This is a genomic window from Psychroserpens sp., from assembly GCF_036960315.1.
GTDB lineage: Bacteria > Bacteroidota > Bacteroidia > Flavobacteriales > Flavobacteriaceae > Psychroserpens.
Window position 1 is genome coordinate 1 of record NZ_JBALVR010000007.1, and the last position, 57,671, is coordinate 57,671.

Consider the following 57,671-nt stretch of genomic DNA (forward strand, 5'->3'; position numbering starts at 1 on the left):
TGGATCTATGATGATGGAAACGGAAACACGTCCACTCAAACACAAACAGTAATTGTTAATGATGTCACTGCACCAGTAGCAGATATAGCAACTCTAGCAGATGCAACAGGCGAATGTTCAGCAAGTGTCACAGCACCAAGTGCAACAGATAATTGCGAAGGAACAATCACAGGAACAACTTCTGACCCAACTTCATATAGTGCTCAAGGAACTTATACAGTGAACTGGATCTATGATGATGGAAACGGAAACACGTCCACTCAAACACAAACAGTAATTGTTAATGATGTCACTGCACCAGTGGCAGATGTAGCAACTCTAGCAGATATCACAGGAGAATGTGAAGTCACAACGCTAACAGATCCAGCAGCGACAGATAATTGTGTCGGCACAGTAACAGTAACTCACGATGCAACCTTACCAATCTCAGGAGAAGGGACAACAACGGTTGTAACTTGGACTTATGATGATGGTAACGGAAACACAAGTACACAAACACAAAACGTAATTATTGATGATGTATCCAATCCATTGGCATCTTGTCAAAATATCACCGTTCAATTAGACCCTGGAGGAACAATTAATATAAGTCCGTTAGATATTGATAATGGTTCAAGTGATAATTGTGGTATACAATCTATAACTGTTAATCCTATGACATTCACTTGCGCCGATGTAGGGGCAAATACTGTTACATTGACAGTTACCGATATCAATGGAAATGTTGGTACATGTACTTCGACAGTCACAGTAGAAGATATCACACCTCCAACTACTATTCCAGGAGAATGTGGGAACCTAGAAGTAACTATTGATTCGGCAACAGGCCAAATCGTAGTTTCTCAGGCTCAAGTTGATGCTCTGTATACAGGTTCAGACCCTTGTGGAATTCAAAGTGTAACTTTAGCACAAACAACGTTTGGATGTACTGAAGTTGGTGTAAATTCGGTACAATTAACCATTTTGGATGTTAATGGTAATTCAAGTAATTGTTTAGCAACTATAACTATAAACGCTCCTGTGATTACTACTGGTACCCTAACAGGTCTTGTAGTAGATCCTATTCCAGACAATCCTGTTCCAGCTGATGATCTTATTGAGGTTACGTCATGTCCTGGAGGAGTTGCTGTACCAAAAGACATACAGTTAACGCTCAATCTTGATGCTAGTAGTACGATTACAGCAAGTAATGTTAGCACTTGGCAAATTTCTACTGATAATGGTGAAACTTGGACGAATGTTTCAGGTTCAGCAGGCCAATTGCAAATTACTTTGTTAGACAGATTAGAAACTACTTTAGTAAGAGTAGTTGTTCAAACAGGCAACTGCGTTGAGTTTTCTCCATTAGCCGTAATTAGATTCTTACCCGCAGATGTTCCACCAACAATTGTAAGTGTAAGTAATACAGAAATATGTTTAGGAGAAACCGTAGATATTACAGCAGAAAGTTTCTTTGAAGGACCAGGTGGAGGACAGTTTGGAACTGGTGGTTTGTTCAACCAAGCTAACCCTGAGAACTGGTTAGTTGATGGTATAGAATCTTTACCTGCTCCCGGCAACAATACAGATCCTGGGCCTTGGTTTGAAAGTAATGGACCAAAAATATTTAGTGGCATTCGTTATGATACTGGTGACAATACTAAATTTGTCATTGCTAATGGCATAGTCGATACTACTTTAGAAACGCCAATTTTTAATACAGTAGGCATGACTGCATCAGAAGCAATACTTGAATTTCATCAAGGCTATTATTTGTGTAATGGCGCCTATGCTGAAATCAGATTGTCACTTGATGGTGGTGTAACTTATGACATCGTTTTAAGCACAATACAAGGTGATAATTATACGTCTGGTAATAATACTGGCTTTCAAGTAAACGGTAAGAATGGTACAAATTGCGGAAATGGTAATAATGGCCAACACCCAACTTCTGATCCATTGCAATTAGCACAATTAGATTTAGGTGCTTATGCTGGAATGGCCAACTTAAGAGTGATGTTTTCATATTTTGGTGCAAGTTCAACTGAATGTACAAATATAAATTTTCCAGCTCATCCTGGAAATACGTGTAGCCCTATACCAACGACTTTCGATGTATATAGCTCTTGGGTAATTGATGATGTTGGTTTTCCATATACCTATATTGAAGAAGAGTTAGAGTGGACGGATGAAGATGGTGTGATTATTAGTACTAATGCAACGGTTTCCGTAACACCAGTTACTCCCGGTATTCGTGAGGTTGGTGTGACTTCACTTGTTAACGGTTGTAGAGCAGCTACTGATGATGGTACCGAATTTGTTTCAATCAATGCAAGTCTTGCATATGCAGGTCAGGATTTTAGTCCTACAGCTTTAGAATGTGGTCAATCTACGATTAATTTAAGGGGTTATGACAATGTGTTAACTGCAGTTCAAAACTTTAATTTAGGCGCATGGGAATCAGGTTTATATACAGTTCCTAACATAATAGCAGGAGATACTAATTTCGTTGGAACTGGTATTGTAGGCTCTTGGAGTATTTTAAATACTAGTAATGGTGCCTGTGGAACTTCTGTGACATTTTCAAGTTTAGCCAATCCTAGAGCTACTTTTACTGCTGATCCAGGAACATATACCTTACGATGGACATTAGCAAATGGATGTTTTGATGATGTGATTATTTCTATTAATAGTTGTAATAATATTGATTTTGATGGTACAGATGATTTTGTATCTCTTAAAGATAACTATGCATTAACTTCTGGATTTAGTATCGAAAATTGGGTGAAGCCTGTATCTGTTGCAGGAAATAATACTATTTTCTCTAAGAAGAATGCATCTGATAATTCAAGAGGATATGTTTTAAATATTGATAACGGTATTGTAAAGTTTAATTGGTTTAATTTAGCTGGAAGTGGAACTATAGCATCTCAGTATGCTATTGATACATCCAGATGGTATCATATTGCAGTAACGTATGACGGAGCAACTTATGCTTTATATATAGACGGTATTGACGTCGGTGTAATTTCAGGAAGTGTAAATCCTCCATTATCTACAACATCAGATGCTGAAGCTTTAGTTGGTGCTTTAGATAATGATATTGCTTCCAATAATAATGTGACCAATCTATATCATGGTTGGATAGATGAATTAAGAATCTGGAATACAGCCTTAACTACTGCACAAATTCGTCAGATGATGAATCAAGAGATTGTAAATAACACAGCAGTGAGAGGTGTTGTTGTACCATTGGATATTCCTGGATTATCTTGGACAGACTTAGATGGCTATTATCGAATGGATGTAGCTTGTGGTTTTCTACAAGCCTATAAGGGTGTTAGAGGTCGATTAAGAAACATGAATTCTTCACAGCAAGAAACTGCACCAATACCATATACTTCAAGAGTAGATGGTCAAGATTGGCCTACAGATAATACATGGACCAACTTTAATGTTTGGAATGCTCCAAATAGCTTAGGCATTGATGGCATCACACCAATAGATTGGAATATTGTTCAAACATCACATAATATTACCTCTGGTGATAAAGATATTATCGTTTTAGGACTCATATCTGATACACCTAATAAAGTATTAGCTATTACTGATCCTGGATCAGCTCAAAATGAAACTAATGTTGGACAATCATTAAGAGTGACTCATTATTTAAATCTGGATGGCGATATTGATCTATTTGGAGAATCGCAATTACTTCAAGATGAAGGTAGTATATTAGAAGTTACAAGTTCAGGTAAATTGGAACGTGATCAGCAAGGATCAGCGAATCTCTATAATTATAATTATTTAAGCTCTCCTGTGAGTGCTTTCAATATCACTTCAAATAATAACCCTTATGGTATTGCTACTGTTTTAAGAGATGGTACGAATTCTGCGACACCTTTAAACCTACAATGGACTACAGCACAAGATGCTGATGGCAGTACAACACCAATCACACAAAGTAGTCGATGGTTGTATGCATATGAAAATTATGCTGTAGGGAATACACCAGAAGAAGGCTATGCACAATGGCGAGATTTGGCTGAAACTGATGTTTTAGCAACCGGACTTAGTTTCACTATGAAAGGTAGTGGTGCTGGAAACCCTGTTACAGATGTTCAGAATTATGTGTTTATAGGAAAACCAAATAATGGAACCATCACAACGCCTTTAACTATTGGTAATCAGGCACTCGTAGGTAATCCTTATCCATCGGCTATAGATGCTAATCAGTTTATTAGGGATAATCTTCCTGGTGGATCTGGTAATCCAGGTTCTACTCAAAGTACTGATGGAACACTGTATTTCTGGGAACATTATACGTCAAACTTCACTCATATTCTTGAAGATTATGAAGGAGGTTATGCGACCTATAATCTTTCTGGTGGTAATCAAGCTGTGTCTGGACCTTTGGTAAGTGGTATTGGGACACCAACTAAATTGCCAGGTCAATACATTCCTGTATCACAAGGATTCTTTGTGACTGCTAGCAATGTTGGTGGCAATATTCAATTTAAAAATAGTCAACGTGTATTTGAGAGAGAAGCCTTGGCAAGTTCACAGTTTTTTAGAACAAGCAATCCTAATATGTATTCGTCTCAGGAAGACCCTAATCCGGAAATACAGCGTGTACGTTTAAATTTTAAAACCGAAGAAGGTGCTATCCGCCCATTACTACTGGCTTTTGTTCCTAATAGTCAAGCGACAGATGGATTTGATTATGGCTATGATGCCGAAAATTCAGATGACGAGTTTCCTAACGATATGTTTTGGAGAATTGGTGATGGTAATTATACAACACAAGGTGTAGGTGATTTTGATGATACTAAGCAATATCCTTTAGTAGCTTATGTAAATTCTGCCGGAATGTATGAGGTGTCTCTAAATGGCTTAGAAAACTTTGATGAAGCTATTACTGTTTATGTATACGATGCTTTATTGGATACGTATTTTGATATAACTACAGAAACATTTCAAATTGCACTAGATGCAGATACCTATGCTAACCGTTTTTATATTACGTTTTCTTCGGATTCTACCCTATCGATTTCAGAAGAAGAGCTAAGTCAGAAAATAATAAGCTTTTTCAATACTACTCAAGAAATTTATGTGAGAACAACTAACATTTCAGAAGTAAAATCAATTAAGCTAATTAATCTTTTAGGTCAAGAGATAATGAGCTGGGATAATACATCTGAATTTGAATTAGATGGAGCTATTAGAATTCCGGTTAAAAACCTTTCTGAAGGTGCCTATGTTATCAAAGTAGATACACATACTTCAACTTTTAATGCTAAAGTTATAGTGAAACAATAAAGTAAATTCTTACCAAAATAGATCCGTAACATGCATTTCATCGAAATTTTATGCATTTTACGGATTTTTCTGTTTTTAATTCTTAGATTGCCTAGCAACTAAAACTAATTTTCATTAAACCCCAAATCTAATGAAAAACTTTACCTACTTATGTTTTGTTATACTTTTTTGTATACCAATACAACACATTAATGCTTTTTCTAGTAATTCAACTCCAACAGTGAATTCTGAAATCCAACGCGTACGAATTAATATAACCACACCTATGGGTTATACCAGGCACCTGTTACTCGGTTTTACAAGTGATAATGCCGCAAGTGATGGTTTTGACTATGGCTATGATGCTTTAAATCCAGATAGCTATCCTGATGATTGTAACTGGATGATCCAAGACAATCGCTATGTTATTCAAGGTGTTGGTCAATTTCATGAAAGTAAAACCTATCCTTTAGGTTTGTTTTTGTCTAACAGTGGAGATGTCGAGTTTTCATTGGAAGCCTTAGAAAATTTTAATCAGAACATTGACGTATATATTTACGATTCGCTTAATGAAACTGTAACTTCTATTTCTGAAAACAGTGTCATAGAGACTATTTCCGAAGGAAATCATACCAATCGGTTCTATATTGCATTTACAAATAACATGAGCTTTATGAGCTTTCCTAACAGTCAATTATCTGTTGAAGAATCGAATTTACAAACTCCCGAAATTAAATACATCGCTTCCACAAGGTCCTTACATATCAATAGCTCTGAACAATTTCAAATTCAGCAAATTACATTGTATAGTATTTTAGGCCAGAAAGTGAAGCAATGGAATAACCTAAATGCTGATACTTCAGGGACTTTAAAAGTATCTTTAGCACATATGTCTAAAGGGACTTATTTGGTCAGTGTTAAAACGAAATCAGCCAAATTTAACAAGCGTTTAGTTATTACCAAATAATTGACATGAGCTTCGTCTAGTTTTGCTTAGTTGACATTCTTTTTTTGTAATTTTAGTACTTTCAAATTAAAGAACCATGTCGAAGCAAAAATTAGGACTGAATACCATCTGCACACATGTTGGAGAAATCAAAGATGAGCAGTTTAAAGGGGCAATTTCGCCAATTTATCTATCAACATCTTATGAGTTTGATAATGTAGATGTTAAGCGCTATCCACGTTATTTCAATACCCCAAATCAAGAATTTCTAGCGAAAAAGATTGCTGCATTAGAACATACTGAAGCCGCACTTATTTTTGCTAGCGGAATGGCAGCTATAAGTCATATGTTTTTGGCGTTTTTGCAAAATGGTGATCATATTGTCGTACAGAATACCTTATATGGAGGAACAAGTAATTTTATACGTGAAGAATTTCATAAATATGGTATCGAGTTTACTTTTACTAATGGTTATGCGGTTTCCGATTTCGAAGCAGCCATTCAACCAAATACTAAAGTGATTCATTTTGAATCGCCTTCCAACCCTTTATTGACCGTTACAGACATAAAAGCGGTTGCCGATTTGGCAAAATCTAAGGGCATTATTTCTACGATTGATAATACATTTGCTAGTCCTGTGAACCAGAATCCTATTGACTTCGGAATTGATATCGTCATGCATTCTGCAACAAAATATCTTGGTGGTCATAGTGATATTCTGGCTGGAACAGTAGCAAGTTCTCAAGAGCATATAGATCGCATTTGGAATGTGTCAAAGAATTTAGGTGGAAGCCTAAGTGATATGACTGTTTGGATGCTAGAACGTAGTATGAAAACATTAGCACTTCGTGTGAAGGCACAAAACAAAAATGCGCGAAAACTAGCTAAGTTTCTAGATAAACACGAGGACATTGCCAAGGTCTATTACCCAGGATTAAAAAGTCATCCAGAACATGAATTGGCAAAAACACAGATGCGTGATTTTGGAGCCATGTTATCTTTTGAATTGGTTGAAGGTATTGATGCTATGGCATTTCAAAAGCAATTACATTTGATAAAATCGTCTATGAGTTTAGCTGGTGTGGAGAGTACAATGTTGCTACCTTCGGAAACATCTCACGCTTTGCTAACTCAAGAACAACGTGATGCTGTTGGTATAAGTAATCAATTGATTCGTTTTTCGGTTGGTATAGAAACATATAAAGATTTAAAATCCGATATTGCGCAAGCAATTAACATCACTAAAACTATATCTTTTGCATAAAAATAACAAACATTCTGAAGGTTACGATTTTGATATCTTAGTAAAGAGTTTTCCGAAATTGGAGGAATTCGTGTTTACTAATACCTTCGGAAAGGTAACCATTGATTTTGCTAAGCCTAAAGCAGTCAAAGCCTTAAATACGGCATTACTGAAACAACATTATGGAATTGACTATTGGGAATTTCCCGATGCGAATTTATGTCCGCCAATTCCAGGTCGCGTTGAGTATATTCATTTATTAAATGCTTTGCTAAAACGTTCAGGAGTCAAAGAAGACATTACAGTATTAGATATAGGCGCAGGAGCTACATGTATATATCCACTATTAGGACAAGCAGAATACGGATGGAATTTTATCGCTTCAGAAATTGACACACAAGCAATGAAGTCTGCCGAAAAAATAATAGCTAAAAACAAGTTAAGTAATTCCATAACATTACGCTATCAAGATAATGAACAGAATATCCTCACCGGAATTTTAAAATCTAAAGAAAAGGTGAGTGCTGCGATGTGCAATCCGCCATTCTATAAAGACGAAGAAGAAGCCGATGAAAATACATTGCTCAAACAAAAAGGATTAGGAAAACAAACCGATAAAGTTGTTCGCAATTTTAGTGGTACTGCAAAAGAATTGTGGTATCCAGGAGGAGAGAAGGCTTTTGTACATAATTACCTGTATCAAAGTTCTCTTCTAAAAACTAATTGTTTTTGGTATACCTGTTTGGTTTCTAAAACGCAACACGTTTTGAGTATGGAAGCATCATTGAAAAAACTTGGAGCAACTGACTTTAGAATTCTGCAGATCTCTCTAGGTAACAAGATAAGTAGAGTTGTAGCTTGGACATTTTTAACTGAAGCTCAACAAAAGGATTGGAAATCGTAGTTACTTATTAATTAGTTTTCTTTTTTCTAGAATCTGTTTGAATACTAATGCCAATCTGAATTCGATTGAGGTTATTCTTTCTAATATGTTGTTTTAAGTAGCCTATCTGAAGTTGAGTGTGCTTTAATAGATTGAAACCAATACCTATATAAAATCGGTTTTCATGAAATGCTTGATCTTGAAAATTAACAAAAGGTTCTTCAGTAAGACCTAAGAATACTGTTTTGTTAATATTATATTTTAAACTTAATCTGTAGCGCAATCGATTTTGAATTTCGTTTCTATCATTAAATTCTAAAAAACGTTGTTCTAATCTTAAACGATGGTGCACTTTAAAAGTACCAAGTTTATGTTTATAAGTATACTGTTCTAAAATTCTATGCTCTATTGTATTAGGATGATTGTCAGGGCCAAAAACACTATCAATATCTAAATAAGCATAAGCAATACCAACAGTTTGGTTTTCATTTATATGATGATTACCTCTTATACTTAAAAAAGTTAAATTATAATTCGAAGTTGGTTCATAAAACCTTAATTCAGCATAAGGTGTAAGGCTGAATTTTTCAGTAAATCTATGATTAAGTCCAAGGGTATACCAATACCCTAAGTAATCTTCAGAATTTTTTTGAGCAAATAATTGGGTGTTAATACAAAGTGCAATAATGACAAATAAGGGTGCTTTCATAGTGATTTCAACAAAAAAGAAAAGAGCCCGTTTTCGGGCTCTTTTCAGTCATGGAATTATTAAATGTGGTCGTTTAAATGATGATGTTCGTCAATTAATGGACCTCCTTCAATGATTTGCTCAGAAGCTTCACTAGCGAATTTTTCGAAATTTAAATGGAATGAATGTGCTAATTGAATTGATTTGCTGACATAAGCACCTTTTTGTAGCCAAGTATTCATAGGGTCTAACAATTCATTAGGAACATTTGGACAAGTTTTTGGCATAAATAATCCAAATATTGGATGTTGCTCAAACTCAACATTGTCTAATTCTCCATCAAGAATAGCAGTAATCATTGCTCTGGTATATTTCAGTTTTATACGAGAACCAACACCATAAGGTCCGCCACTCCAACCTGTGTTTATGAGCCAAACGTTAACACCTGCATCTTGCATTTTTTTACTTAACATTTCAGCATAAACGGTTGGATGTAATGGCATAAATGGTTCTCCAAAACATGCAGAGAAAGATGGTACAGGTTCTGTAATACCTGCTTCTGTACCAGCAACTTTAGCTGTATATCCAGATATAAAGTGGTATGCAGCCTGACCAGGAGTTAACTTAGATACCGGAGGTAAAACTCCAAAAGCATCACAGGTTAAGAAGAAGATGTTTGTTGGATTACCAGCGTAAGATGGTTTTTGAATATTATCGATATGATAGATAGGATAGCTCACACGAGTATTCTGAGTGATACTACTATCCATATAATCAATTTCTCCATTGTCTTTGAAAATCACATTTTCAAGAATTGCACCTGGTTTAATCGCTCTATAAATGTCTGGTTCTTTCTCTTCTGTTAAATCGATAACTTTTGCATAACAACCACCTTCAAAATTAAAGATGTTATTATTTGCGGTCCAACCATGCTCATCATCACCAATTAATTTACGATTTGGATCTGCAGATAAAGTTGTTTTACCAGTACCAGAAAGCCCGAAGAAAATTGCAGTATCACCATCTTCACCTACATTTGCTGAGCAGTGCATTGGCAACACATCTTTTTCTACTGGCAGAATAAAATTTAAAGAAGAGAAGATGCCTTTTTTTATTTCACCTGTGTATGCAGAACCACCAACTAAGGCAATCTTTTTGGTGAAGTTTAGTATTGAAAAATTCCCTTGACGAAGTCCGTAATTTTTTGGATCTGGTGCTTCGTAACCTGGTGCGCAAAGCACTAACCAGTCTTCTTCAAAATTTTCTAATTCAGATTCTTCTGATCTTAGAAACATATTATACACAAACATGTTAGACCAAGGATATTCTGTAACCGTTCTAACATTTGTTTTGTACTCTGGATCTGCACAAACATAAGCGTCTCTTACGTAGATTTCTTTTCCGCTTAAATAGTTTTCAATTTCAGATTGTAAGTCATCGAAATTTTCTGGTGAAATAGCTTTATTTGTTTTGCCCCACCATACACGTTTCTCCGTGTAATCGTCTTTTACTATAAAACGGTCTTGAGGTGAACGTCCAGTATATTTTCCTGTATTAATGGCTAAAGTGCCATTAGCGGTTTCTTTTCCCATTCCTTTTTCAATGGTAATGGCTTGTAATTTTTCTGGAGATAAGTTCCAATGTGCATTGGTGTCTTTTAATCCGTACTTTGTGAGGTCTCTAGTTTTCATAATTGGTTTGTTTAATAAATTTTCCATGATTTAATAATGTTTTATATTCGATTTTCGATTTAAAATGGCCATATCAATGGCACTAGTAATACAGTTGTTGCTAGAAATAATAGTAATAATGGAAATCCAACTTTAAAATAATCGGAAAACTTATAACCTCCAGCGGCTAAGACCATGGCATTGGTTGTTGTGCCAATGGGTGTTAAGAACGCTGTTGATGCACTTATAGCAACGGTAATCATTAATGGCTCGGGCGCAACTTGTAATGCATTTGCTGCCAGTATGACGATTGGTGCCATGAGGACTGCTGTTGCCGAATTATTAATAAATTGACTAAAGATTGTCGTCATTAGAAAGACGCCAACGATTAAGTATATTGGACTTGCATCACCTAAAAAACTAATGATCCCATTTGCTATAAGTTGAGCTGTTCCTGTTTTCTGGAGTGCAATGCCCATTGGTATCATTGCAGCAATCATAATCACACTCATCCAGCTGATACTTTTATAGGCTTTAGTAATAGGGACACAGCCTGTTAACAAAACGATACCTGCAGAAATTAATGCAGCAATAGCTCCAGGAACACTATCAATGACTAATAAAACTATCATCAATGCCAATGCAAATAAAGCGATGTAAGACTTGGGAGTAATGTCATCTATTGTTTTAGCCATACCCTCAGGACTACCACAAATCACAATGTTTTCGTGCTGATTTTTGAGTTGTTCTATGTCTTGCCATTGTCCTCTTATAATAAAACCATCACCAGCTTCAACACGCATGGTTTCTTCAATAAATGGTTTTCTGTGGCGAGAGGTTGCTAACAACTGAATACCATAGCGTTTAAAATATTGGTTGAGTTTAATGTTTTTACCTACTAATGATGATTTTTGAGTGACTAATACTTCGGTCATTCCAACCTCCTGATTGATTAAATTGTTTCTCAATTCATCCTTGACAGGTTCTGCTGGTAATAATCCTAATCGGAATTTAATCATGAGTTTATTAATCGCTTCTGTATCCCCTTTAATAGTGAGAATGTCATGATAGCGCATATCAGTCTCTGGACTAGGAAACTCTATATAGGGATGATTACCCTTTAATCGGTTAGGATGTCTTCGTTTTAAACGAATGATGTTAACTTGGTACTCCTTTTCGAAGTTCCATTCACTAATTTTTGTATTAATTAAAGGAGACACTGAACGTATTCTTAATCGGTAGTAATCATTTTCAATTTGATAAGCTTCAATCCATTTATGAAGTGTTGTATTTATATCTACTGGTTTATTATTGGTTTTGCGTTTTGGCAATAATTTAAACCCAATAAATCTGAAGTAAATAATAGCGATTAGTAATAAAGGTAAACCAATCAATGAAAACTCAAAAAATGAAAATCCTTCAAAACCAGAATCGATTAATGTATTGTTGACAATGATATTTGGAGGCGTACCAGTTAAGGTCAATAAACCACCACTATTTGCTCCAAATGCCATAGGCATTAATATTTTGGAAGGCATTGTACCAATGCTCCAAGCCGATGATATTGTAGCTGGTAATAAAGTTGCTACAGTTCCTGTGTTACTTACAAAACCAGATAAAATCCCAGCACCAAATGTCACAATAACTAATAATTTTGGCACACTTTTTCCTGCCCAATCCATGAGTTTTTTTCCAGCCAAAGCGGTCCAACCTGTTTGAGATAGCCCTTCGCCAATAACAAATAAAGAGGCAATCATAATCACCGTTGGATTACTAAAGCCACTTAAGGTTTCATTGAGATCTAATATTCCAAATAAGAATAAACTTATCATCGACACCAAGGCTACAATATCTGGTGTGAATTTTCCCCAAACAAAAAAAGCAATGGTCAACGTTAGTATGATAAGCATGAGAGTCATATATTGATTTTTGAGGATTAATTTATAATATAAAGTTATATTTAACAGCAAGCAATAAACATGACATATATCATAGAACTGGTATGGTCATTACTTTTGCGAAATTGTCTAAATTTGTTGTAAATTTTTACATAAAACATTTACGAAAACGAGTGAGAAATATTGAGTTATAAATATTAGCTTTGTTTTTCGAATTAATATTGACTTATCTTAGATGAGTCTTTCGAGGTATAAGCTCTTTTTTTGATTAAAAGACGTCAAATATTACTTTCGACAGTAAAAAACATAAGGATGAAATTAGATATATTGGCTTTTGGTGCGCATCCAGATGATGTAGAATTAGGTTGTGGAGGAACTGTAGCCAAAGAAGTAGCAAACGGCAAAACAGTGGGCATAGTAGATTTAACAAGAGGTGAACTTGGAACACGAGGTACTGCTGAAACCAGAGATCAGGAAGCTAGTGATGCTGCGACAATTTTGGGAGTTACAGTAAGAGAAAACCTTGCATTTGCTGATGGTTTTTTTGTTAATGATAAAACGCACCAATTGGAGATTATCAAAATGATACGCAAGTATCGTCCAGAGATTGTGTTGTGTAATGCCATTGACGATCGACATATAGATCATGGTAAAGGAAGTAAACTTGTGAGTGATGCTTGTTTTTTAAGCGGACTCCTGAAAATAGAGACAGAACTTGATGGAGAGACTCAAGAAAAATGGCGGCCAAAACAGGTATATCATTACATCCAGTGGAAAAATATAGAGCCAGATCTTGCTGTTGACGTTTCTGAATATATTGAGACTAAAATGGCATCCGTTTTGGCGTATAAAACACAATTTTACGATCCGAATAGTAACGAACCTCAAACGCCAATCACTAGTAAAAACTTTACAGACAGTATAAAATATAGAGCAAGAGATCTTGGTCGTTTAACTGGAACCGAGTATGCCGAAGGTTTTACTGCAGAGCGATACGTAGCTGTAGATAGCTTGTTTGATTTGAAGTAATAATCAGATTTTTAGACCACTTCGCTTTTAGATACAAGCCAATAGACTTTATCGTTTTATATAAGAAGCTTTATCTTTTTGTTTCGATTTATTTTTAAGTAATAATTTTAAAAAAAACTCTTTGTAGTAACTGTGAAATAATTTACATTTGCACACGCATTACAAAATGCTACAAATGGTGGTTGTAGCTCAGTTGGTTAGAGCGTCGGTTTGTGGTACCGAAAGTCGCCGGTTCGAGCCCGGTCTTCCACCCAGAATGACAAAGCTTCTCAGAAATGAGGAGCTTTTTTTGTAGGCCATATTTTCTCTCTAACGTTCGCTAGCATCTTTTAAATCTTGATGCTCCTGAGGATTTTTTACAAATGGATATACAAACTGTTTGGCAAAACCTTTTGGATATTTTACATCTCCTAATCCTGTTGCTGCTGGCCACTCGTTACCCATTTGATAGTAGGTGCCGAATATCATATCGATAAATGGAAAGTGAATTGCAAAGTTTTTATCATAAGCTTTTGGGTCATCAGAATGATGCCAATGATGGTATTGTGGTGTTACGAATACATATTTTAAGAACCCAAAATTAATTCTCGTATTTGCATGTGCTAAAACAGCTTGAAAAGAGACAATAATAATGTAAGTAAAAAATACAGAACGATCAAACCCACAAACATATATTGGAATAAACGACATCGCTCTAACGACGACCAAATCGAAAAAGTGTGTACGTGATCCTGCAAGCCAATCTAAGTTTTTTGTTGAATGATGTACCGCATGGAAACGCCATAAATATGGAATCTTATGAAAGAAATAATGGGCTGTATATTGAAATAAATCGGATACTAAAAGTGCTACAAATAATTGAGGCAGAAAAGGAATGGATTGAATGGTATTCTGAAAGCTTTCTAATCCAATGTTATTAAACATGGTTGTTGCAGGAAATTGTACAAACACACCAATAATTTGAATAAATAAATGACTTACAATGAAATAGACTAGGTCTGTTCGCCATTCGTTATGAAATTTAGATTGATTGAGACGTTTTGGCAAAAAGAGTTCAATTGGAATAAATACGATCGCCGAGACCAAAACATCTATGAGCAACCAGTCTAAACCAACGGTAAATGATTTATCTTGAATTCCTGTACCTTCTGGTAAAGCTGTGCCTAAAAATATAGTTGCAGCAATTAAAATGGTTGAAATAAATCCATAACGCTTTTTCTTACTTAAAATTAAACTCGTAAAAGCGAATATAAATGACAAGATTAAAGCTCCTAGAATAGACCATTTCACAATTTGAGGATTATATATCTCTCTAAAGTCTTTGGTGGTAAACATATCTGGAAAATATGCACAGATAACAAAGCCAAAGGATACGATGGCCAGAAATATGGAGAGGTAACCACTAATTTTTCCTTCACCTATTTTAAGCCTTTTGTCTTCACTCATAATTAATTTATTTATAAAAAAAGGTTCAAGATAATTAAAATTTGTCTTGAACCTTTTTTTGCGTTAGCGATAATAGTGACATCCTTTTTGTTTTTTTTGCAAAAAGATATAGCGAATAGCGCGACCCTTTAGGGTAACGCCCAAATATTATTTTTCCATTTCTGCTTTATCAGCGATAATTCGTGCATCACGATTGGCAACTTCCCAAGCGGTGTAAAACACCAAACGTGTTCTGTTTTCTAGTAAATCATATTCAATTTTATCTGGCGTATCACTTGGTTGGTGGTAATCGTCATGTGTTCCATTGAAATAGAAAATAACTGGAATATTGTTTTTTGCAAAGTTGTAATGGTCACTTCTGTAATAGAAACGATTAGGATCGTTCTCATCATTATAGGTGTAATCTAAGACAACGTTTGTATATTTTTCATTCATTTCTTCAGAAATATTATGCAACTCTGTACTCAATTTATCACTACCAATTAGATACACGTAATTTCTGTCCCCTTTACGTTTTGGATCTATGCGACCAATCATGTCTATATTTAAATCGGCCACCGTATTTTTAAGTGGAAAAATGGGGTCGTTATCTGTGTAATGTCTTGAACCTAATAATCCTTTTTCTTCACCAGTAACATGTAAAAACAGGATAGAACGTTTTGGTCCATGGCCATTATTAGCTGCAGTTTTGAAGGCTTCAGCAATTTCTAATAAGGCTACTGTTCCTGAACCATCGTCATCCGCACCATTATATACTTTACCATCTTTTATACCTTCGTGGTCTAAGTGTGCAGAAATAATCACAATTTCGTCAGGTTTTTCAGTTCCTCTAAGGAAGGCTACAACGTTTTCAGAACTTACTTTTTCTGTTTCAGATGTAATGGATCCAGTAATTTTTGTACTCAACATTTTTGATGCATCAGATGTCATCACGTCAGGATGAATTGCTTTAGCCACAGTTTCACCAACCATCATAAATAGCATGGGTGTATCGTTACTCTTCAATGAAATTCGTCCAGCTCTTCCTGATTCAGCATTTTTTTTATAGTAGGCGCCAAATCGATTTAGCATACTTTCATTTAAATATAGTAAGGTTTTTGCACCACGATCGCTAGCGGCATTACGCTTTGATGATAGCTCTTGTCTTCCAGTGCTCCATTTTGTGTCTTCGGTAGAACCGGATGTAACGTAATTTCCATTCGCATCTTTAGGCTCACCAGCTTTAATTAAAACCACTTTACCTTTTATGTCTAAGTCTTTATAATCGGAATAGTTCTCTGCATCAATACCGTATCCAGCATAGACGACTTCATTAATATCTATTTGTTGGGAATCGGAACTCCCCTGTGATATCATATAGTCCACATAGTTTTCCATAGTAGAACCCTTAATTACGAGTTCTACTGTTGGTGACTTTTGGCGTTCTAAAGGGACTTCTTGAAAATAATCATCTCCCGATAGAGGAGAGGGAATACCCATTTTTATGTATTGTTCTTTCAAATAATTCACGGCTTTCTTTTGTCCAGGTTCTCCAGTCTCACGACCTTCAAATTCATCTGAAGCATAGGTGTAAAGCAAGTCTTTTAATTCATCTGAAGTAATTGTATTTCCATATTCTGTTGGATCAGCAGGAACTTTGTTGTCAGCTTTTTTTGTTGAGTTTTGATTTGAGCTACCACAGCCAACCAAAAGTAAGGCTATAGCAAAAATGCCAAGTGAGTGTTTCATCCGTTTGTCTTTATTATTTTGAATTAGTCTTATGCAATAGCCAAAAAACAATTATCCATGTTAGCTGTTGTTTTAGAATGGATATTTCATTATTTGCATGTTAATTAGTTTTGCGTTGCGATATTACAAAAATTTTAGATGATTTTTGTCTATTCCGTTGCGTCTTTATGCTAATTTTAACAACTATTATGAATCGACGTCGACCACAATTTTGCGATCAGAATTTGCTAAATACCACGCGGTTGCAAATATGAGTTTGGTTCGTTTTTCTAATAGTGGGAAGTTTATTTTTTCCGCAGTATCTGTAGGCTCATGGTAATCTTCGTGTTCGCCATTAAAATAGAAAATAACGGGTACACCTTTTTGTGCGAAATTATAGTGATCAGATCTGTAATAATAACGATTTGGGTCGCTATCGCTATTGAGTTTATAATCCAATTCTAGATTTGTGAATTCTGAATTAGCCATTTCTGAAATGTAATGAAGCTCTGTGCTTAGTCGGTCGGCACCTATGAGATAGACATAGTTTTCGTTGTCTATATGCGCATCGTCAACACGACCAATCATATCTATATTGAGATTTGCAACGGTATTATGCATAGAAAACACAGGATATTTTGTGTAATACCTTGAGCCTGTTAGATTCACTTCTTCTCCTGTGAGATGTAAGAACACGACACTACGTTTAGGTCCATGTCCTTCCATAGCCGCTTTTTTAAAAGCTTGGGCCATTTCGAGAACTGCCGCTGTACCAGAACCGTTGTCATCTGCGCCATTGTAAATTTCAGTATCTGTAAAACCTTCATGATCAGAATGTGCAGAAATGATGATGACTTCATCAGGGTATTGACTTCCTTTTACAAACGCAATAACATTTTGTGAGTCTTTAATACCATCAGAAAAAAAAGATTCAGGGATATGCTGATAATATTTTGAGCCTAAAGGAGATGCAATATGTTCTTTGATGTAATAGTCTTTTAAAAACTGAGACGCTTTATGATGTCCAGGTTCACCAGCTCTACGACCTTGAAAATCACTTGATGAAAATTTATACACATGGTCTTTTAATTCGTCTTGAGTGATTGTGCTGAGATAAGTTTCAACTGTTTTCGCATCTTCAAAGGCAATGCCCTCTTTTAGCTTTTCGATTTTTTCAGTATGCCTTAATGTGGTACATGAACCAACTAAAGTAAGGGATAAAGCAACAAGTTGAACTTTCATTCTTGGGTTAAATAAGTGGCTGATTTTGATTCAAATAAAACAAAAAAAAAGGTAATACCGAAGTATTACCTCATTTAATTTATTGTGTATCGATCTCATCGATATCTAGGTTTTCAAGTTCTTCAATAGATTCTTCTTCTAGCTGTTCTTCTTTTTGTTCCAATTGTTTGATGTCTCCAAGTTCTGCTTTAGTGAATACGGCTTTGTAAGTCGTCAATGCCAAAGCAATAATGGTCATTAAAAAGATAAGTTGAATGGATTTCTTTGCGTGTTGTTTGTCTTTAGACGTATATAAAGCGAATACACCACAAATAAGTGCAGCTACAGAAGGTATATAGGCAACTTTTGACAATGGTGTCACTGCTAATACCAAAGCAAGAATAGAAGTTATAAATCCGAGTATTATAAATAATTTTTTCATGATAGATATTAATGTTTTAAACCCGTTGCCGATTTAATTTTTAATTCTCCGTTACCGACTGAAATTTTAAATTTAGCATAAACTGGCACTTTGTTTTCATCTGCTGTGAGCCATAATAAGTTGTCGCTATTGCCTTTTAATACATTACTATTACTTAACGAAATTCCCAGTTTGTAACATTCTTTTTTACCTAAGGCTGTATTTATGGTTTCCTTACTTAGATATTTTACTTTTACAACGGTTTCCTTATTATCGAAAAGTACTGTGAAATTCTGAGTGTCACCAATACTAGCCTTATGAATATCTAAGTTTCTGATATGGTATAGTGTGGTTACTAAGTCACGAGTTGAAGCTCCAATTTTAACAGATGTGTTTTCTTCCCAAGTTGTACCATCACTTCGTTTTTTGCGCTTTAAACTGGCAACTGTTCTGGTTTTATGGTTGAACTTATACTTCATAAATTTTTCATAGCCACCTTCACTAATGTCTCTATTGTATAAAAAAGGTGTTAATGTTTTTGGACTTACATAGCTCTCATATAAATCTCTAATCTTAAAAAAACTGTCCCATTTACTGTAAGTTGCTGCAGTACATTTTAGTTTTAGCAAGGTGGATTTTGAGGTCTTAACTTCACTGGTTTCCATGGTGACTTGAGCAAGCTCAGTAAGTAAGCCAGACATATTATAAGATGCGCTATAGCTTAACTTTTCTCCAGCAGCAATGGTATTGTTTTGAGCAAAAGCAGACAATGTGCCCAAAAAAATCAGCGTGAGTATTGGTAATAATCTCATAGGATAAGTTTAGAGTTAATAACGGTTATCTTAACATATATTGTGCCGAAAATACAATGCTTTACAATTTCAAACTAATTTTTGATTGAAGTTTTTTATTTAATTGGCATAATGTTAAAGTTGATATTTATCATAAATAGATTTGAGAAAGGTTAGTAACTTAGAGTATAACCAAAGGCCTTTTTTATTATGAAAAAGATATTGTTACCAACCGATTTTTCAGAGAATTCTATTAATGCTATTCATTATGCTATAGAATTTTTTAAATATGAAGCATGTGAGTTTTCTGTGCTGAATGTTCAAAAGGTTTCCTCATTTGTTTCAGATGATTTAATGGCTATGCAACCTTCTGAAACTATTTTCAATGCTTTAGTTACATCTGCTAAAGAACAAATAAAGCGTTTGATTACAGATTTAGAGACTATTTATGGAAACACCTTGCATACGTTTAAATCCAAAGTAGATTATGACAATTTTATTGATGCCATTAATCAAGTTGTGGAATTGGAAGCTATCGATTTGATTATCATGGGTACAAAAGGAGCGTCTAATTTGGGTAAAACACTATTTGGTTCTAATACGGTTAGAGTGATACAGCGTTCTAGTTGTCCAGTTTTAGCGATTCCTAATAATTATAAATATTCGGAGATTAAAGATATTGCTTTTACGTCTAACTATTATACTGAGTATAAATCTGAAGATTTGTTACCCTTAGTAAATATGGCTGAACACTATGATTATAAAGTACATGTGATTCATGTTAAAGATGCTGAACACTTAACTCAATATCAAGAAAACAATAGAGCTTTTTTAGATGCTTGTTTTACTAATATTGATCATTCATTTATCGAATTGGAAGGAGGGGATTTATTTAAAGTAATAACAACATACATTCCAGAACATCATATAGATTTGTTAGCCATGATGAGTAGAAGGCATTCTTTTTTAGAACGCTTATTTGTCACACATCCTGTTGAAAGTTTCGCGTTTGATTTAAAAGTGCCTTTGTTGGTGATGGAAAACACTGGTGATTTTTATTTGAAATAATATTATTATAAATAGTTTAAACAAAACCCCACAACTCTCGTTGTGGGGTTCTTTTTTTGTGGAGATATATGCTCTGCGGTCCTTTAATTTATGTTAATGTTAAGGTATTCCTTCAGGAAAATCTAACGAGGTTAATTTTCGTTTTGATAACGTAAATTACTAGTTAACTATATCTTCAGTGGTTTCCTCTTTTTTTATGACTATGCGATTAATTAGTTGTTCTTCTTCTAAAACAACGATAGCTAACCTTACATAATCATTTACAGTTTTCTCTATTGATTGAGGATCTGTAATATTGATATATCCTTTCCAAATGAGTTCTCTGTCTTTTGTTGGGCAAATACAATACATAGAGGTTTCAGCTTTATAGATTGTATATTCTTCATAGTAATCGGTATTAAAATAGATATCCTGATACATTAAATATTCCTCTTTAAATTTTCTGTAGGTTTCGTCAAATCCTTTGTCGTTTTTTCGATATTTAATTTTATCCTCAACACCAACAATCTTTGTGAATAGAATAGTATCAAAACCATCTGCTATAAGCTGACTTTCTAAAGTATTCAATTCTGCTTCAGTCATTTTATCAGTTTTTGGTGTATGATCTAATACATCCAAACTCATAACGACTTCAGAACCTCTAAGTTCTAGCTCATACTTTAGCTTTTCTTCGAATTGCTCTCTGGCACCTTCGTCTGAAGTTAAGCCTACAACAAGAACTTTATAGGGTTCGTATGTATCTATGTCTGGGTTTTTCCAGCTTTCAACTAATTGTGTTGAAGAACAACTCATTAAAAGAGCTATTATCAGTGTTATGAGTGCTTTTTTCATGACTATTGAGATTATCTTTTATCGATTAAACGATTTCGTTTTTCTTCTTTTTTTATGTTTTTGATGATATCAAAAAGTTGAATTTTTAAGAGTTTGTATTCTTTTAGAAATTCATTAATGCTATCTATCAAGCTTTTATGTGATCTGGTATAGGCATTTTCTTCTTTAACTTGATCTATCCCATCAACCATAATTTGAAGCTCATTTTCATGTGCTATAATGGTTTTTATGAGTAAGTTGTTTTGTTTTTGAGATTTATTCATGACATCAATGATTTCTTTTGTGTCTGAAAATCTTTTTGATTCTATTAATTGAGACGTAAATGTTGTTATGAGGTCTTCGAAAAATAGATGTTCATCGCTTATAAATCTTAATTCTGAGAGCCATTCTTTTGAAGCTTCATGCATTTGGTCTGCACTTAACCATTCAATATAATTTGTATGTGTTTGTATTGTTTTCATGGTATGATTTTTTAAAGTGAAAGCAGAATGTGGTCCCTCAAACCACAATCTGCTTTCTTAATTACTAAAGCACTTCTATTACTTTTTTTGGTTGTTCTTTAACTTCTTCTTTCTTTTGAAGATTTAACTTAAGAATACCGTTCTTGTAAGTCGCTTTAACCTCCTGATCTATATTAACAGATTTAGGGAGTTTTAGTGATCTTTTAAATGAATTGTAACTAAACTCTTTACGCGTGTAGCCTTCATCTTTTTCTTCAGATTCTGTTTTCTTTTCACCACAAACATTAAGTGTATTGTCATCGATTGTGACTTCAAAATCCTTTTTAGAAAAGCCCGGTGCGGCGAATTCAATTTCGAAATCTTCATCATGTTCTTTAACATTCATTGCTGGCATTAGACTATCCTCTTCAAAGAATTCATTATTGAAGAAATCATCAGTGCTTAAAAATGATTTTAGGCTGTCATTATTCCAAGAAGGGAATAATCTGTTTCTGTTGTTAAATTTGATAAGTGACATAATTATATGTTTTTGTTAAACTTAATTTCCTGTCACTAATTTACTATTGAAAAGTGTTTTCTGAAATGATAAATATCAGTTTGATAGATTATTTTTAACTGGTTTAAATTATTATTTTTTCTACCTGAGTTAGTTTTGGAATATTTACATTCCAGTGAAATACGGTTTCTATTTTTACTCTAAAAGCATCTAATGCTGTAGGTTCTCCATGAATTAAATAGACGTTTTCAGGACTATTTTTAATATGACTCATCCAATTTATTAAATCCTGTTGATCTGCATGAGCAGACAAACTTTCAATACTTTTTATACTTGCTTTTACAGGATAGTATTTTCCGAAAAAACGAATTTCATGAACCCCATCTAGTAGTTGTCTGCCACGAGTGCCTTCGGCCTGATAACCAACTAATAAAACTGTAGTTGATGGTTCATCAATGAGTTGTTGTAGATATGTAAGTACGCGTCCACCTGTGACCATACCACTTCCGGCAATTACAATTTTAGATCGGTTATCATCTATAGTTTCCCAGGTTTCTCTATAGGATTTGATGATATTCATATGGTTGCACATCGCATTATAATCTTGCATTGACAATTTATGCCATTTTGGAAAACGTTTAAAGACATCTAGGACATTATTTCCCATTGGACTATCTATAAAAATTGGAATATTTGGAATTATATTTTTCTTATAAAGACTCCAGAGAATATACATAAGTGTTTGTAAGCGTTCTACTGCAAAACTTGGAATTATAAGATTACCTTTTTTATAAATGGTATCTTTAATGATGGTTGTTAGAATAGCTTCAATGTCCTCATCAGGATGCAACTTATTGCCATAGGTGCTTTCTATAAATAAAAAGTCGGCCCATTCTGGAGTTTTCGGATCGTCCAATAAATAATCATTGCGTCTGCCAATATCACCTGAAAACACAAATCGTTTGCCATTAATATCAATTTCTATAAATGTTGCACCAATAATATGACCGTTATACTGGAATCGATATGATATATGTTCTGATAGAGTAACCCAATTATCTTCGATTTCTACATTAAATAGTCTTATGGTTTTTTCAGCTTCTCTTATCGTATAAAAGGGTAGCGCAGGATTATGTTTACTATACTTTTCTTTGTTGGCTTTTTCGGCTTCTTCTTCATGGATTTTCGCACTATCCTTTAATATGATTTCTGCTATTGCTAATGTTGGAGCAGTGCTTATGATTTTTCCTCTAAATCCTTGTTTTATTAAACGAGGCAAATAGCCTACGTGATCTAAATGGCCATGCGTGAGCAGGACAACATCTATAGCGCTAACATCAATAGGAAGGTTTTCCCAATTTAATTGGCGAAGTTCCTTAAGGCCTTGAAACATGCCGCAGTCGATTAAAATATTTTTTTCTGAAGTTTCAATAAGAAATTTTGAACCAGTTACAACTCCAGCCGCTCCCAAAAAACTAACTCTTACAAAATTTTCCATATTAATGATTTTTTATATCACATAATTGTGAAATTTCGTCGAGAATTTTATCTTTTCTTGTTTCTGATACACCTAAATGATCTAAATAAAAGTTGTCATTAATTAATGCTCTGCAGAGTACAATATCTCTACTCAATAAAAATTGTTTTTCTCTATTTGTAAGTAATGTAGATACAGTAATTGGGTATAATCCTAATCGATCAATTCTGTCTTTTAGACCATTTTTTTTTGGATAATCCCAGCTTAATAGATATAAACCACAGCAATTACCATATTGTAGTGCATCTTTAGTAAATCTTGTGTTAGTAACAACCCAACCTTGAGTAAGTGTGGTTTCCTTTTTTGAGCTTTTATTCCAGTTCGTTCTTACATCTTGATATCGTGAATTAATATATAAAGGTATTTTGACATTACAATTTAAACCTTGTTCACTATGAAATTTGCATTCAATAATAGTAGCTTCATTATTTTTAAAGGCAATTACATCGATTTCATGTGATACACATTTGCCTTGTAAAACTTTTCCAACTTCGGTTTTATAACCTGAGTATTGTAAAATCGCACTCACAAAACGTTCAAAAGGAAAGCCTGTTGGTCCTAGCTCATATATTGCTTTTTTTAGTTTGTATTTTGAAGCGAGATGACTTTTATTCTTTTTAAGTAAAGCAAATGCTCTATTGTAAATCTCTTTTGTGGATATGCCTTGATACAATTCATCACGAACCTTATTTAGAATTTGAACAACAATCGTATCACTTGCGCCAGTTCTTTTTAGTGATGAGCGTAACTTATCTAGTGAGAATTTTACTTTTTCTCCAGATGACTTAGTGATTTCTAAATTTTTGATTTCCATAATTGTCTTTAAAAAAAACTGCCATAATCAATTTGATTCTGGCAGTTTCACTTCACTAACTAATAAAATCGCCGAGTTTTTAATTCGGCTGAAAGAAGTCTCTTACCCATGCTTTTACTTGATTGTCTGTCATGCTATCAGTCTTTTCTATACCTTTTATTTTGGTACTCAAAAGGGTGTAGTTTTTATGTAATTCGTCACTAAATTTTTCATTTGTTCCAGCTGGACCAAAAATCACCAATGCACTACTATCACCAATTTTAGTTGCGATATCTTTAAAATACTGTCTGAGTTGTTGTTTTTCACGTTCTAGATATTTACTGTCTTGCACAACATCTTGTGGACCACCTTTTAATCTTGTTCCAGAGCCGCCATGTATATGATGATGTTCTACATTTGATGAAATGGTTTGAAACGTTTCTTTTTCATTTTCTATGGTTACAATGAGTGCTTTGTCTTTATCTAACCAAATGCCTGTATTTTTCATATTAGATCTTTTTTTTAGTTTCTTAAATCGTGCATTGTTAATATTGGGACATTTAAGTGAAATGAAATGTCCTTAACCATTGGGTTGGTTAAAACACTTCCAAAAAAAGCATGTTTTTTGTTTATAAAAGCTACAAGATCACTATCTCTACTTTCAACAAAAATGTTTACTGCAGCGATTACAGAATGATGTGGTAAAGAATGAAATTTATAGTTTGTGCCTTCTAAAATTTCTTCTAGTAATTGCTTATTTTGTTTCTGGTTTTTGTCTAATTCATTTTCCTCTGAAATATGCAGCACAATGATTGTTGCATCACATCTTTTAGCAATGTCTGTTAGGTAAACTAACTCTCTTCTTTTGTAATGTGTTTTATAACTTGTAGGAAACACAATCTCTTTAGGTAATGTTGCTTTTGCGTTTTGAGGTACTACAATCACAGGACAATTGCGTACTTTTTCCATGACATATATTGCTGTACTGCCAAAGGCTGTTGTTCTTGTGTGTGTTTCTCCCTTGCTGCCCATAACAATCATTTCTATGTCTTTTTGTTCGACAACATCTTTGATGGCATCTATGGGATTATTAAATACAGAAATCGTTTTAAAATTATGTTTGGGGTTATCATTATCATTCATGGATATCATATCGTAAACCTTTGACAAACCATTTTCAGAATTCAGTTTTGCAGTTTCATATAATTTACTTCCAGGTTCCATTTTTAGTAAACTTTCCATGAAATTACTCGGTGTAGAAAGCACATTAAGCAAATAAAAATCACAGTTTTCATTTTTGTATAATGCTCTGGCATAAGTAATAGCTTTCATTGAATTTTTTGAAAAATCTGTCGGAAGTAAAATTTTATGTTTCATGATGATGATTTTACATCATAAAAATACATAACAGTTAGCTCGTGTAAAATGATATATATCAGATTGTTAATCTGGTATAACTAAAAAAGGAACTAATGGATGAAATCCAATTTTTTTAATGATAGGTTCCTTAGTTATACTCTCAATAAAGCTGTGTTTGTAATTGACCATTACAAGCATATTTACTTCTAATAACTCGATGAAATCATTGATTTCAACTGCCTTTTTTGCATATTTTGGCATGAAATGAAAACTAGTATTATATTTTTCTAAGTAGCGTTCTAACATGGTCATATTATACGCTTGAATATCTGTAAGTTTTTCTTCGGAAAGAATGCAAACAGGCATAATCTTAGAATCGTATAGTTCTACGATTTCCTTTAGTGGTTTTAATTCTTTATCACCATAAAAACGACTAAAATTTGTGGGAAATGCAATTTGTTTTGGTTCAATAAAATCAAATTCATTAGGCACAATTAAAACGGGGCAGCGTTTCATTTTTTTTATAATATGAACAGTATTACTTCCGAAGAAAAATTCTTTTGCACCTGTGGCGCCTCTAGTGCCCATAACAACGAGATCTATGTCATAGGTGTCAACTGAAGCATCTATAGCATCTTGCAAGTCTAATGTGCTTAGAATAACCTCAAATTCGTGACTTGCATTCCCGTTTGAAGTTTGCGCCATGTCTTTCAAGTCTAGGAGTTCTTTCATTGCATTATCGGATAAAATCTTCAATAATTTATTTGAAATATTAGACATGGTTGAGATTCTCATTTTTGTAGAATTCAGAAAATAGAACTTACATTCGATGTCACTGTATAATTTTAGAGCGTAAATAATAGCACTCCATGCATTATCTGAAAAATCTGTTGGAAGAAGTATGCTCTTTTTCATGATATTTGATTTTGATGATCCCTTATAACTTATGTCCTTGACGGAATGACTAGAAATGGAATATTTAAGTGAAACCCTATATGCTTGATGTTCGATTTAAAGAATAGATTTTCAAAGAATGAGTGTTTATTATTAAGCATAACTAATAAGTTAATCCGCGCTTTTAACTGAAACTCTGTTATGGCTTCTGGAATATTTTTATTTTCAATAGTATGAAACAGAAGTGTCGCTTTTTTGAAGTATGCTTCTAATTTTCGCCTATTGAGTTCTTGTTTTTCGGATAATTTATTACCGTGTAATACATGTAAAATATTAATTCTGGCATGGAATTGATTTGCGATATCCAAAGTGTGTTGCACATGTTTTTCCTGAAAAGCGATGTTATAATCTGAAGGAAATAAGATTCCATGCGGTGTTTCGAAATCAAAATTATTAGGAATCGCCAGTACAGGACACTTTGCATGATTGATGATGTGCATGGTATTAGAACCAAACAAAATTTCTTTTATGCCAGAGGCGCCTTGGGTTCCCATGATAATTATATCTATTACCTTGTCCTTATATAGCTCGTTGATTTCATTTGTGAGTGTATTGAATGCAGATATATGTGAGAACGTGTGATTTGGATTATTGAATTTTTTATCTATCCTTTTTTGAAGGTTATCTAATCCAATTGTAGAAACTTCGCTCATGGCATCTTGAAGAGCGAATTGTGCAGAACTTGTCTGAGTGGCTTCTAAATGATAAATAACTGGTGTATAAATGTTTAGCAATGTAAAAATGCATTTTTGGTCTTTATATAATTGTAGTGCATATGTTATCGCATTCCAGGAATTTTCGGAAAAATCTGTTGGTAATAGAATGTGTTGCATGATGTTTATGGTTTTTTCAATTACGAGTTGCGTTTTGCATTGCTAAAAGAGGTATTTCAAGCCCAAGACTAACCTTATCAATTATAGAAGGGAATAACATATCTTCTAAAAACGAGTGTTGGGTATTGACCATGGTTATGATGTCTATGTTTTTTTCTTTTATATAGTTTTTAATAGTTTCTGCTATTTTTTTGCTGTCTTCTTGACAAAAATTCACCTCGTTATCACATAATGTGTCGTTGATAAAAACTTGATTATCCTCTTGTCGTATTGACAATTTGCTGCTTTTTGAGATGTATAATACATCTATGACACTTCTGTATGATTTTGCTAATACGGACAATAGTTTCAATTCCCTACGCTTATAAGGAATTAAGTAGTTGGTTGGGAATAAAATATGCTTTGGTTGTGTATTTGTATAATTTGCTGGAATTGCTAAAACTGGACATTCCACATATTTTAAAACCTGAAACGTATGGCTTCCAAATACAATATGACGTTCATCAGATTTTCCTTTAGTGCCCATCACAATCAAATCTATATTTTTTCCTTCTGCGATTAAATTTGCTTCTTCTACAAGCGTATTGTAAGCCGAAATAATGTGATATGTGAATCTTGGGTTTGGAGCTATTTCCTTGACTTTATTTAATAGGTTTTCTAAATTGGTTTGTGATTCGTTTCTAATCCCATCTAGAATGTCTTCAAAAACGTCACGTGAAATCAATTCCTCATGGTCGTAAAATTCATTTTGATAGGCATGCATAAAGTAGAATTGAGTTTTTTGGTATTTAAAGAACTCTAAGGCATACTTAATAGCATTCATTGAGTTTTCAGAAAAATCGGTTGGAAGGAGTATGGATAACATAATCACTAATTTTAATATTCATTAGTAAAATTAAATTGTTGATTACATAAAACCTATGATATATATCAGATAGAATACTGATTAACAGTCACAGAGATTGTATTTTAATATGACTAAGTGAAACTTGTAATTTTATACTTTAAAAACCCAAGAAAGCCAAACGTAGCCGTTTGGCTTTCTTATAAATAATAGAGAATCCCCACTCTCAATAATATAATCATCGTTAAATGACACTATAAATTTAATGATTACCTACTTCAGAAACAATGACATTTGTCAGTTTTAGAAAAAGAAAAAATTTTAGAAAAAGAAAGCCAAATTTATTTGGCTTTCTTTTAATTGATTAAGAGCTGTTTAGTTGAGGATCTTCAACCTCAACCTCGTTATAATTAAATAACATTTAAATGTAATGAGTGGCAGTGATATTACAAATGACATTCATCAGTTTTAATCTTTTTTAGTTAAAGAATAAGAACTCCATAGGCAATATTTAGTAGAAGGAGTCCTGTAAAAAAAAGAAGCATGTATATAACTTGTACAAGTTTAACATTAATGAGCGCTAACCAAGACACAGTTGGTTTAGGAACTATGAATAATGCCAAACCTATAAATAAAGAGGCCCAACCAATGCCTGTGATGATGAGTTTGTAACTTAATTCCCAAATATTATGAAATTGAATATTAAGTAATCCAATTATAATTGCCAAAAATGATGATATGATAAGGAATTTTTCATCATTCAGGTCTGTAAATATTTGTTTTATACGTTTAGGGTTGAGGCTTAAAATAAAAAAAAATATTAAGAGATACCATCCCCAGAACTTTGCTAAAAAAATTGAAATATCCATAGTTGATTAATTATTCATGTAACACTAAAAAAGGAACGTTAGTATGATAGGTGATTTTTTCTACTTTGGAATGAAATAAGATACTTTGAAAATAGTTCAAGTTTTTTGCGACCATAGCTATCATATCTATATCCCGACTCTCTACAAAACATTGAATAGCATCTTCTACTTTTTTATTCGTTAAGTAATGAAAATCTACTTTATAACCTTCAAAATAATCTTCTAATAATTGTTTCTTTGACTTTTGACTTTTATCTAATTGTTCATTTTTTTGAATGATGTGAAGCATACGTAATGTGGCACTTGTATCATTCAAGATAGTCGTAATTGGCTCTAGTATTTGTACATCATAGGTTAAGGTTAAATCTGTAGGAAATGCTATTTCATTAAGTGAAGTATACGTTGCGTTTTCTGGAACAACTAGGGTGGTGCATTTTACTTTTGTTATTATATCTCCTGCATTGCTCCCAATGATATGTTCTTTTAATCCGGAAACTCCTTTGGTACCCATTACAATCATATCAATTTTATTCTCATCAACATGTTTTCTTATAGATTCAATAAAGAAACTATAGTCGGTTAAGGAAAAGAATTTATGATTTTTGTTTTTGCTGAATTGTTCGCTAATTTGTTTTAACAGTTGTCTTAATTTCTTTTTAGAAGGTAAACTGTAGGTTTTTTCTATTTCATATTGTGTAGGGAAATAACTAGCTTCTCCAACCGCTATACTCTCTAATCTATTGACATGAAGTAGATAAAAGTTACAGTTGTAGTTTTCAAATAAGTCTATAGCATATTTAGTAGCGTTCCAAGCGTTTTCAGAAAAGTCTGTAGGTAATAAAATATTCATCATTTAAATTTCTCAATAAGAACAAATCTAAATGAAGCATCCTTTTTAAAAAATGATATTGGTCATAGTTAAAATAGATGCTGATAATTAACTGATGAGTTGCAACTGCTCAAGGTCTAAAATTTTAATATTTCTACCTTCCATTTCTATTAAACCTTTCTTTTTGAAATCTGACATTGTTCTAATCAATGTTTCTGTGGCTATTCCTGCTACACTTGCGAGGTCGTTACGTGAAATCTTAATTGGCTCGCCTGGTTTTGAATTCAGTTTTTCAGCAAATTTTATAATTGTTGAAGCCGTTTTTTTATGAACGGAACTATAAGCCATTTGTAGTAATTGATCTTTTATGCCAGTAAGATCATTGGTCAGTAACTGTATGAGCTCTAATGTTACGTTATGGTTTTTACTCAAAACATCCTTAAGACTACTTTTTGAGACACCAACCATTTCTACATCCTTAATAGCCGTTGCGGTTTCTTGATAAGGGATGTTTTGAGTAAATGAAGTGTAGCCAAATAGATCGTCCTCTTTATGAAGTGCTGTAGTGAGTTCTTTCCCTTTTTCGTCAAATTTATAGCACTTAACAATACCTTTTATGATTAGATAAATATAGTTTGAGTTTTGCCTTTCACTGTATATGATTTCATTTCTACTATAGTTGAATAGTGTACCATTATCATCAAAGAAATTCTTTAAATCATTAAGTGTTCTCAGTTCGTCTAAACTGTCTTTATGTTTTTCTCTTTCATCTTTCAAAATGGCTGCTTTTGCCATTCTACTTTCAATAGCGCTAATAATTTCGTCTTCACTAAAGGGTTTTGTAATATAATCATCTGCACCTAGATCCATCCCTTTTCTAACATCTTGTCTTTCTGTTTTAGCTGATAAGAAAATAAAAGGAATAAACTTTGTTTCATTCTGTTTAGATAAACCTTCGAGCACACCATAGCCATCAAGAACGGGCATCATTATATCGCAAATAATTATATTAGGTCTGTTTTTCTTTGCCATTTCAAGACCTATTTGACCATTAGCAGCCGTAATAACCTTATAGTTAGAAAGTTCTAATAACTCGGCAGTATTTTCTCTTAAAACAGTATCATCTTCAATTAAAAGTACTTCTTTCATGTGTTTAAATTTATTGTTTTTTACCGGTCATATGCTGTTCGCTATCAATCATTCCCTTGAGTGATGACACTTTAACATGCTCGTTTCACAATTGTGCTTTATTTGGGAGTTCAATAGTAAAAATAGTTCCTTGATTTTCAGTACTTTCAAAATAGATTTTGCCATTTAAATTTCCCACATGTTCTTTTACTATATTTAAGCCTATACCTGTTCCTTGAGTTAGTAGAACATTCTCAGCTCTGAAATAACGATTGAATATGTTTTTTTGATCCTTTTCAGGAATCCCAATCCCATTATCTTTTATTTTAAATATGGTTACGTCCTTTTTTTGTGTGATATCAATATCAATAATAGTATGTTCTGAAGAATACTTTATGGCATTATTAACCAAATTCGATAAGCCTAATTCTAATATTTTTTCATCTTGAAATAGAGAAATATCATCAATATTTTCAGGATAATTAATTTGTTGGCCATCTTTTAAAAGCATATTTGCGTTGTATACAACTTCGTTTAAAACTTTACTTATTTTGAAGTTACTAAACTTATAATTAATTTTTCCTTTTTCAAGTTTTTCTAAAGATAGAAAATCGTTTAAAATGTTGTTTAGGTAGTGAACTTTATCAGCAATTATTTTGAGATGTCTATCCCGTTTTTCCTGTTGCTCGGTTAATTTATATTTTCCCAATAATATAGTCGACGTTAATATGCCAGTTAAAGGTGTTTTGAATTCGTGTGATACTAAGGATAAGAACTTAGTTTTTAATTCATTTAATTCTTGCTCTTTTTTAAGGGCTGATTTTGCCTCTTTTTCAGCTTTAATACGTTTTTGGTTCTCAACTTCTAATTGACCGACAGTTTCATTAAGTTCTTTGGTTCTGTGAAATACTTTCTCCTCTAAAGTGGTATTCAGTTCTTGGATCTTTTCCTCTTGTTCTTTTCTTACAGAAATATCTATTACTAAGGCCATAACAAAATCTTTTTTATAAATAGAAAAAGGATTTAAACCGGCTTCTACAGGAAATGTAGTTCCATCTTTTTTTACGCCATAAATATCGCGTCCTTGTCCCATCCTACGACGCTCTTTTTGTTTCATAAAACCTTTAAAATGGCTACCATGATTTGCATGATAGTTTTGAGGGATTAAGATATTTAACGGTTGTTTTAAAAGCTCACCTTTATTATAGCCAAACATCTTTTCAGCGGAATCATTGGTTTCAACAATGTTTTGATTTTCGTCAACGACAATAACACCCTCAGAAACAGATCCTAAAAGGATATTAAAAATGTCTTGATCTTTCTGAAACATGTATTAGATTTGGATTTAAAAGTAGATAAAGATAGCTAAACCTATTCGATAATAACTATTACTATTGCAAAGCTTTATATGTCATTTTAATGATTTATATCATTCTATATGTCTAGTGATATATCTAATTTTACAATATTAAAAGAGTTAAGACTATGGCAGTTAAAAAGAAAATGACGCTTGTGTTTTACCAAAATCTGGGAAAATTATTCTATGCTATTGCAGCATCAGACGGAAACGTTAGAGAGACAGAGTTTGATAAATTAAAAGTATTTGTAAAAAAGCAATGGTTAGATATTGATGATATTGAAGACGTCTTTGGTACTGATGCAGCCTATCAAATAGAGGTTGTTTTTGATTGGCTAAATCGTGATGATGAACTTAATTTTCAAGCATGTTATGATGATTTTATAGCCTATAAAAAAGATCAAAGCCACCTATTTACTGATGATGTCAAAAACCTAATTTTAAAAACAGCATCGTCAATTGCATATGCATTTTCTGGTATCAACAAAGCTGAACTAATTATGCTTGCAAAATTGAGTATAGAATTAAAAAAACCATAAACATGAGTTATTATTTTACAAAGACCGTAAAAGGAGGGTTCGAAGCTATAGAGACTGAAGTCACTAGATTATTAAAAAATGAAGGTTTTGGCATACTCACGTGTATTGACATGCAACAAACTTTACAAAAGAAACTCAATGTTGGCTTTCGAAACTACAAGATATTAGGTGCATGTAATCCACCATTTGCCTATAAAGCACTACAGGCAGAAGATAAGATAGGTACGATGTTACCTTGTAATATTATTATACAAGAACATGCTCCTAACACCATTGAAGTTTCAGCTATAAACCCTATGGTGTCCATGAAAGCTGTAGATAATAAGACACTCGAAACAGTAGCTCAAGAGGTGAGCCTTAAGCTTGAAAATATTATAAATAGTATAGAAAATGAAAAGAAGTTTTAGTGACATAATAAATTCAGAAATACCAGTTTTGGTGGACTTTTTCGCGGATTGGTGTGGTCCCTGTAAAATGTTGGCACCTATATTAAAGCAAGTCAAAGAAGAACTAGTTGATGACGTAAAAATCATAAAAATTGATGTGGATAAAAATCAACCTTTAGCAGCGCAGTATCAAGTTCGTGGTGTTCCAACGCTACTATTATTTAAAAACGGAAAACAAGTATGGCGACAATCTGGAGTGCTTCAAAAAAATGAGATTATAAATGTTATAAAATCACATTGATATATTATCATCATTATGATGAATATCATTTTATATTAATACGTTCAGAACTAATTTTAAGGCATTAATCATTAAAATGATGAAATCATGAAAAAAACAATAACCTTAGTTTTAGTCATCGCATTAATTCCTTTTATTGGATTCACACAATCTATAGCAAACCTTGATTATATCTCACCATTTCACAATGACTTAGCGGCTATCAAAAAAGATGGTCAATGGGCTTTTATTAATAGGCAGGGAGTTGTTGTTATAGACTTTAGGAGCGATTTAGTGATAACTGAGTTTTCTGAGGCCAACTACCCGGTTTTTAAGAATGATAGATGTCTTATTGCGGAAAAACGAGATGATATTTCTTATTTTGGTTATATAAATACTATTGGAAATACGGTTATTCAACCTCAATATTTAAATGCTTCAAACTTTAATGATGAGTTTGCTATTGTATTAGAGTTGTTCAAAGTAGAAGTGGGTAAAAATGAAGCTTTAGGTAAAAAAGTAGTTTATGATAAGTATCTGCAAGCGATTATAGACACTAAAGGAAATATTAAAACATATTTGAGTTCAAAACGTGTTAATGTTCTTCTAGATAAAGATTTTTTAAAAGCGCCACCTATAATTACTTCCAAGTATATTTCTAAGAACCTTTATGCTGTTATGAGTAATGATAAAAAGTGGACAGTTATTTATATCAATGGCGAGAATAATAATTAGACTAGGTCATGAAAGTAAACTTAACCTTAGGAAGTGTCTCTGGAATCAAAATTAAAATCCATTGGACATTTTTATTTCTAATCGCTTGGATTGTTTTTGATGAACTAAAAAGGGGAGGTACAGCAGAAAGTGTTTTGTTTAATTTAGCTTTTGTGGTTGCCGTTTTTATCTGCGTCATATTACATGAATTAGGCCATGCATTGACCGCTAAGCGATTTGGAATTAATACCAAAAAGATAACCTTACTTCCTATTGGAGGAATGGCAAGTTTAGATAAAATTCCTGAATCTCCAAAACAAGAGTTTTTAGTTGTCATCGCTGGCCCCATAGTTAATATTCTGATAGCTATTTTACTTTATTTTATTGTTCCAGTGCAAGAATTATTTGACCAAAGTTTTAGTGAGGCATATCAAGTATTCAAGAGCTTCACATTTCAGAATTTTTTATTCTATTTATTTATAGTTAATGTTGGACTGGCACTATTTAATATGATTCCTGCTTTCCCTATGGATGGCGGACGTATGTTGCGAGCATTATTGGCTATGAGAATAAATCGTGTTAAAGCCACGCAAATAGCAGCGAGCATAGGTCAATTTATTGCAGTTATATTTTTATTGTTAGGATTGCTTTATAATCCATTTTTAGTGTTTATAGCCTTGTTTATTTTTTTAGGAGCTTATGGTGAAAATCAAATGGTACAGCATTTAGCATTACTTAAAGGACATTCTGCAGAGGAAGCTATGCTTTTCGATATTACAATATTTAAACCTGAAGACCCAATAAATCTCGTCGTTGATAAAATAATTTCTGGAACTGAAAATAATTTTGCAGTGGTTGAAGATGGTATTGTTAAAGGGGTTTTATATCACAAGAGCATAATAGAGAACTCCAATAGGACTGTTTTGGTAGGAGAGATTATGAATACAGCTTTTAAGACTGTTAAAAGCACAGACAATCTTAAAAAAACATACCATCTCATTTATAGTGTTAAACAAGATTTTTTTCCAGTGCTGAATGATGGAAAATTCGTTGGAGCAATTGATGCAACTAATTTGCATGAATACATATTATTACAATTGAAATTAGCCTATTAAATATGAGATTATTACCCTTTTGTATCATTCTTCTTTTAGTTTCCTGTTCTCAAGAGGAAGTAAAAATCCTACCGAAGGAAAGAAACTTAATTGAATCGGTTTATTCTTCGGTGACAATTCAACCCGATAGTTTATATCAAGTTTATGCTAGTGTATCAGGAATTTTGGAAGTTAATTTTGTTGATGAAGGTGATTTAATTTCAAATCAAGAACAGTTAGTTCAGATCACAAATAGTACACCTAAACTTAATACTCAAAATGCGAAGTTCGCTTTAGATTTAGCACTAGAAAATTATTACGGAAGTGCGACTGTTTTGAATAGTATTGAAGATGAAATTGAAGCAGCAAAGCTCAAATATAGAAATGATTCAATCAACTATTTCAGACAAAAAAACCTTTGGGATCAAAACATAGGTTCTAAAGCTCTATATGATTCTAAAAAACTTAATTATGAATTAGCTTCGAATCAACTAAGACTCTTACAGAATAAGTTAAACAGAACAAAAAACGAATTACAAACTGCCGTTAAGCAGGCGCAAAATTATTACCAAACCGCATCAATTGCTACTAAAGATTTTACAATTCATAGTAAAATTAAGGGCAAGGTCTATGCATTATACAAAGAGCCTGGAGAAATTGTAAATACGATGGAACCTTTGGCATCTGTAGGAAGTGCTAATCGTTTTATAATTGAAATGTTGGTAGACGAAGTAGATATTGTTAGAATTAGTAAAACTCAGGATGTTTTAATCAGTTTAGACGCGTATAGTGATGAAATATTCAAAGGTCACGTGTCTAAAATATATCCTAAGAAAGATGAAAGAAACCAAACGTTTAAAGTTGAAGCTGTTTTTGTAAACCCTCCAGATGTATTGTATCCAGGTCTTTCTGGAGAAGGTAATATTATTATCGCGAAAAAAAACAATGTGTTAACCATACCCAAAGCCTATGTTAGTCAAGATAATAAAGTAAAAACGGACGATGGATTAGTAACGGTTGTAACAGGCTTGCAAAATATGGAATACATTGAAATACAGTCTGGCATCACAAAAGATACTTATATCTATAAACTTGAATAATGACAAACTGGAGCGTCATATTAAATATTGCTAAAACACATTTGCTCACTAAAATAAAGCAAACGTCAATAGCAGCTCTTGGTGTAACTTTTGGAATAGGTTCTTATATCACCTTAGTGTGTTTTATGACGGGTTTGAATACGATGCTAGATGATTTGATATTAAATCAAACACCACATGTTCATATATATAATGAAATAGAACCTTCAAAAAAGCAACCTGTTTCATTGTATGATGACTTCAAAGAAAGCTTTAGTGTAGTACATTCAATAAAGCCGAAATTGAGTCAACAAAAAATACATAATGCTTTACCAATCATCAATTATTTGGAGAATGATGAAAATGTGAGTGGTGCACTTCCACAGGTGAAAACACAAATTTTTTACATGGCTGGTTCTATTGAATTAGGAGGGAATTTAACTGGAATAAATCCCATTGATGAAGCAAAACTTTTTAATATGAGCGATTATATTGTTGAAGGTTCTGCTGAAGCATTGCATAATACTGATAATGGTATTTTATTAGGTATTGGAATTGCTGAAAAAATGTCATTAAAAGTGGGTGATCGTGTGCAAGTAAGTCCAATTAATGGAGGTGTTTTTCCGCTGAGAATTGTTGGCTTTTATCAAAGTGGTATTGCCGATTTAGACGCGATACAAAGCTTTACGAATATAAAAACAGTGCAACGTATTTTAGGTAAAGCTAATAATTATATTACAGATATTAATGTGAAGATGTATGATCTAGAAAAGGCAGTTCCATTGTCAAAAAAAATAGAACAGCAATTCAAATTAAAAGCGATTGATATCAAAACTGCTAATGCGCAATTTGAAACAGGAACAACGATTAGAAACCTCATTACATATGCTGTTTCAGTGACACTTCTTATAGTTGCAGGTTTTGGAATTTATAATATATTAAACATGCTGATTTATGAAAAAATGAATGATATCGCCATATTAAAAGCGACTGGTTTTTCTGGAAAAGATGTACAATTGATTTTTATGAGTCAAGCGATGATTATTGGATTTGTAGGAGGTGTTTTAGGATTGCTTTTAGGTTTTGGACTCTCTAACTTGATAAGTACGATTCCATTTGAAACAGAAGCCTTACCAACAGTGAAAACATATCCTGTAAATATCAATCCTATGTTTTTTGTTATTGGATTTTCATTTGCAATGTTTTCAACATTTCTAGCTGGTTATTTGCCTTCCAAAAAAGCAAAAAAAATAGATCCAGTACGGATTATAAGAGGACAATAATATGAGTACTGTATTAGAAGCCAAACATATCAATAAATACTTCAAGAAGCCTGTCTTGTTTCATGTATTAAATGATATAAACTTCCAAATTGAAAAAGGGGAATTCGCATCCATTATGGGTAAGTCAGGTTGTGGTAAATCAACACTTCTATATATCCTTTCTACAATGGATACAGATTATGAAGGTGAATTACTTCTAAATAATCAATTGATCACAGGACAATCTAGTGATCACTTATCTTATTTGCGTAATAAACACATCGGTTTTGTGTTTCAGTTTCATTATTTATTATCTGAATTTTCAGTATTAGAAAACGTCATGCTTCCTGCCAAAAAGTTAGCAGAAAAATCACACCAAGAAATTGAATATGATGCTATGGAAAAACTTAAAATATTAAAAATAGATCATTTAGCAAAAAAAAGAGCGTCTAGAGTTTCTGGAGGAGAAAAGCAACGTGTGGCTATTGCAAGAGCCCTTATTAATAATCCATCTATTATCATGGGAGATGAGCCTACAGGGAATTTAGACAGTCATAATGCTGAAAATGTCTTCAATATTTTTAAACGATTGAGTGTTGAGCAAGGGTTATCACTTTTAATAGTCACACACGATGAAGATTTCGCAAATAAGACGGATAGAATCATTCAAATGGGAGATGGAAAAATACTGAAGTATGCTAAATTTTAATGATATTAATCATTTGACCTTTTTCTATATAAAGCTAACTTTAAACCATAACTTTAGTAGGATGCTATGAAAACACTACAAGATATAGAAGATCAAATCATAAGGCTTACTACTAGTATAGAAGTTAATTACCCAGAGCTCTATGCTACTTTAGATGAAAATCCAATAACTATCCCATCAAAAGCTCATCCAGATATGAATATCACTATTATGGAAGATTACCTAGAAAGTCTCAAACAAATATTAAAGCAATACGTTAAAACTCATAATAAGAAGTAATGGCATTTATAGACTATTATAAAATATTGGGAATTTCAAAAGCCGCTTCTGAAAGCGATATAAAGAAGGCGTATCGGAAATTAGCACGTAAATATCATCCGGATTTAAATCCTAATGATAAGGTCGCTGAACAGAAATTTAAGGAAATTAATGAAGCTAATGAAGTATTGAGTAATCCCGAAAACCGAAAAAAGTTTGATGCGTATGGAGAACATTGGGAACATGCGGAAGAATATGAAAAAGCGAAGCAGCAGGAACAGCACCAAAGAAGTACAAGCAATCCATATGGAGGCTATACAGAGGAGGATTTTTCAGAGGTCTTTGGGTCTATGTTTGGTGGTGGTTCATCGAGATCACAGGGAAGACAAGTAAAATTTAGAGGTCAAGATTTTAATGCCGAGCTGCAGCTCAATCTTAAAGATGTTTACACTACTCACAAACGAACCTTAACCGTAAACAATAAAAACATCCGTATTACAATTCCGGCAGGTGTAGAAAATGGTCAGGTTATAAGAATAAAAGGCCATGGAGGTAAAGGTAGTAATGGTGGTCCCAATGGTGATTTGTTTATTACGTTTTCAATAAATAAGCAATCTCAATTTAAAAGAGATGGTCATAACTTATATGCTTTAGTTGATTTAGATTTATATACAGCATTACTAGGCGGAGAAATAACTGTGAATACGTTTGACGGAAAAGTAAAACTGACTGTAAAACCAGAAACACAAAACGGAATAAAAGTAAAACTTAAAGGGAAGGGGTTTCCGAAGTATAAAAAAGACGGACAGTTTGGTGATTTATACATAACCTACACTATTAAAACACCAACAAAACTATCGACAAAAGAAAAAGAACTTTTTACCGAACTCTCAAAATTGCGATAATATGGACACTACACATCTCATTTCAATTCAACAATTTTGCACTCATTATGATGTTCCAGAAAGCTTTATTACTGCTTTACATGACTACGAGTTGGTTGAAATTACAATGACCGATAAAGAGGATTATTTGAAAATTAATCAACTTAATGACGTTGAAAAAATGATGCGCTTGCATTACGAATTAGATATTAACTTAGAAGGGATTGATGTGATTTATAATTTATTGAAGCAATTGGAACATCTTCAATTTGAAATCAGAACACTAAAAAACAAGTTAAATGCTTTCGATGAGTATTAAGCACTATTCAATTTCAGAAAATCTCGTAAATTTATTAATTATAGAGTTTGTTTTCTAATATCAGAATTTTACAGATCCAACTTTAATAATCATTCCAACAATTAGGAAGATGACACCTAATGGCCAAATACCTGAGTTAGGATAAAAAAGGAAACCCATTATGGTCCAAACAGCTCCAAGTACTAGAAAAATCGTAGATACACTTTGTTTTTTCATTTTGAATTGATGTTATAGATTACTTTTTATAATTTGCTTTTGTTCTAACGATTTAATAATTGCCGTTACGTAGTTTGTGACCGTTGTATGGATCTGTTGAGGGTCTATAATATCATATGAAGGTATCCAAACCAATGACGTATCATTTGTGATTCATAAAATTATTTAATTTTCAAGCATATCACAATGATAAATATCAGTTCAATTCTTTTTAAGATTCTTACTTTTGAACTCATAACTGATTCCCGAACTAATGATAGAAGAATTAAGGCAAAATTATGGTTACTTGTTTGAAGATGAATTACTAAAAGAGATTGAAGCAATTGGAGTAATTAAAGAACTAAGGGCAAATACTAAGCTCATTGAGATTGGTGATTACATTAAGTATATTCCATTATTAATTAATGGTGCTATAAAAATCATCAGAGAAGATGATGATGGCGATGAGCTTGTACTATATTACTTAGAACGTGGGGATACATGCGCTATGACGTTGGCCTGTTGTATGGGACAAACAAAAAGTGAAATTAGAGCCATTGGAGAAACAGATGTCAAGCTCATTATGATTCCTGTTCAAAAGATGAGTGAATGGTTAGGGAAATATAAAAGTTGGCAAAACTTTATTCTGCAAAGTTATCACAACAGAATGTTAGAAATGTTAGAAGCTATTGATACCATTGCTTTTCTGAGAATGGACGATCGTTTATTAAAATATTTACGAGATAAAGCGATGGTAACTCATGATGATCAAATACATGCAACTCATAAAGAAATCTCTGAGGATCTTCATACCTCAAGAGTTGTTATTTCTCGTTTACTCAAAAAGCTAGAAAATGAAGGAAAAATAAAGATGAATAGAAATAATATTAAAATAATTGACCTCTAGCTGTGTAACAATTGTTACTGTGTAACAGTATTAATCACTTTATCTTTGTAGTATAACAAAAAGAAAATGTACTACTGATTTGGTTTAAAATAATAAATATAGTTTTAAGTTTTTTGATTATGATTGTTGGTTAATTGATTGGTTAATTGATTGGCTAAAAAAGAGTGACAGATATGTCACTCTTTTTTTTTCTAGTGTAACAAATGTTACTGTAGAAGCCAGTCTAATTATATAATTTTGTGTTAGGATGAAACAAATTATAATAATGACATTATTTAGTTCAATTTTTGGCGTGACTGCACAGCAAATAGACCAAATAAAAATTTTAGAACCTACCAATTATAAAAACGCTATTAATAATAAGAATGTACAACTTATAGATGTACGAACAAGTGGAGAGTTCAATTCTGGGCATATTAAAAATGCTCAAAATGTAGATATCTTTAAAAGAAAAGCTTTTGTGGCTTACTTTAAAAAGTTAGATACAGACAAGCCTATTTATCTGTACTGTAGATCTGGAAGTAGAAGCCAAAGAGCCGCCAAACTATTAGTTAAATTGGGTTTTAAAGAGATTTACGATTTAAAAGGAGGATACCTTAATTGGAAAAGTAAATAACATGAAAAAGAGAATAATAATATTGCCAATAATACTATTGGTTTTAAGCTGTTCAGATATGAAGAATAATAATAGCTAGTCAAGTAACTTACCAAGATAAAATACATAGTAAGGTCTATTTTGAGAGTGATTCCTATAAAATGATACTCTTTACCATGAAAAAAGAGCAGACACTAAATCCACATAGTGCACCAATGGATACACCGTTGTTAATACTTGAAGGTGAGGCAAAGATAACTATAGATCAAAAGACATATACCTTAAGTACAGGTGAGTCTATTATTCTTCCTAGGAATCTTGATCATGCTGTGTAGCCTATTAGCGATATTAAGTTTGTTTTAATTAAATAGAAACGTTAATAATAAAAGTTATGAAAACATTAATCATTTTACTATTTGCTCTAGTTTTAATAAGTTGTAACACTTCAAAAAACAAAGATTATGCAAATGCAGAGATTATAAACCTTGAAACATTGCAAGAACATCCAGGTAAGAAACTCATGGAGATTAATTGCTATGTTTGTCACAGTCCATCAGCAAATCATGACAATAGATTAGCACCACCAATGATTGCGATAAAAAAGCACTATATATCAAGCGACACTTCTAAAGAAGAATTTATAAATACAGTTCAAGATTGGATTAAAAATCCGTCTGAAGAAAACGCAAAAATGTTTGGTGCTGTAAGACGTTTTGATGTGATGCCAAAAACACCTTTCCCAGAAGAAACTATAGAACAAATTGCAGACTATATGTTCGATAATAATATTGAACAACCAGAATGGTTTGAAGACCACTTTAAAAACAAAAAGAAGTCCAATTAATCATTAATGTGACTTTTGTTACTGAAAAAGGACTTTGAATACGTTTATATTTGTGGGTCTTTAAAAATTGATATTTTTATTAAAAAAGTGAAAATATTATCCTATAATTTTTATTGATTAATAGCAGAAATGCTCAATTTAAGTTGGGTGCTTTTTTGTTGACTGATTTATATCATTTCCATAGCCAGATTCAAGGATTACTTTTATCCTCATATAAAAGTAAATAACATAATACACATACCTAATCGCTGTAATCATAATGTCAATTTCTATGACGAGAAGTAGTAGTGATGAGAGAGAAATTGTTGCAGACAATACACAGCCAATTACATTGAAAGTGAGTACTGTACTAGCTTATGAAAACAAACCTGTAAAAGTGGTAGTAGTTCCTATTGACAAATATATTTAAAACGAAAAATTATGAAAAATAGAATTGTTAGAGCTGTGGCGGGAACGTTTATTCTCATCAGCTTATTACTTGCTCTTTATGTGAGCCAAAATTGGCTATGGTTTACAGCTTTTGTTGGCGCTAACTTATTACAATCATCTTTAACAAAATGGTGTTTAATGGATACCGTTTTAGAGAAAGTCTTTAAGATTAAAGATTAGAAATATCCATCATAAAGTCTGTGAAATTACAATTTAATATTACTCTCTTTTTTAATTATTAAATACCTAAAAAATTTTTAATTTTAACAAAATGGGATTTTAATGGTACATACTAAAGTAGAAGATCAACACGATAATAAAATTTTCGGAAAGAAAACTGAACTCTATTTTGCGATTCTATGTGGTCTCTTTTTGCTAATTGGGTTTTTTATTGAAAAATGGTCTGGCCTATCTCATCAAGTTTCTTTATTGAGCTATATTGTTTCCTATTTTTTTGGAGGCTATTTTATCACTATTGAGGCTTTTGATAAAATCACAAAAGGAGGTTTTGATATCGACTTTCTAATGATTGCCGCAGCTGCAGGAGCGGCTTATATTGATAGTTGGACTGAAGGCGCTCTACTGTTATTCCTTTTTAGCCTAGGGCACGCTTTAGAACATTACGCCATGAATAAGGCTAAGAAATCAATTGAAGCTTTAGGTCAATTATCTCCCAAAACAGCACTTATTAAAAAAAATGGTAAACTAGAAGATATACCCATAGGCGATTTAAGAATAGGTGATGTTATTGTTGTGAAACCTAATACAAAAATTGCAGCAGATGGAGTCATTCTTAGCGGTAGCAGTAGCATTAATCAAGCGCCTATAACAGGAGAAAGTATACCTGTAGATAAAACCTTTATAGATAGCATTGATAATCTGCCTCAATTTAATGAGATAAAAAAAAAGCACATTGTATTTTCAGGAACAATTAACGGCGATAATAGTATTGAGGTTTTAGTACTCAAATTGACTAAAGATTCAACAGTTTCAAGGTTAATAAAAATGGTTAGTGAAGTTGAAACTCAAAAATCGCCAACACAGAGACTAACAAAAAAATTCGAGAAATGGTATGTTCCAATTGTTATGCTTGTTGTTTTTTTGCTATGCTTTGCACATTTAGTTATTGATGAAAGTTTTAAGACTAGTCTGTACAGAGCAATAACGGTTTTAGTAGCAGCAAGCCCTTGTGCATTAGCGATTTCAACACCAAGTGCAGTATTAAGTGGAATTGCAAGAGCAGCTCAAATGGGTGTGCTAATTAAAGGCGGAAGAGCTTTAGAAGATTTGGGTGAAATTACGACGATAGCATTTGATAAAACAGGTACGTTAACAGAAGGTAAACCTAGGCTAACACATGTAATTCCTCTAAATGATTTTGATGAAAAAGAATTTGTTCAATTGGTATTTGAAGTTGAAAGTTTAAGTAATCATCCACTTGCAAAAGCAATTGTAAATGATATAAAAACAAAGTATAATATTGAGTTTCAAAATAAAGCATCCAGTGTTAATGCCATTCAAGGAAAAGGTATACAAGCTACTTATTTTGGTGAAGTGGTAAGTATAGGGAATGAAAAGTTAATGGAAGATTCTGGGATAAAAGTTAACGCGATTATTATTTCTAAAATGGAGTATCTATTAGAAAATGGACACACTGTAATGATTATAGCCTTTAAAAATGAGATTATAGGATTAATAAGTGTCATGGATACACCTCGAAAAAATGCAGCAACGACATTAAAGCGCTTAAAAGAAATAGGTATTAAACACATGATTATGCTTACTGGTGATCATCAGAATGTTGGTGATGCGATTGCGAAACAAATTGGTCTTACTGAGGCTAAAGGAAATTTATTACCAGAAGACAAAGTTGCTGCAATAAAAAAATTAATAGAAAGAGATAACAAAATAGCAATGGTAGGAGATGGTGTTAATGATGCACCAGCGATGGCATTAAGTACAGTGAGTGTTGCGATGGGAGCAGCAGGTAGTGATGTCGCTCTAGAAACAGCAGATGTTGCTTTAATGTCTGATAAGATTGAGAACTTACCTTTCGTAATTGGCTTGAGCCGAGAATCTAAACGCATCATAAAGCAAAATATATTTATAAGTTTAGGCGTCGTCGTTTTATTAGTTCCTGTTACCGTTTTAGGATTAGCAAATATTGGTTTAGCTGTTGCTTTTCATGAAGGATCAACCCTTGTTGTTGTCTTAAATGCATTACGACTACTTCGTTATAAAATGGATTAAAAAAGTAATCAAAAAGCTTTCATAATTAAACTGATATCTCTCATTCAAAAATTATTACATTACCTATTGGTTCTCATTTTATAGAATAGTGGCGGTACTTTTTTTCTGATTTATATCATTTCATGAGCCAAGTACATAAATTAAATTTACTTTCTCTAAAAATAGAGAATATTAGCTTCATGAGTACTTGAACAGTTAATTGCTAATCCATGGAACTACTTAAGAACCGAGATTGTTTACAAAAATATAGAACAACACCATGATAGAATTTAGACCTCTTAATAATCTATCGATTCATTTAGATCGCCTTATAAAAGGACGCTTATGGCTTAAAGTAATTATTGGACTGGTTTTAGGTGCGGGAGTAGGAATTATACTTAACCCATCTACGGGGCTACTTTCAGAGAATATTAGTTTACGCCTTGCCGATTGGCTTGATCTTCCAGGTCAAATTTTTATGAGGCTGGTTCAAATGATTATGATACCATTAATATTTGCATCAATCATTACAGGAATTGTGAGTAACTCATCGGAGAATCTTAAAAACTTTGGTCTTCGGTTATTCCTTTATTTCATTTTTACTACCATCATTGCCATCATGATAGGCTTGGTTGTAACACTTATTCTGAAACCCGGTCAATATATTTTTAAGTTAGGTGGATTTCCCAATAGTGGTGAAAGTGAAATAATCCCTAATGAGCAAACTAACCTTATTGAGAACATTCCAAATACGATATCAAACCTTATCCCTAATAATCCACTTGAGTCTATTTTGACCGGAGAAATGTTGGGCGTAGTAATTTTTACCATCATTATTGGTGTAGCAATTACTCAACTCCGTCAGGAAACTGCAAGTCCTATCATTCGTTTTTCTGAAGCCATTCAGAAAATATGTATGATTGTGGTATCTTGGGCTATGATGCTCGTGCCCTATGCCGTATTTGGTTTAATCGCAGCCTTACTATCTAGGACAAGTGTTGGAATATTCCTTGGTTTAGGTTACTATATGTTCGTCGTGATATTAGGCCTAATCATATTGTTAGTATTCTATTTAGTGCTCGCCTTGGTAGTCACCAAGAAAAATCCCTTCAAATTCTTAAAAGCAATAAGAGAACCACAACTATTGGCATTTTCCACCGCCAGTTCAGCAGCCGTTATGCCACTTTCTATGAAAACAGCAGATGAAAAATTAGGGGTATCCTCTAATATCAGTGATTTTGTCATCCCAGTTGGTGCCACAATTAATATGGATGGAACAGCATTATTTCAATGTGTAACGACTTTATTTATGGCGCAAGCCTATGGTATTGAATTGTCTATTATGAGCCTTCTGTTAATTACCTTTACTGTTGTAGCGGCTTCCATAGGAACACCTGCCATTCCAGGAGGAGGGGTTATTATTCTTGCATCAGTATTACAGAGTGCAGGAATTCCAATTGATGGGCTAATTATTATTATTGGAATAGATCGTATTTTGGGAATGTTTAGAAGTGCAGTTAATGTAACAGGAGATTTGACAGCATGTATAGTGTTTGATAAATTTTATGCAGCCAAATCAAAATGAGAATTCGATAACTGATATTTCTCATTTTACATGTGATAAGCATCCCCTACTTTTATGCTAAATAAAATGGTATGCTCACATTTAAGAACTTCAATATTGCCGATTGGTTTTCATTTTATCGCATAGCAGCAGCCCCTTTTTTATTAGGCTTAATCTGGTTTGACCAACAGATAATTTTTGCTTCCTTTTTGTTAATCAGCTACTCAACAGATGCCATTGATGGTTTTCTTGCAAGAAAACTTAAAATTACAAGTCCTAGAGGGTCGCAGTTAGATTCTTTTGGTGATCAAATTACATTGTTGGTTGGGTTAATAGGGCTTTTTTATTTTGAAACCGACTTCATAAAAACCAACCATGTGGTTATCATTATTGCCTTTAGTCCTTATATTATTCAAATGCTTATAGCATACTTTAAATATAGCAAGGCAACAGCTTTCCATACCTATCTTGCAAAATTATCAGCAATCATGCAAAGTGTATTTATCCTTTTTGCATTGTTTTTTAATCCTGATTATACACTCTTTTATATAATGGTTGTGATAGGGTTACTTGAGACGTTCGAGGAGATTACCCTTATTTTTATGTATCCTAAATGGGCTTCTGATGTCAAAGGAATTTATTGGGCTTATAGAGATAAAAGGCGTTTAAAACAAGGTCAGTCATGAGGAGCTATTCGCTTTTTACAATTCTATTATTATGCAGTGCTATTATCTGTATTGATATATTAGCATATTACTGGTTGCAATCTATTACTCAATTTATAGCCTCTCCTTTTCTAAAAACCAGTATCAATGTGCTTTTTTGGCTATTTACATTCGGTTTGATATCAGCTATTATTTTATTAAAGATGCAACTGGATAATATGGATCCAAGGCGAAAGCATATTCTTGTATCGTCTTTATACGGACTTGCAGTATCGTCTTTCATACCAAAATTACTTTTCGTCATCATCATTTCGGTTTTATATGTTGCTAATTATATGTTTTCTGAAACCGAATCGTTAATCATTGTGCCTGTTGTTGGATTACTATCTGGATTTATTCCTTTTTTCTTCATTCTGTATGGTGTTTTTAAATCGGCTTATCGCTTCAAGATATATAATCATAAAGTGAAATTTCAAAACTTACCGAAAGCGTTCAACGGATTAAAAATTGTTCAGTTATCTGATATTCACTTAGGTAGTTTTAATTACCGGTATCATATTTTAGATTCTGTTATAGAAAAGATTAATCGCCTTGAACCTGATTATATATGTGTTACTGGCGATCTGGTTAATAACTATGCTTGGGAATTGCGTGGATGGGATAGTGTGTTTAAAAACCTAAAAGCGACATATGGAAAGTATGCTGTCTTAGGTAATCATGATTATGGAGATTACAGTGAGTGGGCTAGTGATGAAGCAAAACAATATAACTTTGATGAGATTAAGCAGTTTTATGAATCTATTGGTTTTAAACTCTTGTTAAATGCATCCCTAACCTTATCACATAAAGATCAAGAGATAGCCTTGATAGGAGTCGAAAATTGGGGGAAACCACCTTTTAAACAGTATGGAGATTTGGAGCAAGCATTGGAGTCTGTTAAGGATGTATCTTTTAAAATTCTTTTGTCTCATGACCCAACTCACTGGACTGAGGAAATTCTACAATGTACCGATATTGACCTCACTTTATCTGGACATACACATGGTATGCAAGCAGGTTTTGAGCGTAAGAACTTTCAATGGAGTCCAATCCAATACAACTACAAACATTGGGCAGGATTATATAAAGAAGGAGACCAATATCTGTATGTAAATAGAGGTTTAGGATGGTTAGGGTTTCCTGGACGTTTAGGAATGCGACCAGAGATTACATGTTTAGAATTGATCTGTGCTTAATGTTTAATGTTTAATAACTGATTTTTATCATAGATAAAATTTGAGTTATTAATTACCTTGACGTGAGTATATTAATGCATGTACGATGTCCAGTACAAAGAAAATATTCGTTGTATTACTATCTGTCATCGGATCACTGTTTTTGCTAGCAGTCTGGTATCAGTATACTTATTCTATGGGTAAAGCCGAAGCATTTGAAGTAAATTCTTCTGAATATCCGAAAAAGCTACTAATCGCTACTCAAGGAAGTGAATTTAAAGATAGTATTACTCTCAATGTAGCTAATCATTTTAAACAAGATTCCATATTTGTAAGTGTCAAAGATATTTCTGCTTTAAAAGATATCAAACCAGAAGATTATAATGCGCTTTTGTTGATTCATACATGGGAAAGCTGGAATCCACCAATTGATATAGGCATTTTTATTAATAGAACTAAAGACTATAAAGATAGAATAGTAGTCATAACGACTTCAGGAGATGGATCATACAAAATGTTAGATGTAGATGCCATTACTGGTGAATCAAAAACCGAAAATGTTTTGCCTTTTACTCGGGAAGCTATTCATAAAATTGAGTCATTATTAAAATAAAACATTAAAATTTCATGCCATGATTAGAACACTTAATGAAAAAGAGAGCGTCAAGCTTTTAGAAACAAATTATATTGGAAATTTATCTTATATCTATCAAAATAGACCATTTATAGCTCCAATTACCTATTTTTTTAGTAAAAAAAATAATGTCATAATTGGTTATTCTGCAGAAGGTCACAAAATAAAGGCCATGCGCAAAAACAACAATGTGTCTCTTGGAGTTTCAGATGTTGATTCTGTTAATTCTTGGGAATCTGTTTTGGCTCAAGGCAGATTTGTTGAACTTTCTGGAAGTGAAGCAAAGGCACAGCTTCATTTGTTTTCTTTGGGCGTTAAAGGGTTGATTATTAAAAAAGAACATCGAGAACTAGATTTTATTAGTGAATTTTCAAGCAAAATTTATAAAGATGATTTACCAGTTATTTTCCAGATTAAAATTGAAGAAATTACTGGTAAAATGAGGAGGCATTGAAAATTGCGTAGTGCTAAATTCTTTTTATATTCTAATCATCTTCATTTTTAGCCTCTCTTTTTTCTTGGCGCTCTAATTTTTTAAAATAACCTCTAAACAAGAAATTATGTTTAAGAGCTTCCATGTTTTGGTCAAATTTTTCTGTGCCTTCGTTGATGTTTTTAAGTGTAGATTGTAGACTATTGACCAAAGATGTGTCCTTTGTGATATAATTAAAGGCCCCTTCACTAGAATTGAAATCTTCAACAACACTATTAATATTCACTAACATACCTTCAATTTCATTACTGGATGTTTCGAGGTTGCTAACGACTGTTTTAAGTTTCTGACCAGAAATAGAATCATTTAATAGCATTCCTAATACAGTATTGTCCTCTATTTTTAATGAGGTAATGATCTCATTTAGCTCGTTGATGGTGTTGGTTGCACCTCGACTTGCTCTTTTAAGATTGTTTACCGATTGTTTAAGATCCTGAGCCATAATCGTATCATTCAGTAAGAGACCTACTGTACCTTTGCCTTCTAGCATTGCTGTTGTGATTTTGAGAAGATCGGAGGTAAGGATGGCAGCATTTTCTGAACTTACACTTAAGGTGCTTAAAATGTCATCTGCACCAATTTTGCTATAGGATTCTATGATGTCTCCATTACTAATTAATTCTGAAGGTCCTTTACTGGGAACAATATTTAAAATCATATTTCCAACCAATCCATCAGAACCAATAGTTGCAATGGCATTTTTTTTAATGTGTGTGATGATCTTTTCTTGAATATTCATATCTACTTTAATGGTAGAATCATTGATCATCGTTATGGCTTTAACAGTACCTATATCAATTCCTGAATACCGCACATTATTGCCGCGTTGCAATCCGTTTACATTCTGAAAAAAAGCGCTTAAGGTGTATGTTTTTTCAAACATGTTTTGACGCTGACCAATAAGGTATATTGCAGCTATAAATATAATAGAGCCAATAATAACAAAGAGTCCTAATCGTAATTTTTGTGAGCTTGTCTGTTTCATTGTATTACTGTTTAAAAAATGCTTTTATTTTTGGGTCTTGCTGTGTTGATAGCTCTGCAAATGTTCCAACCGCATAGTCAATGCCATCAATGAGTAATATCATTCTATCTGAAATAACTCGAGCACAATCAACATCATGAGTTATGATAAGTGAAGAGGTGTCATATTTTTTCTGAACTTCTTGCATTAGAATAATGATTTCTTTAGCCGTTATGGGATCTAAACCACTTGTTGGCTCGTCATAGAGAATAATTTTTGGTTGAAGAATTAAGGTTCTTGCCAAGGCCACACGACGTTTCATACCCCCAGATAGTTCAGAAGGCATTAAATCAATGGCACTTGCTAATCCAACATTCTCTAAAGCTACAAGTACTAGTTTTTCAGTAGCCATATGTTCATCAAATTTTTCAGTGTGACGTCTCAGTGGAAATTCTAAGTTTTCGCGTACGGTCATTGAATCATATAAGGCGCTGCCTTGAAACAGAAACCCTATGTCTGCTCTAAGCGCATCCAAGGCTTCATGGGTTAGTTTTGTTATATCTGTATGCATTAAAGAAATAGAACCACGATCTGCTTCCATTAAACCGACTAAACATTTAATCATAACAGATTTCCCTGAACCAGATTTCCCCATGATTACTAAATTCTCTCCTTGATGAAGTTGCATGTTAAATCCGTTAAGAACGTGATTGTCGCCAAAGCTTTTGTGTAAATCTTTGATTTCAAGTACAATATCTTGGTTTGATCTGTTTTTCTCTTCCATCATAAATCGTAAAATATATCGGTTACAAAAACAGCTATAAAATCAATAATAAATAATAATAAGGACGTAAATACCACAGCAGAGTTGGCTGCTTTACCAACACCAGCTGTCCCTTTACTGCAGAAGTAGCCCTTGTAGCATCCCACGATTCCAATAGCTAAACCAAAAAAGAATGATTTTATAGTTGCAGGTAGAATATCTCCAAACTTTAACGAATCAAATACCTGATTAAAATAGAGCATGAAAGATACATTCCCTTTTACATTTTCAACTAGATAAGATCCAAACAGTGCAATGGCATCACCAAAAAGGACAAGTAAAGGAAGCATAAAAGTTATTGCAAGAACTCGTGTAACAACAAGAAATTTAAATGGGTTGGTACCAGAGACTTCCATAGCATCAATTTGCTCTGTTACTCTCATAGAGCCTAATTCGGCTCCAATACCAGATCCAATTCTACCTGCACAAACTAAAGCGGTTATAAGTGGCCCAACTTCTCTAACTATTGAAATGCTAACCATAGAAGGCATCCATGATACAGCGCCAAAATTCATTAAAGTTGGTCGTGTTTGTAATGTTAATACTAAACCAATAATAAAACCTGTAATGCCCACTAATAGTAGCGACCGATTTCCCATACTATAGCATTGAACCAGTAATTCCTTCCTTTCATAAGGTCGCTTAAATGATTCAATAAAAAATCGTTTGGTAAAAAGAGATAATCCTCCAATTTCTATAAAGAAGGATTTTAATTGGGACTTTATTTGATGTAATCCAATCATATTTTAAGCAAGATTCTTGTCAAATTTAGTGCACTGGGTTGGTGTATAAAATGATAATTGTCATTCAATACTCTAATTTAATGTTTCTGTTTAGTGATTATTTAGATGCTCTGTGATTTTGATAATAGTCTGATGGAGTCTTGTTTAGCTGATATTTATCATTGTGTTTGATAGGTTTTATTAGGACATTTAATAACATCATAAACCATAATAATCATGAAAACTAAACAGAATATTCACTTTGTAGACACGGTAATAGGAGCACTTAGGAAAACTGCAGTTGAGCTTGAAGAATTTCAAGTTCAGGCAACTTTAGGAAAAGCTGAAGCTCAAGATAAATATGAAGATGTTAAAAAGAAGTTTAATCTTTTTATTCATGACAGCGAGTTCAAAATAAAAGGTATTAAAGAAAAAATTGAAGACGTTAATACTAAGTTCGATGAACTTCGTGTTCAATTAGCACTTGGTAAAGCAGAGACAAAAGAAATCTTCAAAAAGCAAAAAAAGCAATTGCTATCTACGTTACATGAGATTGAGGTTAAAATAAGAACCAACGAGACCTTAAATAGAATGTATGCCTTAGCACTTATTGAAATAGAACAATTTAAAATTCAGTTAGAAATTTTAGAGCAGCGATATAGTAAAGACAAGACAAAAGCTAAAGATACTTTCGAGAAGGGAAAACAAGACTTTAATACATTTATTAACAAGTTTAAAGGCAAATATGGAAAGAAAAATGAAGAAACTAAATTTGAACATTTTCAGCATGAGATATCTGAAGCTTTTGATCATTTTAAGAAAGCCTTTTCAAAATCCTAAACTTGTAGTGAGATTACAAAAAAAGTACAATATGATAATTGTACTTTTTTTTGTGAATTTCTGTCACTAAAGGTTATCTATCGTAATCTCCTTTTTTGATGTTCTTTAACATCCCAAATCCTAATATTACAGCTAGGGAAAAGCTAGTTATTCCAAGAACTGAAATGCCATTAAATAATGGACCGATTTCAAAAATAATAAATAATGAAGCTCCTGTAATTAGAGCAATTATAATGAATGTGGTAATCAACTGCTTGGCGATACGTTGAAGGGTATGAACTATTGGATCCATGCCTTTATGCGTGATGTCAACTTTTACTTCACCAGAATTTATTTTCCTGATGGCATTTTTTAAATCTGTTGGAAACTCTTCCATGTAATTGGTGAGTTCCACAAAAGAATTAGCCATCTTTTTACCCAATAAAATGGGGTTGTATTTTTGAGTCGCATTTTTTCTAAGATATGGTTTGACAATTTCAAATTGTTCCAGTTCTGGATTGAGTTTATTAATAACACCTTCAAGAGAGACTAGAGATCTAGCAAATAAAAAGAAGTATGTTGGCACTTTCAAGCCATGAGCAATAATGATATCTTTGAGTTCTAGAAGTATGGTGCTCATTTCGTTATCATGGATGTCTCGAACATAATACTTTTCAACAAATTCATTAATATCAAATTCTAAAGCTCTCATGTCTTCAATTGGAGCATTATTCGATAATTGCTGTAAAGACTGGATTATTCGTTTAACATTCTTCTCATCAATTGCAATAAATAATTTCGCAAAAACTGAGATATCTCTTGGAAGCATGCTTCCCATCATACCGAAATCTAAATAACAGATATGTCCATTTGGTAATACGAATAAATTTCCAGGGTGTGGATCGGCATGAAAGAAGCCATATTCAAATATTTGTTTAAAATAACTTATCGCTAATCGTCTAGCAATTACCTTAATGTCATTATTTTTGAGTTCTAGTTCTTCGATCTGATCTATTTTAATTCCTGAAATGAACTCTAAGGCTAACACTTTAGAGGTTGTGAATTCGGGATATACTTTAGGAGCTTCAGCAAACTGATCTAACGAAGTATCGTTTTTTAGGTTATTATAGAAACGTTGTACATTAATAGATTCATTAATAAAGTCAATCTCCTTAAGGATAGAATCCTCAAAATTTTCAACGAGTCCTACAGGGTCAAAACTTTTGAGAGTTGGCATCCGTTTTTCTAAGACTTCAGCAATTTTGTACATCACTTTGATATCTTCAGTAATGACATCATGAATCCCAGAGCGTTGAACTTTTAAAGCAACGCGTTTTCCTGAATGAAGGGTTACTTTATGCACTTGCGCCATTGATGCAGAGGCAAAAGGTTGCGGATCAAACCAAGCGAAGAGATGTTCTACTTTGTCTTTTAATTCGGTTTCAACAACGCTTTTGGCTATATTATCAGGCATAGGAGGCACATTGTCTTGGAGTTTTTCTAATTCAAAAGTCAATTCTAAAGGCACCAAATCTGGTCTATTACTTAATATTTGACCAAATTTCACGAAAGTTGGACCCAACTCTTCACAGACCAATCTCATTTTTGCCCATTTACTGTATGCCATAGCATGCTTTCGAGACGACTTAGGGATTAGTTTTTGAATAAAAGTATACTGTTTCTTCTCTTCTAAGTAATACACCAAATCTTCAAAACCGTATTTTAATAAGACCGTTAGGATTTGATTGTATCTAGAGATGGATTTGAAGTTTTTTCCTATACCAGAAATGATTCCCATGATATTATGATTCCAGATGATTGATTCTAGCTTCTAGAAGCGCAACTGTTGCCTCAAGTTTTTCGAGTTTTTCATTTAATGCTTTTACTTCGTCTAAATGCGCTACATTAATGTTTTTGTAGAATTTAACGACTTGTCGTTCAATTTTTTCATTGAGCTCCTCTTTTAATTCGTGAGTTTTAGCAATAATACGATCTACAAATTCCAATTCATTGCCGTTTTCATCTAATTGGTGTTCAGACATTAGTTTATTTATATTGTCTTTTCCTTTTTCGGAAAATTCACCAACCCTGTCCATTAACTGCGTGTCTCGTGCTATATAATATAGGCTGGAACTTAATGTAAGTAATTCTAAAATTGTCTTTGTTTTCATAACTCTGGTCTTTACTTAATCTACCATGAATGTATTACTAAGAAGAATGGTTTAAAATGATAAAAATCATTTATGCTGAATTATTTATAGATTAACTTTAATTGAATTTAAATACTAAATAGTAATCTCATGAAAACAAATTCAATAACCGATGTAATGACTAAAAATGTGGTATGTATAACTCCAAATCAGGACCTTTTGGATGTTAAGCATATATATGAAAAAAAAGAATTCCATCACCATATTCCAGTTGTTGAGAGCGACAAGCTAATTGGTATGGTGAGTTTGCTTGATTTTATGTATCACATTTCAGGAGCAGGATTAGCAGATGACAATGACGTATACAAAAAATTAAAAGTCAAAGACATTATGACTACTAATCCGTTCTGTATGTCTTCCGAAGTAACTGTTGAAGACGTTGCTAATGTATTAACTCAAGGTAACTATCATGCCGTGCCTATATTAGAGAATGATAAGATAGTTGGAATAGTTTCAACTGCTGATATTATTAAATATTTCTTGAAAGAGGCCTGATATATATCATTTCAGTATTATTCAATTTGATATAATTTTAAATATCAAAAAAGTATGTCATGAGAACTACAGTTCATATACAAAACCTTAAATGTTGTGGTTGTGAAATCACGATTATTAATAGGTTGACTGAAGTGAAAAATATTAGTGATGTTGAAGTTAATCACCATAAGTCTACAGTGGCTTTTGATTATCATACAAATCACGATTTTGAAACTGCTAAGCATGTACTATCCAGAATAGGTTATCCCATAGTAGGAACAGAAAATAAACTAATACTATAGCGCAATCTTATTTGAGTTGTGTTATTGGAAGATTAAAGTAAAAAATTAATTTAAAAACACAGAATATGGAAACAATACAAGAGCAAAACCATACAGTGTCAATGCCAAGAATAGGGGATAAAGCACCAGAATTTTTAGCAGTGACAACACAAGGAAATATAAATTTTCCTTCAGATTATGCAGGAGAATGGGTTATTCTATTTAGTCATCCAGCAGATTTCACACCAGTATGTACAAGTGAGTTTATGACTTTTGCCCACCTTGAAGATAAGTTTGATAAAGCCAATTGTAAATTAGTAGGGCTTTCAATTGATGGATTATATAGTCATATCGCTTGGTTGCGAACCATAAAGGAAAAAATTGAGTTTAATGGTATGAAGCATATTGAAGTCAAGTTTCCTTTAATTGAAGACATTACTATGGAAGTTGCCAAAAAATATGGTATGATTCAACCAGGAGAAAGTAAAACACAAGCTGTAAGAGCTGTGTTTTTTATTGATCCAAAAGGAATGATTAGAGCTATCATTTATTATCCTTTAAGTTTAGGAAGAAATTTCGATGAGATTTACAGAGCTTTAATCGCGATGCAAACTTCAGATAAATTTTCTGTTGCAACTCCTGCAGATTGGAATCCTGGGGATGATGTTATTATCTCTCCAGCGGGATCTTGCGGTGTTGCTGAAGAACGTATGGCGTCTACTGATGAGTTGAAATGTGATGACTGGTTTTTTTGTACAAAGCCATTAGATAAAGATGAGGTATTGAATAAGATTCTTAAAAAAACAAAACTACTTACTGAGTGAAAAGATGGGTCTTAATTATACATGCTATTGTACTATTGTTATATATAGTGTCTGTAAATGTAAGTGTTACTAATACAGATGCCTTAGCATTTCCGAAAGCAACTGATTTAAACCAAGTTTACAATCAACAGGAGACAGTAAACTTGGTTTCAATTGATACGTCCATTACTATTGAGAATTATTTTCATTTTATAGATTCTATTGTCAAAACATATGATTCTATTACATCCTATAAGTTAACAGAACATCTTCTGGTAAGAGCAAATGCTTGGATTATCGATACGCTTCAAAACACTGATTATTATAGAATGAAAGCTAAAGATTCATTTGTGTATGATCAAAAAAAGATGATTGCTTTACCAAAAGGAAATTCAATAGTAATTCCTGATTCAATTCAAGCTAAAAAATTATTGAGTTCATTTCAGAAAACAGCGATTGATATTAATATTCCGGAGTTTAAACTTCGTATTTATGAAGATACTATTCAGCTTTATGAATTTCCGGTTAGAGTAGGGAGGAATGAAAAAAAATATTTAGAAATGTCTGGTAGAATACAAGACTTAAAAACCAAAACTGGATCAGGTATTATTTTTAAATATGTTCGTAATCCTAGATATGTAAACCCGGTGAATAATCATGAGTATTTTGTAACTAAGCGAGACGATAAAAAAGTGACTAA

Annotated in this window: 62 protein-coding genes and 1 tRNA gene (1 of these 63 running past the window's edge); 35 read left to right on the plus strand and 28 right to left on the minus strand. The window is 32.9% G+C overall.

Going from position 1 to position 57,671, the window contains the following annotated elements; translation table 11 throughout:
• The 4 genes from V7719_RS12275 to rlmF form a co-directional block, all read left to right on the plus strand.
• A partial coding sequence (locus tag V7719_RS12275) for a LamG-like jellyroll fold domain-containing protein (protein WP_335730211.1) occupies positions 1 to 5,298 on the plus strand: 5,298 nt, incomplete at its 5' end.
• A gap of 130 nt (positions 5,299 to 5,428) precedes the next feature.
• Positions 5,429 to 6,244 (plus strand): T9SS type A sorting domain-containing protein, encoded by an 816-nt coding sequence (locus V7719_RS12280; protein WP_335730212.1) that lies wholly within the window; start codon positions 5,429 to 5,431, stop codon positions 6,242 to 6,244.
• A 76-nt stretch (positions 6,245 to 6,320) separates the two neighbouring features.
• On the plus strand, positions 6,321 to 7,487 hold the full coding sequence (locus V7719_RS12285; protein ID WP_335730213.1) for a trans-sulfuration enzyme family protein: 1,167 nt from the start codon (positions 6,321 to 6,323) through the stop codon (positions 7,485 to 7,487).
• Entirely contained in the window at positions 7,480 to 8,370 is an 891-nt protein-coding gene (gene rlmF / locus V7719_RS12290) for a 23S rRNA (adenine(1618)-N(6))-methyltransferase RlmF (protein WP_335730214.1), read from the plus strand. The genes V7719_RS12285 and rlmF overlap by 8 nt, the downstream gene beginning before the upstream one ends.
• 7 nt (positions 8,371 to 8,377) lie before the next feature.
• On the opposite strand, the gene V7719_RS12295 is transcribed toward rlmF, so the two are convergent.
• Genes V7719_RS12295 through V7719_RS12305 form a run of 3 tightly spaced genes read right to left on the minus strand, consistent with a single transcriptional unit; the run spans position 8,378 to position 12,617 of the window.
• Positions 8,378 to 9,058, minus strand: coding sequence for a DUF2490 domain-containing protein (locus V7719_RS12295; RefSeq protein ID WP_335730215.1), 681 nt, complete (start codon positions 9,056 to 9,058; stop codon positions 8,378 to 8,380).
• Positions 9,059 to 9,117: 59 nt separating this feature from the next.
• A complete protein-coding gene (gene pckA, locus V7719_RS12300; RefSeq protein ID WP_442969082.1) occupies positions 9,118 to 10,728 on the minus strand; it encodes a phosphoenolpyruvate carboxykinase (ATP) in 1,611 nt (536 codons plus the stop codon).
• Positions 10,729 to 10,787: 59 nt separating this feature from the next.
• Positions 10,788 to 12,617 carry an SLC13 family permease gene (locus tag V7719_RS12305; RefSeq protein ID WP_335730217.1) on the minus strand — a complete coding sequence of 610 codons (1,830 nt, stop codon included), beginning with the start codon at positions 12,615 to 12,617 and terminating at the stop codon, positions 10,788 to 10,790.
• Positions 12,618 to 12,917: 300 nt separating this feature from the next.
• Here V7719_RS12305 and bshB1 point away from each other — a divergent pair, with 300 nt between their 5' ends.
• A complete protein-coding gene (gene bshB1 / locus V7719_RS12310; RefSeq protein ID WP_335730218.1) occupies positions 12,918 to 13,634 on the plus strand; it encodes a bacillithiol biosynthesis deacetylase BshB1 in 717 nt (238 codons plus the stop codon).
• Positions 13,635 to 13,811: 177 nt separating this feature from the next.
• Positions 13,812 to 13,887, plus strand: a tRNA-His gene (locus V7719_RS12315).
• Positions 13,888 to 13,943: 56 nt separating this feature from the next.
• Here V7719_RS12315 and V7719_RS12320 read toward each other — a convergent pair.
• The 5 genes from V7719_RS12320 to V7719_RS12340 form a co-directional block, all read right to left on the minus strand.
• Positions 13,944 to 15,080 (minus strand): sterol desaturase family protein, encoded by a 1,137-nt coding sequence (locus V7719_RS12320; RefSeq protein WP_335730220.1) that lies wholly within the window; start codon positions 15,078 to 15,080, stop codon positions 13,944 to 13,946.
• A gap of 147 nt (positions 15,081 to 15,227) precedes the next feature.
• Entirely contained in the window at positions 15,228 to 16,808 is a 1,581-nt protein-coding gene (locus tag V7719_RS12325; RefSeq protein WP_335730221.1) for a M28 family peptidase, read from the minus strand.
• A 186-nt stretch (positions 16,809 to 16,994) separates the two neighbouring features.
• Positions 16,995 to 18,029 carry a M28 family peptidase gene (locus tag V7719_RS12330; RefSeq protein ID WP_335730222.1) on the minus strand — a complete coding sequence of 345 codons (1,035 nt, stop codon included), beginning with the start codon at positions 18,027 to 18,029 and terminating at the stop codon, positions 16,995 to 16,997.
• 79 nt (positions 18,030 to 18,108) lie between these two features.
• Positions 18,109 to 18,450 (minus strand): FUSC family protein, encoded by a 342-nt coding sequence (locus V7719_RS12335; RefSeq protein ID WP_335730223.1) that lies wholly within the window; start codon positions 18,448 to 18,450, stop codon positions 18,109 to 18,111.
• A gap of 8 nt (positions 18,451 to 18,458) precedes the next feature.
• The gene (locus V7719_RS12340; protein ID WP_335730224.1) at positions 18,459 to 19,241 is read right to left on the minus strand and encodes a DUF3108 domain-containing protein; all 783 of its coding nucleotides are present in this window, start codon (positions 19,239 to 19,241) and stop codon (positions 18,459 to 18,461) included.
• 189 nt (positions 19,242 to 19,430) lie between these two features.
• On the opposite strand from V7719_RS12340, the gene V7719_RS12345 reads away from it, so the two are divergent.
• Positions 19,431 to 20,288 carry a universal stress protein gene (locus tag V7719_RS12345; RefSeq protein ID WP_335730225.1) on the plus strand — a complete coding sequence of 286 codons (858 nt, stop codon included), beginning with the start codon at positions 19,431 to 19,433 and terminating at the stop codon, positions 20,286 to 20,288.
• 159 nt (positions 20,289 to 20,447) lie between these two features.
• On the opposite strand, the gene V7719_RS12350 is transcribed toward V7719_RS12345, so the two are convergent.
• The 14 genes from V7719_RS12350 to V7719_RS12415 form a co-directional block, all read right to left on the minus strand.
• Positions 20,448 to 21,119 (minus strand): hypothetical protein, encoded by a 672-nt coding sequence (locus tag V7719_RS12350; protein ID WP_335730226.1) that lies wholly within the window; start codon positions 21,117 to 21,119, stop codon positions 20,448 to 20,450.
• An 11-nt stretch (positions 21,120 to 21,130) separates the two neighbouring features.
• Positions 21,131 to 21,580, minus strand: coding sequence for a hypothetical protein (locus tag V7719_RS12355; protein WP_335730227.1), 450 nt, complete (start codon positions 21,578 to 21,580; stop codon positions 21,131 to 21,133).
• A gap of 64 nt (positions 21,581 to 21,644) precedes the next feature.
• Positions 21,645 to 22,097 (minus strand): Hsp20/alpha crystallin family protein, encoded by a 453-nt coding sequence (locus V7719_RS12360; RefSeq protein ID WP_335730228.1) that lies wholly within the window; start codon positions 22,095 to 22,097, stop codon positions 21,645 to 21,647.
• 103 nt (positions 22,098 to 22,200) lie between these two features.
• Positions 22,201 to 23,574, minus strand: coding sequence for an MBL fold metallo-hydrolase (locus V7719_RS12365; protein ID WP_335730229.1), 1,374 nt, complete (start codon positions 23,572 to 23,574; stop codon positions 22,201 to 22,203).
• 1 nt (position 23,575) lies between these two features.
• The gene (locus tag V7719_RS12370; RefSeq protein WP_335730230.1) at positions 23,576 to 24,427 is read right to left on the minus strand and encodes an ATP cone domain-containing protein; all 852 of its coding nucleotides are present in this window, start codon (positions 24,425 to 24,427) and stop codon (positions 23,576 to 23,578) included.
• A gap of 79 nt (positions 24,428 to 24,506) precedes the next feature.
• Complete coding sequence (locus V7719_RS12375) at positions 24,507 to 24,914, minus strand: hypothetical protein (RefSeq protein WP_335730231.1); 408 nt, start codon at positions 24,912 to 24,914, stop codon at positions 24,507 to 24,509.
• 14 nt (positions 24,915 to 24,928) lie between these two features.
• A complete protein-coding gene (locus V7719_RS12380) occupies positions 24,929 to 25,783 on the minus strand; it encodes a universal stress protein (RefSeq protein ID WP_335730232.1) in 855 nt (284 codons plus the stop codon).
• Positions 25,784 to 25,849: 66 nt separating this feature from the next.
• Positions 25,850 to 26,680, minus strand: coding sequence for a universal stress protein (locus V7719_RS12385; RefSeq protein WP_335730233.1), 831 nt, complete (start codon positions 26,678 to 26,680; stop codon positions 25,850 to 25,852).
• A 29-nt stretch (positions 26,681 to 26,709) separates the two neighbouring features.
• Entirely contained in the window at positions 26,710 to 27,552 is an 843-nt protein-coding gene (locus V7719_RS12390; protein ID WP_335730234.1) for a universal stress protein, read from the minus strand.
• Between the two features lie 16 nt (positions 27,553 to 27,568).
• Positions 27,569 to 28,417, minus strand: coding sequence for a universal stress protein (locus V7719_RS12395; protein WP_335730235.1), 849 nt, complete (start codon positions 28,415 to 28,417; stop codon positions 27,569 to 27,571).
• 461 nt (positions 28,418 to 28,878) lie between these two features.
• The gene (locus V7719_RS12400) at positions 28,879 to 29,265 is read right to left on the minus strand and encodes a hypothetical protein (RefSeq protein ID WP_335730236.1); all 387 of its coding nucleotides are present in this window, start codon (positions 29,263 to 29,265) and stop codon (positions 28,879 to 28,881) included.
• Positions 29,266 to 29,275: 10 nt separating this feature from the next.
• On the minus strand, positions 29,276 to 30,118 hold the full coding sequence (locus tag V7719_RS12405) for a universal stress protein (RefSeq protein WP_335730237.1): 843 nt from the start codon (positions 30,116 to 30,118) through the stop codon (positions 29,276 to 29,278).
• A gap of 84 nt (positions 30,119 to 30,202) precedes the next feature.
• Positions 30,203 to 31,243, minus strand: a complete 1,041-nt coding sequence (locus V7719_RS12410; protein WP_335730238.1) for a response regulator — start codon at positions 31,241 to 31,243, stop codon at positions 30,203 to 30,205.
• Between the two features lie 85 nt (positions 31,244 to 31,328).
• Complete coding sequence (locus tag V7719_RS12415) at positions 31,329 to 32,552, minus strand: PAS domain-containing sensor histidine kinase (protein ID WP_335730239.1); 1,224 nt, start codon at positions 32,550 to 32,552, stop codon at positions 31,329 to 31,331.
• A gap of 155 nt (positions 32,553 to 32,707) precedes the next feature.
• Between V7719_RS12415 and V7719_RS12420 the strand changes: the two genes are divergently transcribed.
• From V7719_RS12420 to V7719_RS12470, 11 genes are all read left to right on the plus strand, one after another.
• The gene (locus V7719_RS12420) at positions 32,708 to 33,118 is read left to right on the plus strand and encodes a hypothetical protein (protein WP_335730240.1); all 411 of its coding nucleotides are present in this window, start codon (positions 32,708 to 32,710) and stop codon (positions 33,116 to 33,118) included.
• Positions 33,119 to 33,120: 2 nt separating this feature from the next.
• Positions 33,121 to 33,525 carry a DUF302 domain-containing protein gene (locus V7719_RS12425; RefSeq protein ID WP_335730241.1) on the plus strand — a complete coding sequence of 135 codons (405 nt, stop codon included), beginning with the start codon at positions 33,121 to 33,123 and terminating at the stop codon, positions 33,523 to 33,525.
• The gene (gene trxA, locus V7719_RS12430) at positions 33,509 to 33,805 is read left to right on the plus strand and encodes a thioredoxin (protein ID WP_335730242.1); all 297 of its coding nucleotides are present in this window, start codon (positions 33,509 to 33,511) and stop codon (positions 33,803 to 33,805) included. The genes V7719_RS12425 and trxA overlap by 17 nt, the downstream gene beginning before the upstream one ends.
• Positions 33,806 to 33,892: 87 nt before the next feature.
• On the plus strand, positions 33,893 to 34,519 hold the full coding sequence (locus tag V7719_RS12435) for a WG repeat-containing protein (RefSeq protein WP_335730243.1): 627 nt from the start codon (positions 33,893 to 33,895) through the stop codon (positions 34,517 to 34,519).
• An 8-nt stretch (positions 34,520 to 34,527) separates the two neighbouring features.
• Positions 34,528 to 35,613, plus strand: a complete 1,086-nt coding sequence (locus tag V7719_RS12440) for a site-2 protease family protein (protein ID WP_335730244.1) — start codon at positions 34,528 to 34,530, stop codon at positions 35,611 to 35,613.
• Positions 35,614 to 35,615: 2 nt separating this feature from the next.
• Positions 35,616 to 36,692, plus strand: coding sequence for an efflux RND transporter periplasmic adaptor subunit (locus V7719_RS12445; protein ID WP_335730245.1), 1,077 nt, complete (start codon positions 35,616 to 35,618; stop codon positions 36,690 to 36,692).
• On the plus strand, positions 36,692 to 37,954 hold the full coding sequence (locus tag V7719_RS12450; RefSeq protein ID WP_335730246.1) for an ABC transporter permease: 1,263 nt from the start codon (positions 36,692 to 36,694) through the stop codon (positions 37,952 to 37,954). Before V7719_RS12445 ends, V7719_RS12450 begins: the two co-directional genes overlap by 1 nt.
• Before the next feature lies 1 nt (position 37,955).
• Positions 37,956 to 38,642, plus strand: a complete 687-nt coding sequence (locus V7719_RS12455; RefSeq protein ID WP_335730247.1) for an ABC transporter ATP-binding protein — start codon at positions 37,956 to 37,958, stop codon at positions 38,640 to 38,642.
• A gap of 66 nt (positions 38,643 to 38,708) precedes the next feature.
• Positions 38,709 to 38,921 (plus strand): hypothetical protein, encoded by a 213-nt coding sequence (locus V7719_RS12460; protein WP_335730248.1) that lies wholly within the window; start codon positions 38,709 to 38,711, stop codon positions 38,919 to 38,921.
• Complete coding sequence (locus tag V7719_RS12465; protein WP_335730249.1) at positions 38,921 to 39,805, plus strand: J domain-containing protein; 885 nt, start codon at positions 38,921 to 38,923, stop codon at positions 39,803 to 39,805. The genes V7719_RS12460 and V7719_RS12465 overlap by 1 nt, the downstream gene beginning before the upstream one ends.
• A 1-nt stretch (position 39,806) precedes the next feature.
• On the plus strand, positions 39,807 to 40,103 hold the full coding sequence (locus tag V7719_RS12470; RefSeq protein ID WP_335730250.1) for a chaperone modulator CbpM: 297 nt from the start codon (positions 39,807 to 39,809) through the stop codon (positions 40,101 to 40,103).
• Between the two features lie 60 nt (positions 40,104 to 40,163).
• Here the strand turns inward: V7719_RS12470 and V7719_RS12475 are convergent, their stop codons facing one another.
• Positions 40,164 to 40,319 (minus strand): hypothetical protein, encoded by a 156-nt coding sequence (locus V7719_RS12475; RefSeq protein WP_335730251.1) that lies wholly within the window; start codon positions 40,317 to 40,319, stop codon positions 40,164 to 40,166.
• Between the two features lie 253 nt (positions 40,320 to 40,572).
• Here V7719_RS12475 and V7719_RS12480 point away from each other — a divergent pair, with 253 nt between their 5' ends.
• From V7719_RS12480 to V7719_RS12535, 12 genes are all read left to right on the plus strand, one after another.
• Complete coding sequence (locus V7719_RS12480) at positions 40,573 to 41,205, plus strand: Crp/Fnr family transcriptional regulator (RefSeq protein ID WP_335730252.1); 633 nt, start codon at positions 40,573 to 40,575, stop codon at positions 41,203 to 41,205.
• 265 nt (positions 41,206 to 41,470) lie between these two features.
• Positions 41,471 to 41,821 (plus strand): rhodanese-like domain-containing protein, encoded by a 351-nt coding sequence (locus V7719_RS12485; protein ID WP_335730253.1) that lies wholly within the window; start codon positions 41,471 to 41,473, stop codon positions 41,819 to 41,821.
• A gap of 155 nt (positions 41,822 to 41,976) precedes the next feature.
• Complete coding sequence (locus V7719_RS12490) at positions 41,977 to 42,135, plus strand: cupin domain-containing protein (protein ID WP_335730254.1); 159 nt, start codon at positions 41,977 to 41,979, stop codon at positions 42,133 to 42,135.
• Positions 42,136 to 42,191: 56 nt separating this feature from the next.
• Positions 42,192 to 42,644 (plus strand): c-type cytochrome, encoded by a 453-nt coding sequence (locus V7719_RS12495; RefSeq protein ID WP_335730255.1) that lies wholly within the window; start codon positions 42,192 to 42,194, stop codon positions 42,642 to 42,644.
• Between the two features lie 271 nt (positions 42,645 to 42,915).
• Positions 42,916 to 43,053, plus strand: a complete 138-nt coding sequence (locus V7719_RS12500) for a hypothetical protein (protein WP_335730256.1) — start codon at positions 42,916 to 42,918, stop codon at positions 43,051 to 43,053.
• Between the two features lie 11 nt (positions 43,054 to 43,064).
• Complete coding sequence (locus V7719_RS12505) at positions 43,065 to 43,253, plus strand: YgaP family membrane protein (RefSeq protein WP_335730257.1); 189 nt, start codon at positions 43,065 to 43,067, stop codon at positions 43,251 to 43,253.
• A gap of 102 nt (positions 43,254 to 43,355) precedes the next feature.
• Positions 43,356 to 45,323, plus strand: coding sequence for a heavy metal translocating P-type ATPase (locus V7719_RS12510; RefSeq protein ID WP_335730258.1), 1,968 nt, complete (start codon positions 43,356 to 43,358; stop codon positions 45,321 to 45,323).
• A gap of 259 nt (positions 45,324 to 45,582) precedes the next feature.
• A complete protein-coding gene (locus V7719_RS12515) occupies positions 45,583 to 46,887 on the plus strand; it encodes a dicarboxylate/amino acid:cation symporter (RefSeq protein WP_335730259.1) in 1,305 nt (434 codons plus the stop codon).
• Positions 46,888 to 46,958: 71 nt separating this feature from the next.
• Positions 46,959 to 47,552, plus strand: a complete 594-nt coding sequence (locus V7719_RS12520; RefSeq protein ID WP_335730260.1) for a CDP-alcohol phosphatidyltransferase family protein — start codon at positions 46,959 to 46,961, stop codon at positions 47,550 to 47,552.
• Positions 47,549 to 48,766 (plus strand): metallophosphoesterase, encoded by a 1,218-nt coding sequence (locus tag V7719_RS12525; RefSeq protein ID WP_335730261.1) that lies wholly within the window; start codon positions 47,549 to 47,551, stop codon positions 48,764 to 48,766. The genes V7719_RS12520 and V7719_RS12525 overlap by 4 nt, the downstream gene beginning before the upstream one ends.
• 85 nt (positions 48,767 to 48,851) lie before the next feature.
• Positions 48,852 to 49,358, plus strand: coding sequence for a hypothetical protein (locus tag V7719_RS12530; protein ID WP_335730262.1), 507 nt, complete (start codon positions 48,852 to 48,854; stop codon positions 49,356 to 49,358).
• A gap of 19 nt (positions 49,359 to 49,377) precedes the next feature.
• Positions 49,378 to 49,833 carry a pyridoxamine 5'-phosphate oxidase family protein gene (locus tag V7719_RS12535; protein WP_335730263.1) on the plus strand — a complete coding sequence of 152 codons (456 nt, stop codon included), beginning with the start codon at positions 49,378 to 49,380 and terminating at the stop codon, positions 49,831 to 49,833.
• A 31-nt stretch (positions 49,834 to 49,864) separates the two neighbouring features.
• On the opposite strand, the gene V7719_RS12540 is transcribed toward V7719_RS12535, so the two are convergent.
• The 3 genes from V7719_RS12540 to V7719_RS12550 are packed head-to-tail and all read right to left on the minus strand — an operon-like array spanning position 49,865 to position 52,402.
• Complete coding sequence (locus V7719_RS12540) at positions 49,865 to 50,857, minus strand: MlaD family protein (protein WP_335730264.1); 993 nt, start codon at positions 50,855 to 50,857, stop codon at positions 49,865 to 49,867.
• A 4-nt stretch (positions 50,858 to 50,861) separates the two neighbouring features.
• Positions 50,862 to 51,623, minus strand: a complete 762-nt coding sequence (locus V7719_RS12545) for an ABC transporter ATP-binding protein (protein ID WP_335730265.1) — start codon at positions 51,621 to 51,623, stop codon at positions 50,862 to 50,864.
• On the minus strand, positions 51,620 to 52,402 hold the full coding sequence (locus V7719_RS12550) for an MlaE family ABC transporter permease (protein WP_335730266.1): 783 nt from the start codon (positions 52,400 to 52,402) through the stop codon (positions 51,620 to 51,622). The genes V7719_RS12545 and V7719_RS12550 overlap by 4 nt, the downstream gene beginning before the upstream one ends.
• A 216-nt stretch (positions 52,403 to 52,618) precedes the next feature.
• Here V7719_RS12550 and V7719_RS12555 point away from each other — a divergent pair, with 216 nt between their 5' ends.
• A complete protein-coding gene (locus V7719_RS12555; RefSeq protein ID WP_335730267.1) occupies positions 52,619 to 53,221 on the plus strand; it encodes a hypothetical protein in 603 nt (200 codons plus the stop codon).
• A 73-nt stretch (positions 53,222 to 53,294) separates the two neighbouring features.
• Here V7719_RS12555 and V7719_RS12560 read toward each other — a convergent pair whose 3' ends face one another.
• On the minus strand, positions 53,295 to 54,998 hold the full coding sequence (locus V7719_RS12560; RefSeq protein ID WP_335730268.1) for an ABC1 kinase family protein: 1,704 nt from the start codon (positions 54,996 to 54,998) through the stop codon (positions 53,295 to 53,297).
• Positions 54,999 to 55,002: 4 nt separating this feature from the next.
• Positions 55,003 to 55,371, minus strand: a complete 369-nt coding sequence (locus tag V7719_RS12565) for a hypothetical protein (RefSeq protein WP_335730269.1) — start codon at positions 55,369 to 55,371, stop codon at positions 55,003 to 55,005.
• 129 nt (positions 55,372 to 55,500) lie between these two features.
• Between V7719_RS12565 and V7719_RS12570 the strand changes: the two genes are divergently transcribed.
• The 4 genes from V7719_RS12570 to V7719_RS12585 all read left to right on the plus strand — a co-directional run.
• Complete coding sequence (locus V7719_RS12570) at positions 55,501 to 55,905, plus strand: CBS domain-containing protein (RefSeq protein ID WP_335730270.1); 405 nt, start codon at positions 55,501 to 55,503, stop codon at positions 55,903 to 55,905.
• A gap of 59 nt (positions 55,906 to 55,964) precedes the next feature.
• A complete protein-coding gene (locus V7719_RS12575) occupies positions 55,965 to 56,189 on the plus strand; it encodes a heavy-metal-associated domain-containing protein (protein ID WP_335730271.1) in 225 nt (74 codons plus the stop codon).
• Between the two features lie 65 nt (positions 56,190 to 56,254).
• Positions 56,255 to 56,992, plus strand: a complete 738-nt coding sequence (locus V7719_RS12580; protein ID WP_335730272.1) for a peroxiredoxin — start codon at positions 56,255 to 56,257, stop codon at positions 56,990 to 56,992.
• Positions 56,989 to 57,671, plus strand: partial view of a L,D-transpeptidase gene (locus V7719_RS12585; protein WP_335730273.1) — the 5' portion only. 262 nt of this gene lie beyond the right edge of the window; the window shows 683 of its 945 coding nt (coding positions 1–683); it begins with the start codon at positions 56,989 to 56,991; the stop codon falls past the right edge of the window. Before V7719_RS12580 ends, V7719_RS12585 begins: the two co-directional genes overlap by 4 nt.

Excerpts from the sequence above, each read along its gene's own strand:
- V7719_RS12280 (WP_335730212.1), top strand. The coding sequence starts at position 5,429 with ATGAAAAACTTTACCTACTTATGTTTTGTTATACTTTTTTGTATACCA.
- V7719_RS12285 (WP_335730213.1), top strand. The coding sequence starts at position 6,321 with ATGTCGAAGCAAAAATTAGGACTGAATACCATCTGCACACATGTTGGA.
- V7719_RS12295 (WP_335730215.1), bottom strand. The coding sequence starts at position 9,058 with ATGAAAGCACCCTTATTTGTCATTATTGCACTTTGTATTAACACCCAA.
- pckA (WP_442969082.1), bottom strand. The coding sequence starts at position 10,728 with ATGAAAACTAGAGACCTCACAAAGTACGGATTAAAAGACACCAATGCA.
- V7719_RS12305 (WP_335730217.1), bottom strand. The coding sequence starts at position 12,617 with ATGCTTATCATACTAACGTTGACCATTGCTTTTTTTGTTTGGGGAAAA.
- bshB1 (WP_335730218.1), top strand. The coding sequence starts at position 12,918 with ATGAAATTAGATATATTGGCTTTTGGTGCGCATCCAGATGATGTAGAA.
- V7719_RS12320 (WP_335730220.1), bottom strand. The coding sequence starts at position 15,080 with ATGAGTGAAGACAAAAGGCTTAAAATAGGTGAAGGAAAAATTAGTGGT.
- V7719_RS12325 (WP_335730221.1), bottom strand. The coding sequence starts at position 16,808 with ATGAAACACTCACTTGGCATTTTTGCTATAGCCTTACTTTTGGTTGGC.
- V7719_RS12330 (WP_335730222.1), bottom strand. The coding sequence starts at position 18,029 with ATGAAAGTTCAACTTGTTGCTTTATCCCTTACTTTAGTTGGTTCATGT.
- V7719_RS12335 (WP_335730223.1), bottom strand. The coding sequence starts at position 18,450 with ATGAAAAAATTATTTATAATACTCGGATTTATAACTTCTATTCTTGCT.
- V7719_RS12340 (WP_335730224.1), bottom strand. The coding sequence starts at position 19,241 with ATGAGATTATTACCAATACTCACGCTGATTTTTTTGGGCACATTGTCT.
- V7719_RS12345 (WP_335730225.1), top strand. The coding sequence starts at position 19,431 with ATGAAAAAGATATTGTTACCAACCGATTTTTCAGAGAATTCTATTAAT.
- V7719_RS12350 (WP_335730226.1), bottom strand. The coding sequence starts at position 21,119 with ATGAAAAAAGCACTCATAACACTGATAATAGCTCTTTTAATGAGTTGT.
- V7719_RS12355 (WP_335730227.1), bottom strand. The coding sequence starts at position 21,580 with ATGAAAACAATACAAACACATACAAATTATATTGAATGGTTAAGTGCA.
- V7719_RS12360 (WP_335730228.1), bottom strand. The coding sequence starts at position 22,097 with ATGTCACTTATCAAATTTAACAACAGAAACAGATTATTCCCTTCTTGG.
- V7719_RS12365 (WP_335730229.1), bottom strand. The coding sequence starts at position 23,574 with ATGGAAAATTTTGTAAGAGTTAGTTTTTTGGGAGCGGCTGGAGTTGTA.
- V7719_RS12370 (WP_335730230.1), bottom strand. The coding sequence starts at position 24,427 with ATGGAAATCAAAAATTTAGAAATCACTAAGTCATCTGGAGAAAAAGTA.
- V7719_RS12375 (WP_335730231.1), bottom strand. The coding sequence starts at position 24,914 with ATGAAAAATACAGGCATTTGGTTAGATAAAGACAAAGCACTCATTGTA.
- V7719_RS12380 (WP_335730232.1), bottom strand. The coding sequence starts at position 25,783 with ATGAAACATAAAATTTTACTTCCGACAGATTTTTCAAAAAATTCAATG.
- V7719_RS12385 (WP_335730233.1), bottom strand. The coding sequence starts at position 26,680 with ATGAAAAAGAGCATACTTCTTCCAACAGATTTTTCAGATAATGCATGG.
- V7719_RS12390 (WP_335730234.1), bottom strand. The coding sequence starts at position 27,552 with ATGCAACACATTCTATTACCAACAGATTTTTCCGAAAATTCCTGGAAT.
- V7719_RS12395 (WP_335730235.1), bottom strand. The coding sequence starts at position 28,417 with ATGTTATCCATACTCCTTCCAACCGATTTTTCTGAAAACTCAATGAAT.
- V7719_RS12400 (WP_335730236.1), bottom strand. The coding sequence starts at position 29,265 with ATGGATATTTCAATTTTTTTAGCAAAGTTCTGGGGATGGTATCTCTTA.
- V7719_RS12405 (WP_335730237.1), bottom strand. The coding sequence starts at position 30,118 with ATGATGAATATTTTATTACCTACAGACTTTTCTGAAAACGCTTGGAAC.
- V7719_RS12410 (WP_335730238.1), bottom strand. The coding sequence starts at position 31,243 with ATGAAAGAAGTACTTTTAATTGAAGATGATACTGTTTTAAGAGAAAAT.
- V7719_RS12415 (WP_335730239.1), bottom strand. The coding sequence starts at position 32,552 with ATGTTTCAGAAAGATCAAGACATTTTTAATATCCTTTTAGGATCTGTT.
- V7719_RS12420 (WP_335730240.1), top strand. The coding sequence starts at position 32,708 with ATGGCAGTTAAAAAGAAAATGACGCTTGTGTTTTACCAAAATCTGGGA.
- V7719_RS12425 (WP_335730241.1), top strand. The coding sequence starts at position 33,121 with ATGAGTTATTATTTTACAAAGACCGTAAAAGGAGGGTTCGAAGCTATA.
- trxA (WP_335730242.1), top strand. The coding sequence starts at position 33,509 with ATGAAAAGAAGTTTTAGTGACATAATAAATTCAGAAATACCAGTTTTG.
- V7719_RS12435 (WP_335730243.1), top strand. The coding sequence starts at position 33,893 with ATGAAAAAAACAATAACCTTAGTTTTAGTCATCGCATTAATTCCTTTT.
- V7719_RS12440 (WP_335730244.1), top strand. The coding sequence starts at position 34,528 with ATGAAAGTAAACTTAACCTTAGGAAGTGTCTCTGGAATCAAAATTAAA.
- V7719_RS12445 (WP_335730245.1), top strand. The coding sequence starts at position 35,616 with ATGAGATTATTACCCTTTTGTATCATTCTTCTTTTAGTTTCCTGTTCT.
- V7719_RS12450 (WP_335730246.1), top strand. The coding sequence starts at position 36,692 with ATGACAAACTGGAGCGTCATATTAAATATTGCTAAAACACATTTGCTC.
- V7719_RS12455 (WP_335730247.1), top strand. The coding sequence starts at position 37,956 with ATGAGTACTGTATTAGAAGCCAAACATATCAATAAATACTTCAAGAAG.
- V7719_RS12460 (WP_335730248.1), top strand. The coding sequence starts at position 38,709 with ATGAAAACACTACAAGATATAGAAGATCAAATCATAAGGCTTACTACT.
- V7719_RS12465 (WP_335730249.1), top strand. The coding sequence starts at position 38,921 with ATGGCATTTATAGACTATTATAAAATATTGGGAATTTCAAAAGCCGCT.
- V7719_RS12470 (WP_335730250.1), top strand. The coding sequence starts at position 39,807 with ATGGACACTACACATCTCATTTCAATTCAACAATTTTGCACTCATTAT.
- V7719_RS12475 (WP_335730251.1), bottom strand. The coding sequence starts at position 40,319 with ATGAAAAAACAAAGTGTATCTACGATTTTTCTAGTACTTGGAGCTGTT.
- V7719_RS12480 (WP_335730252.1), top strand. The coding sequence starts at position 40,573 with ATGATAGAAGAATTAAGGCAAAATTATGGTTACTTGTTTGAAGATGAA.
- V7719_RS12485 (WP_335730253.1), top strand. The coding sequence starts at position 41,471 with ATGACATTATTTAGTTCAATTTTTGGCGTGACTGCACAGCAAATAGAC.
- V7719_RS12490 (WP_335730254.1), top strand. The coding sequence starts at position 41,977 with ATGAAAAAAGAGCAGACACTAAATCCACATAGTGCACCAATGGATACA.
- V7719_RS12495 (WP_335730255.1), top strand. The coding sequence starts at position 42,192 with ATGAAAACATTAATCATTTTACTATTTGCTCTAGTTTTAATAAGTTGT.
- V7719_RS12500 (WP_335730256.1), top strand. The coding sequence starts at position 42,916 with ATGACGAGAAGTAGTAGTGATGAGAGAGAAATTGTTGCAGACAATACA.
- V7719_RS12505 (WP_335730257.1), top strand. The coding sequence starts at position 43,065 with ATGAAAAATAGAATTGTTAGAGCTGTGGCGGGAACGTTTATTCTCATC.
- V7719_RS12510 (WP_335730258.1), top strand. The coding sequence starts at position 43,356 with ATGGTACATACTAAAGTAGAAGATCAACACGATAATAAAATTTTCGGA.
- V7719_RS12515 (WP_335730259.1), top strand. The coding sequence starts at position 45,583 with ATGATAGAATTTAGACCTCTTAATAATCTATCGATTCATTTAGATCGC.
- V7719_RS12520 (WP_335730260.1), top strand. The coding sequence starts at position 46,959 with ATGCTCACATTTAAGAACTTCAATATTGCCGATTGGTTTTCATTTTAT.
- V7719_RS12525 (WP_335730261.1), top strand. The coding sequence starts at position 47,549 with ATGAGGAGCTATTCGCTTTTTACAATTCTATTATTATGCAGTGCTATT.
- V7719_RS12530 (WP_335730262.1), top strand. The coding sequence starts at position 48,852 with ATGTCCAGTACAAAGAAAATATTCGTTGTATTACTATCTGTCATCGGA.
- V7719_RS12535 (WP_335730263.1), top strand. The coding sequence starts at position 49,378 with ATGATTAGAACACTTAATGAAAAAGAGAGCGTCAAGCTTTTAGAAACA.
- V7719_RS12540 (WP_335730264.1), bottom strand. The coding sequence starts at position 50,857 with ATGAAACAGACAAGCTCACAAAAATTACGATTAGGACTCTTTGTTATT.
- V7719_RS12545 (WP_335730265.1), bottom strand. The coding sequence starts at position 51,623 with ATGATGGAAGAGAAAAACAGATCAAACCAAGATATTGTACTTGAAATC.
- V7719_RS12550 (WP_335730266.1), bottom strand. The coding sequence starts at position 52,402 with ATGATTGGATTACATCAAATAAAGTCCCAATTAAAATCCTTCTTTATA.
- V7719_RS12555 (WP_335730267.1), top strand. The coding sequence starts at position 52,619 with ATGAAAACTAAACAGAATATTCACTTTGTAGACACGGTAATAGGAGCA.
- V7719_RS12560 (WP_335730268.1), bottom strand. The coding sequence starts at position 54,998 with ATGGGAATCATTTCTGGTATAGGAAAAAACTTCAAATCCATCTCTAGA.
- V7719_RS12565 (WP_335730269.1), bottom strand. The coding sequence starts at position 55,371 with ATGAAAACAAAGACAATTTTAGAATTACTTACATTAAGTTCCAGCCTA.
- V7719_RS12570 (WP_335730270.1), top strand. The coding sequence starts at position 55,501 with ATGAAAACAAATTCAATAACCGATGTAATGACTAAAAATGTGGTATGT.
- V7719_RS12575 (WP_335730271.1), top strand. The coding sequence starts at position 55,965 with ATGAGAACTACAGTTCATATACAAAACCTTAAATGTTGTGGTTGTGAA.
- V7719_RS12580 (WP_335730272.1), top strand. The coding sequence starts at position 56,255 with ATGGAAACAATACAAGAGCAAAACCATACAGTGTCAATGCCAAGAATA.